The 56987-nt window shown below is 63.7% G+C and carries 53 protein-coding genes and 2 tRNA genes (1 of these 55 running past the window's edge); 22 read left to right on the top strand and 33 right to left on the bottom strand.

Going from position 1 to position 56987, the window contains the following annotated elements; all coding sequences use genetic code 11:
• The 3 genes from C404_RS44665 to merT all read right to left on the bottom strand — a co-directional run.
• Positions 1–406: part of a mercury(II) reductase coding region (locus C404_RS44665; RefSeq protein ID WP_021195299.1), annotated on the bottom strand (this coding region is incomplete at its 3' end). 810 nt of the annotated region lie to the left of the window's left edge; the window shows 406 of its 1216 annotated nt.
• 10 nt (positions 407–416) lie between these two features.
• Positions 417–704: a mercury resistance system periplasmic binding protein MerP gene (merP, locus tag C404_RS44660; protein WP_003116826.1), complete on the bottom strand. Its 288-nt coding sequence runs from the start codon at positions 702–704 to the stop codon at positions 417–419.
• Between the two features lie 12 nt (positions 705–716).
• Positions 717–1067 (bottom strand): mercuric ion transporter MerT, encoded by a 351-nt coding sequence (gene merT / locus C404_RS44655; protein WP_003116827.1) that lies wholly within the window; start codon positions 1065–1067, stop codon positions 717–719.
• A gap of 71 nt (positions 1068–1138) precedes the next feature.
• Between merT and merR the strand changes: the two genes are divergently transcribed.
• Complete coding sequence (gene merR, locus C404_RS44650) at positions 1139–1546, top strand: Hg(II)-responsive transcriptional regulator (RefSeq protein ID WP_003098939.1); 408 nt, start codon at positions 1139–1141, stop codon at positions 1544–1546.
• Between the two features lie 261 nt (positions 1547–1807).
• On the opposite strand, the gene C404_RS44645 is transcribed toward merR, so the two are convergent.
• The 9 genes from C404_RS44645 to C404_RS44605 form a co-directional block, all read right to left on the bottom strand.
• Positions 1808–2632, bottom strand: coding sequence for a hypothetical protein (locus C404_RS44645; protein ID WP_003098941.1), 825 nt, complete (start codon positions 2630–2632; stop codon positions 1808–1810).
• 288 nt (positions 2633–2920) lie between these two features.
• Positions 2921–3199, bottom strand: a complete 279-nt coding sequence (locus tag C404_RS44640; protein ID WP_003116828.1) for a hypothetical protein — start codon at positions 3197–3199, stop codon at positions 2921–2923.
• Positions 3200–3296: 97 nt separating this feature from the next.
• A complete protein-coding gene (locus C404_RS44635) occupies positions 3297–4034 on the bottom strand; it encodes a DUF5983 family protein (protein ID WP_003116829.1) in 738 nt (245 codons plus the stop codon).
• Between the two features lie 83 nt (positions 4035–4117).
• Positions 4118–4804 carry a hypothetical protein gene (locus tag C404_RS44630; RefSeq protein WP_003116830.1) on the bottom strand — a complete coding sequence of 229 codons (687 nt, stop codon included), beginning with the start codon at positions 4802–4804 and terminating at the stop codon, positions 4118–4120.
• A gap of 182 nt (positions 4805–4986) precedes the next feature.
• Complete coding sequence (locus C404_RS44625) at positions 4987–5379, bottom strand: hypothetical protein (RefSeq protein WP_003116832.1); 393 nt, start codon at positions 5377–5379, stop codon at positions 4987–4989.
• 21 nt (positions 5380–5400) lie between these two features.
• On the bottom strand, positions 5401–5613 hold the full coding sequence (locus tag C404_RS44620) for a hypothetical protein (RefSeq protein ID WP_003116833.1): 213 nt from the start codon (positions 5611–5613) through the stop codon (positions 5401–5403).
• A 645-nt stretch (positions 5614–6258) separates the two neighbouring features.
• Positions 6259–7347, bottom strand: coding sequence for an IS5 family transposase (locus C404_RS44615; RefSeq protein ID WP_021195298.1), 1089 nt, complete (start codon positions 7345–7347; stop codon positions 6259–6261).
• A 556-nt stretch (positions 7348–7903) separates the two neighbouring features.
• Positions 7904–8404 (bottom strand): signal peptidase II, encoded by a 501-nt coding sequence (gene lspA / locus C404_RS44610; protein WP_003098955.1) that lies wholly within the window; start codon positions 8402–8404, stop codon positions 7904–7906.
• Positions 8405–8407: 3 nt separating this feature from the next.
• The gene (locus C404_RS44605) at positions 8408–11320 is read right to left on the bottom strand and encodes a heavy metal translocating P-type ATPase (RefSeq protein ID WP_003098961.1); all 2913 of its coding nucleotides are present in this window, start codon (positions 11318–11320) and stop codon (positions 8408–8410) included.
• 91 nt (positions 11321–11411) lie between these two features.
• On the opposite strand from C404_RS44605, the gene cadR reads away from it, so the two are divergent.
• The gene (gene cadR, locus C404_RS44600; RefSeq protein ID WP_003098965.1) at positions 11412–11810 is read left to right on the top strand and encodes a Cd(II)/Pb(II)-responsive transcriptional regulator; all 399 of its coding nucleotides are present in this window, start codon (positions 11412–11414) and stop codon (positions 11808–11810) included.
• Positions 11811–11877: 67 nt separating this feature from the next.
• Here the strand turns inward: cadR and C404_RS60685 are convergent, their stop codons facing one another.
• Both C404_RS60685 and C404_RS60680 read right to left on the bottom strand, forming a co-directional pair.
• Positions 11878–12240 (bottom strand): DUF3703 domain-containing protein, encoded by a 363-nt coding sequence (locus C404_RS60685; protein ID WP_196495817.1) that lies wholly within the window; start codon positions 12238–12240, stop codon positions 11878–11880.
• A gap of 24 nt (positions 12241–12264) precedes the next feature.
• A complete protein-coding gene (locus tag C404_RS60680; protein WP_003098970.1) occupies positions 12265–12501 on the bottom strand; it encodes a hypothetical protein in 237 nt (78 codons plus the stop codon).
• Between the two features lie 384 nt (positions 12502–12885).
• Here C404_RS60680 and C404_RS44590 point away from each other — a divergent pair, with 384 nt between their 5' ends.
• Positions 12886–13521, top strand: a complete 636-nt coding sequence (locus tag C404_RS44590) for a cation transporter (protein WP_021195296.1) — start codon at positions 12886–12888, stop codon at positions 13519–13521.
• 723 nt (positions 13522–14244) lie between these two features.
• Here C404_RS44590 and C404_RS44585 read toward each other — a convergent pair.
• From C404_RS44585 to C404_RS44545, 11 genes are all read right to left on the bottom strand, one after another.
• Entirely contained in the window at positions 14245–16275 is a 2031-nt protein-coding gene (locus tag C404_RS44585; protein WP_003116834.1) for a DNA topoisomerase III, read from the bottom strand.
• A gap of 283 nt (positions 16276–16558) precedes the next feature.
• Positions 16559–16999, bottom strand: coding sequence for a single-stranded DNA-binding protein (locus C404_RS44580; protein WP_003098976.1), 441 nt, complete (start codon positions 16997–16999; stop codon positions 16559–16561).
• 73 nt (positions 17000–17072) lie between these two features.
• Entirely contained in the window at positions 17073–17600 is a 528-nt protein-coding gene (locus C404_RS0130025; protein ID WP_003098978.1) for a DUF3158 family protein, read from the bottom strand.
• A complete protein-coding gene (locus C404_RS44575) occupies positions 17597–18385 on the bottom strand; it encodes a PFL_4669 family integrating conjugative element protein (RefSeq protein WP_012112316.1) in 789 nt (262 codons plus the stop codon). The genes C404_RS0130025 and C404_RS44575 overlap by 4 nt, the downstream gene beginning before the upstream one ends.
• A 331-nt stretch (positions 18386–18716) precedes the next feature.
• On the bottom strand, positions 18717–19967 hold the full coding sequence (locus C404_RS0130020; protein WP_012112315.1) for an STY4528 family pathogenicity island replication protein: 1251 nt from the start codon (positions 19965–19967) through the stop codon (positions 18717–18719).
• A 3-nt stretch (positions 19968–19970) separates the two neighbouring features.
• The gene (locus C404_RS44570) at positions 19971–20531 is read right to left on the bottom strand and encodes a DUF2857 domain-containing protein (protein WP_012112314.1); all 561 of its coding nucleotides are present in this window, start codon (positions 20529–20531) and stop codon (positions 19971–19973) included.
• 15 nt (positions 20532–20546) lie between these two features.
• Complete coding sequence (locus C404_RS44565) at positions 20547–22211, bottom strand: ParB family protein (protein ID WP_012112313.1); 1665 nt, start codon at positions 22209–22211, stop codon at positions 20547–20549.
• Positions 22204–22464: a hypothetical protein gene (locus C404_RS44560; protein ID WP_012112312.1), complete on the bottom strand. Its 261-nt coding sequence runs from the start codon at positions 22462–22464 to the stop codon at positions 22204–22206. Before C404_RS44560 ends, C404_RS44565 begins: the two co-directional genes overlap by 8 nt.
• Entirely contained in the window at positions 22448–23323 is an 876-nt protein-coding gene (locus C404_RS44555; protein WP_012112311.1) for a ParA family protein, read from the bottom strand. The genes C404_RS44560 and C404_RS44555 overlap by 17 nt, the downstream gene beginning before the upstream one ends.
• Before the next feature lie 42 nt (positions 23324–23365).
• Complete coding sequence (locus C404_RS44550) at positions 23366–23578, bottom strand: AlpA family transcriptional regulator (protein WP_012112310.1); 213 nt, start codon at positions 23576–23578, stop codon at positions 23366–23368.
• Positions 23579–23696: 118 nt separating this feature from the next.
• Positions 23697–24443 carry a hypothetical protein gene (locus tag C404_RS44545; RefSeq protein WP_012112309.1) on the bottom strand — a complete coding sequence of 249 codons (747 nt, stop codon included), beginning with the start codon at positions 24441–24443 and terminating at the stop codon, positions 23697–23699.
• A gap of 938 nt (positions 24444–25381) precedes the next feature.
• Here C404_RS44545 and C404_RS44540 point away from each other — a divergent pair.
• Positions 25382–25455 (top strand) — tRNA-Cys (locus C404_RS44540).
• A 50-nt stretch (positions 25456–25505) separates the two neighbouring features.
• Here the strand turns inward: C404_RS44540 and C404_RS44535 are convergent.
• Positions 25506–25967 (bottom strand): winged helix-turn-helix transcriptional regulator, encoded by a 462-nt coding sequence (locus C404_RS44535; RefSeq protein WP_031329476.1) that lies wholly within the window; start codon positions 25965–25967, stop codon positions 25506–25508.
• Between the two features lie 102 nt (positions 25968–26069).
• Here C404_RS44535 and C404_RS44530 point away from each other — a divergent pair, with 102 nt between their 5' ends.
• The 6 genes from C404_RS44530 to C404_RS44505 all read left to right on the top strand — a co-directional run bounded on the left by C404_RS44530 (position 26070) and on the right by C404_RS44505 (position 33642).
• Positions 26070–27311, top strand: a complete 1242-nt coding sequence (locus C404_RS44530) for an MFS transporter (protein ID WP_232317469.1) — start codon at positions 26070–26072, stop codon at positions 27309–27311.
• A gap of 414 nt (positions 27312–27725) precedes the next feature.
• On the top strand, positions 27726–28439 hold the full coding sequence (locus C404_RS44525; RefSeq protein ID WP_021195289.1) for a response regulator transcription factor: 714 nt from the start codon (positions 27726–27728) through the stop codon (positions 28437–28439).
• Positions 28423–30129 (top strand): FecR domain-containing protein, encoded by a 1707-nt coding sequence (locus tag C404_RS44520; protein WP_021195288.1) that lies wholly within the window; start codon positions 28423–28425, stop codon positions 30127–30129. The genes C404_RS44525 and C404_RS44520 overlap by 17 nt, the downstream gene beginning before the upstream one ends.
• Complete coding sequence (locus tag C404_RS44515) at positions 30098–32449, top strand: CHASE2 domain-containing protein (protein WP_031329473.1); 2352 nt, start codon at positions 30098–30100, stop codon at positions 32447–32449. The genes C404_RS44520 and C404_RS44515 overlap by 32 nt, the downstream gene beginning before the upstream one ends.
• A 233-nt stretch (positions 32450–32682) precedes the next feature.
• The gene (locus C404_RS44510; RefSeq protein ID WP_021195286.1) at positions 32683–32883 is read left to right on the top strand and encodes a hypothetical protein; all 201 of its coding nucleotides are present in this window, start codon (positions 32683–32685) and stop codon (positions 32881–32883) included.
• A gap of 57 nt (positions 32884–32940) precedes the next feature.
• Positions 32941–33642: a response regulator transcription factor gene (locus tag C404_RS44505; protein ID WP_021195285.1), complete on the top strand. Its 702-nt coding sequence runs from the start codon at positions 32941–32943 to the stop codon at positions 33640–33642.
• Positions 33643–33989: 347 nt separating this feature from the next.
• Here C404_RS44505 and C404_RS44500 read toward each other — a convergent pair whose 3' ends face one another.
• Entirely contained in the window at positions 33990–34745 is a 756-nt protein-coding gene (locus C404_RS44500) for a FadR/GntR family transcriptional regulator (protein ID WP_021195284.1), read from the bottom strand.
• 105 nt (positions 34746–34850) lie between these two features.
• Between C404_RS44500 and gudD the strand changes: the two genes are divergently transcribed.
• The 8 genes from gudD (at position 34851) to C404_RS0130015 (ending at position 47923) form a co-directional block, all read left to right on the top strand.
• Positions 34851–36203, top strand: a complete 1353-nt coding sequence (gene gudD / locus C404_RS44495; RefSeq protein WP_031329472.1) for a glucarate dehydratase — start codon at positions 34851–34853, stop codon at positions 36201–36203.
• 65 nt (positions 36204–36268) lie between these two features.
• Positions 36269–37561, top strand: coding sequence for an MFS transporter (locus C404_RS44490; RefSeq protein ID WP_021195282.1), 1293 nt, complete (start codon positions 36269–36271; stop codon positions 37559–37561).
• A 10-nt stretch (positions 37562–37571) separates the two neighbouring features.
• Positions 37572–39983, top strand: a complete 2412-nt coding sequence (locus C404_RS44485; protein WP_021195281.1) for a glycoside hydrolase family 31 protein — start codon at positions 37572–37574, stop codon at positions 39981–39983.
• Between the two features lie 96 nt (positions 39984–40079).
• A complete protein-coding gene (locus tag C404_RS44480; RefSeq protein WP_031329471.1) occupies positions 40080–41264 on the top strand; it encodes a porin in 1185 nt (394 codons plus the stop codon).
• Positions 41264–42205: an aldose 1-epimerase gene (locus C404_RS44475; protein ID WP_021195279.1), complete on the top strand. Its 942-nt coding sequence runs from the start codon at positions 41264–41266 to the stop codon at positions 42203–42205. The genes C404_RS44480 and C404_RS44475 overlap by 1 nt, the downstream gene beginning before the upstream one ends.
• 150 nt (positions 42206–42355) lie before the next feature.
• Positions 42356–43885 (top strand): SLC13 family permease, encoded by a 1530-nt coding sequence (locus C404_RS44470; RefSeq protein WP_031329470.1) that lies wholly within the window; start codon positions 42356–42358, stop codon positions 43883–43885.
• 13 nt (positions 43886–43898) lie between these two features.
• Positions 43899–46310: a hypothetical protein gene (locus C404_RS44465; protein WP_021195277.1), complete on the top strand. Its 2412-nt coding sequence runs from the start codon at positions 43899–43901 to the stop codon at positions 46308–46310.
• A gap of 809 nt (positions 46311–47119) precedes the next feature.
• Positions 47120–47923, top strand: a complete 804-nt coding sequence (locus C404_RS0130015) for a hypothetical protein (RefSeq protein WP_031329467.1) — start codon at positions 47120–47122, stop codon at positions 47921–47923.
• Between the two features lie 784 nt (positions 47924–48707).
• Here the strand turns inward: C404_RS0130015 and C404_RS59995 are convergent.
• A complete protein-coding gene (locus C404_RS59995) occupies positions 48708–49076 on the bottom strand; it encodes a hypothetical protein (RefSeq protein WP_152524448.1) in 369 nt (122 codons plus the stop codon).
• Positions 49077–49147: 71 nt separating this feature from the next.
• Here C404_RS59995 and C404_RS44460 point away from each other — a divergent pair, with 71 nt between their 5' ends.
• Both C404_RS44460 and C404_RS44455 read left to right on the top strand, forming a co-directional pair.
• A complete protein-coding gene (locus C404_RS44460; protein ID WP_021195275.1) occupies positions 49148–50185 on the top strand; it encodes an AAA family ATPase in 1038 nt (345 codons plus the stop codon).
• A 208-nt stretch (positions 50186–50393) separates the two neighbouring features.
• Entirely contained in the window at positions 50394–51455 is a 1062-nt protein-coding gene (locus tag C404_RS44455) for a tyrosine-type recombinase/integrase (RefSeq protein ID WP_021195274.1), read from the top strand.
• Between the two features lie 23 nt (positions 51456–51478).
• On the opposite strand, the gene C404_RS44450 is transcribed toward C404_RS44455, so the two are convergent.
• Positions 51479–51554, bottom strand: a tRNA-Lys gene (locus C404_RS44450).
• Between the two features lie 61 nt (positions 51555–51615).
• Positions 51616–52527, bottom strand: coding sequence for a LysR family transcriptional regulator (locus tag C404_RS44445; RefSeq protein WP_031329465.1), 912 nt, complete (start codon positions 52525–52527; stop codon positions 51616–51618).
• 92 nt (positions 52528–52619) lie between these two features.
• Here C404_RS44445 and C404_RS44440 point away from each other — a divergent pair, with 92 nt between their 5' ends.
• Together C404_RS44440 and C404_RS44435 are read left to right on the top strand one after the other, a co-directional pair.
• Positions 52620–53726 (top strand): YeiH family protein, encoded by a 1107-nt coding sequence (locus tag C404_RS44440; protein WP_021195272.1) that lies wholly within the window; start codon positions 52620–52622, stop codon positions 53724–53726.
• Positions 53727–53882: 156 nt separating this feature from the next.
• Positions 53883–54617, top strand: a complete 735-nt coding sequence (locus tag C404_RS44435) for a DUF899 domain-containing protein (RefSeq protein ID WP_021195271.1) — start codon at positions 53883–53885, stop codon at positions 54615–54617.
• Positions 54618–54995: 378 nt separating this feature from the next.
• On the opposite strand, the gene C404_RS44425 is transcribed toward C404_RS44435, so the two are convergent.
• The 3 genes from C404_RS44425 to C404_RS44415 all read right to left on the bottom strand — a co-directional run.
• A complete protein-coding gene (locus C404_RS44425) occupies positions 54996–55487 on the bottom strand; it encodes a DUF1643 domain-containing protein (protein WP_021195269.1) in 492 nt (163 codons plus the stop codon).
• On the bottom strand, positions 55480–56004 hold the full coding sequence (locus C404_RS58855; protein WP_021195268.1) for a hypothetical protein: 525 nt from the start codon (positions 56002–56004) through the stop codon (positions 55480–55482). The genes C404_RS44425 and C404_RS58855 overlap by 8 nt, the downstream gene beginning before the upstream one ends.
• Positions 56001–56987 (bottom strand): RNA-directed DNA polymerase (locus C404_RS44415; RefSeq protein WP_021195267.1); only part of this gene is annotated, 987 nt, incomplete at its 5' end. The genes C404_RS44415 and C404_RS58855, both read right to left, overlap by 4 nt.

Genomic DNA, 56987 nt, shown 5'->3' with positions numbered 1-56987 from the left:
TGCCGCCGATGGTGCCGCGCTCGATCAGCGTGACGCGGGCGCCTTGCTCCACGGCCTTCAAGGCAGCCGCCATCGCCGCGCCGCCGCTGCCTATCACAGCCACGTGCAGCGCTTGTTCACCGCCAACATGCTTCGTTTCGCCACCGAGCCAGCCCAGCGCCTTGTCTAGCAGGCCGGCAGGCTTGTTCGGCGTGTCGGTAAGCCGTGCGCGATAGCCGAGCGTGGCCACTGCGGCAACCAGCGGGGCCACGCTCACGCCTGCATCCGCCTCGATTTCGGCCTGCCGCTGCGGATAGGACACCGAGGCCGCGCGCACGCCGGGCACGTTCGTCAAAGCCTGCTGGACGTGCTCGGCGCACGACGTGCAGGTCATGCCTTCGATGTGGAGGGTGATCGCCTCGGCCATGATTACGCCCTCACTGCTTGACGCTGGACGGGTAACCCGCGTTTGCGGTGGCCTTGGTCAAGGCGTCGGCATTGGTCTTGGCCTCGTCGAAGGTGACGACGGCCTCCCGCTTCTCGAAGCTGACTTCGGCCTTCTCGACGCCGGCGACCTTGGACAGAGCCGTCTTGACCGTGATCGGGCACGCGGCGCAGGTCATGCCGGGCACCGACAGGGTGACGGTCTTGGTGGCAGCCCAGGCGGGCGCGCTTAGAGCGGCGGCCAGGGCGATGAGGGTGGTGAGGGTGGTGAGTTTCTTCATGGTGATCTCCTTTCAGTAGAACAGCGGCAGGACGTAGGGAAACGCGAGGGCAACCAGAACCAGGGCGGCCACGATCCAGAAGATCACCTTGTAGGCAGTCCGCACTTGGGGCACGGCGCAAACGTCGCCGGGCTTGCAGGCATGGGCTGGTCGGAAGATGCTGCGCCAGGCGAAGAACAGCGCGATGAGCGCTGCGCCGATGAAGATCGGCCGATACGGCTCCAGCACGGTCAGGTTGCCGATCCACGCGCCAGAGAAGCCGAGCGCGACCAGGACAAGGGGGCCGAGGCAGCAGGCCGAGGCGAGGACGGCCGCGACGCCGCCGGTCGCCAGTGCGCCGCAGCCGTTCTTGGGTTCCGACATAAGGTTCTCCTTCCGGGACTTCGCTTGATGCTGTAACGTTACTTCCGTAGTCAACTACGGAGTCAAGCGCCATGGAGAACGCTCAAGAGAATCTGACCATCGGGGCCTTCGCCAAGGCAGCCCGGGTCAACGTGGAGACGATCCGCTTCTATCAGCTCAAGGGCTTGCTACCCCAGCCGGAGCGGCCCTACGGTCGCATCCGCCGCTACGGGCAGGCGGACGTGGCGCGGGTGAAGTTCGTGAAGTCAGCCCAGCGCCTGGGATTCAGCCTGGATGAAGTCGGCCAGCTCCTGAAACTGGAGGACGGCACCCATTGCAGCGAGGCGGCCGAACTGGCTGCTCACCGGCTGGCCGATGTGCGCGCACGCATGGCGGACCTCACGCGGATGGAAGAGGCCCTGTCGACGCTAGTGAGAGAGTGCAACGCGCACCATGGCAATGTTTCCTGCCCGTTGATCGCAGCTTTGCATTGCTGCTAAAGGGCCCACTTCGGCTCTTAGCGTACGATTTTTTTCCGTTTTCTGAGACGACCCCTGATTGGCGATGGCTTCGGTCAGCACGGGGCGCAGGTCAGCGCCTTTGAATCGCAGTGACATGGATGAAATCTCCTGTGTGGAAGAATGAGAAAGGCCTCCATCCGATGGGATGAAGGGCCTGTAGTGCACGCGGCCGGAACGGCTGGAACGCCGTGGCGGATGCCTCGGGTCAGCCGCAGGACCGCCCGGTTTCGCTGCGGGGCGTCATGCCGGGACGGCCTGGCGCTTGCGGGCCGCTTTCGCGTCGAGGATGCTCACGTCGATCTGGCGCCAGCGCCCGTCGTCGATGAGCCTCTCCAGCACTTCGCCGAGCATGTCGAAATACACCTCGTCGTGCCGATCGACCAGTTCGACCGATTCACCGTTCTGACGGTGCAGTTCCACCACGTAGGTGTCTCCGCCGCGGTCGTAGAGGATCGTCACCCGGCCCTCGAACTTCGCGGTCGAGACCGTGAAGCTGATCGCCGGCGGGGTCTCGATGATCTTGGAGGGCGTGGGATCGACCCAGGTGAAGTCGCGGGCACCGGCATCCACCAGCATGTGGGTGATGCGCCGGAAGCGATCGGGGGCCGGCATCTCCTCCAACTGCTCGATGAGCTGGCCCAACTCCATGCACTGCGGCGTGGGAATGGGCAGCTTGGCCGGCGCCGAGCCGAGGATGTGCCTCGTGATGGTGTACGGCGTGCCGTCCGAAGTCTCCTCGGTGATGACCTCCGGCGTGTCCGCGCGCAGTCCGTCGAAGCGACGACGGGCATAGGGTTGGACATGCACCTTGGCGCCTTCGGCAGGAACCGTGGTCACCAGGCTGGGATCGAGCACCGCGAACTCGGAAGGCTTGAGCTTGACGACGATGGCATCGTCGGTCGCGGCGACCACCTTGCCGTCGAAGGGTTGGGGGTCGATGGCGAAGCCCAGCGTTGAGGACAGCGGCTGATCATCGAACACGCGGTACTTGAACGACCGCACGTTGCGGGGCACATGGCCTGCGACCAGCGAAGGCATCATGGATTTGATGAGGGAACGATCCATGGGGAAACTCCTTGAGGAAAAACAAGGGATTCCCCGCCCGCAAGGGAGAGGTCCCTTGTGGGTGGCGTGGATGGACGCGGTAGGTCCGTAGGAAGAAACGACCAGCACGGTTTCCCGCGCTTGCAGCCTCGAAGGTCTCGACTGCCTGGGCATGTGCCGGCAACGCCGACGAACATGGGGCAAGCATGGCCCTGGGGCGGTCTGCCTGCCCGCAGGAAACGGCACCGCACCACAACCGTTTTCCTGTGCTGCGGGCAAGAAAAAGCCCCTCGAAAGGGGCTGGAGGAATCAGGCTTGGTACACGAAGTAGTGCTCGCGCTGACGCGGAAAGAACACGTGTTTCCACGTGTCGCCGCTTGTGTTGCCACCGTCGAAGACGACCATTTCGTAGTCGTCCACGTCGGTGTCCACCAGGTCGGCGCTGGCGATATGGCGCATGTGCAGCGTGCCGCTCATGCGCTCGAATACCAGGATCTGGCCGATGGCATCTTCCTGGCTCATGGCGTTGACGCAGGCTCCGAGTTGGTGCTCGAAGTCGGATGCGGGTGTGATGAGGTCGGGGAACATGGGATCGCTCCTGTGAAAGTGCGCCGGCCCGGCTCTCTGGCGGGAGACCGGGCCGGCATGCGGTGAGGACAAGGAAGGCCGGGGATGTGTGTGGCAGCTATTCGCCGGCCAGCGATAGGCCCGGCAACACGGGTGCGTCGGCATCGAGGATGAGGATGCGCACGTCGGCCTGGCCGGCCAGTTCAAGGATCTGTGCCAGCTCGTCCGGCATGCCCTTGCTGCGGTGCTCCTGCCGAAGCTGCTCGGCGGCGATCCCCTCGACGTCCTGCAGGTGCTGGTCCGTCCAGGGCGTGGAGATCAGCTTGACGCCGATCGCCGGGCTGTAGGGAATCCGGAACGCGATGAACAAAAAGGCCTCCGGCGTCGCGAGGTCAGCCAGGTTGGCCAGGTACTGGCCGGTTTCGCGGCTGATGTGCGCGCTGCTGATTTCCCAGCACCGGCTGTAGTAGCCGGTCTCGAAGCTCAACCGCTGCACGACTTCCCGTGCGGCCTCGGCCGAATAGGTGTCGCCAATGTGGACGGGGCGGCCGTCGAAGTCGTCGCCGTGGATCGCGTACACCACGGCACCCACCATGCCTTCGCCGCTGCCCCCTTCAGCCGCGTCGCATTCGGCGATCAGTGCGGCGCCGACAGGTTCGGTGCCAGTCCTGACCACCGCGAAGTCGCTGGTGATGATGCAAGGAGAAGAAACCAGCGCCGCGTCGCAGAGGTGCTGCTGGCTCGGGTGGATGTTTCGCCAAACATGCGGGCTTCCGTCCTCGTAGCTGATGGACAGCGTGCGGACGATTTTCAGATTCCAGTAGCCGCGTAGAAAGGGATTGGGATTCTGGGACATGGGATTTCTCCAACAGAATAATGATGGAGCAAATCCCCGCCACCGGGAATTGACCCCGGTGGGTGGAAAGAAAGGAAACAGCGTCAGGTGACGCTGATCGTTGGCGTTTGGGCCAATCGCTCGGCGACGCGCCGGCGCAAATTCATGCGGAATGGCTCGTCGCTGACGCCCGCCAGCAGATTGATGGTCTCCAGCGCGATCAGGGCCGAAGCCTCTTCGATGTCGGCGGCCACAATGGTCTTGCGCAATTGGTCGCCGAGCTGGAGGGCCTGGGAGGAGGAGCTGATGAAGCGGACCTCGCGGCTCAGGTAGCAGCCGTTGCCGCCGAACTCGAACAGCCGCGGCTTGCTGCAGTACCAGCAGCCCTCGAACTGGATGGCGGTCAGGTGGTGCCCGTCATCGAACCGGGTGGCGATCAGAAACAATGCGTCGAGATCGGCGGTGTCCTCGAACGAATGACGGTCGATCAAGTTCCCCAGCTCTTCGTCCTCATCGGCACGGAAGTGCACGGCGAGCAGTTCGAGCAGCGGCGGGATCGACAGCCCTTCGTCGTCCGGCATCGGAATACCGAGTTGCGTGGCCAGGTCTTCCAGGCCATCGAGCACGTCCGGCCATTGCGGATTGGTGGTCTCGGCGATCTGGGCGATGTAGGCCTGCCCGTTGCCGGGGTGGCTCTCGTCCAGCGCGAAGGCGCCGAACAGCGCCTGGATGACGGGCGTCACACGGTCGAGCACGAGAACGCCGGTGGCTTCGTAGTAGTTGTTGGCCATGAAGGCTCCTTTCGATGAATGAACGGAGCCAGCCCTTGCGGACGATGGCATCCGCAGGGGAAACCGCCTGATGCCGGATGGCGCTGGGCGGGGAGAAAACGCGAGGGACATGGCCTCGAACGAGGCGCATGTCCCTCATGGGGTCCCGTGAACGCAGTGATGAAGGTGTGCCAGGGACCGGCTCACCAACCGCTGTAGTTCAGCAGCAGGTCGGCGATCACCTGGCGACGTTGCAGATCGAGACCATCGAAGTCCGACAGTCCTTGGAAGTGGCAGCGCTTGAGCATGGCACCGCCCTCGCGCGCGTTGTAGAAGCTGAACATGGCGGACAGGAACATGCGTTCCCCGCTGCTCAGGACGCCGAGTGCGTCGTTGGCACGCAGCATGTCGGGACGCAGATCCCACTTGCTCTTTGCCTGGTTCAGGCCTTCGCGCGTGCCGTCGCCAAACCATTGCGGGCCTGCGATCTCGACGCCGCGCTTCCAGACCTCGAAGAAGGCTTGGGGCGCGGCGGCGAAATGCTGCTCTTCCCGCATGATCTGATCGACGACTTCCTGGGGCAAAAGCTGGTTCATGACGTGGTTCCTCCAGTTGGATCAGGGTGTGGCGAGCTGGGACCAGCCGCCTCTTTCGAGGGCACGTTGAGCCGCGGCATAGCTGCGGAAGTACTGGCAGGATTCCCGCGAAACGGGACCTTCTGTATCGCGCGTGCCGATGTAGTGGCCGGCGGCGCTATGCAGGATTTCGAGCGGCAGGAACTTGCCGCAATGGATCAAGGCCAACTGGCCGAAAGAGGCTTGCTGGGACATGGACGGGCTCCTTGGAAAAAGCGGGGCCTCGTCCCTCACGGGATGGCAGCTCCCGCACGCGGTTGAGAAAAAAGCATCGGCGTCACGGGTGACGCGCGTCCGCAGACTCGATGCGATGGCGGACTGGCGGGTAGCGCGGAAAGAATCCGCGGCAGCCTGGAAACTCTGGCTGCTGGCATGGTGCTGACGAATCAGCGACACATGCGGGCAGCTTCATGCGCGAGGCGAGCCGCGTCAGCCGGAAATCGGCATTTGCAACAGCCCCGATTGGCGAACGCGGAAAAAAGAAAGCCCCGCAATAAGTGCGGGGCTGTCAGGAGGATGAGGCGAAACTGGGTCAGCGAGGCCTGTCGCCCAGTACATGCTGCTTCCACAGGGCGAATGCCTCGTCCGGTCCCAGCTCTGCGAGGATGACGATGGGCTGGCCCCGACGGGCACGCAGCGATGCGAAATACGCTGGCCGGTCGGCGATGGCGTTGGGGCACTTCGCATAACCCCATTTCCGAAGGCTGAACCGGCATGAGGGCGCTCGCGTCGTTCAGTTCGGGGTTCTCGGTGCCGCTCAGGCCCCGTCATCGCAGCCTTGGCGGGCGCCCGAGGCCCTGCAAAACTGCGTTTGCAGGCTCTGCGGGCGCACCTCTCCCTTCATCGCGCACACCCGCACGGGTCATGGCGCACCAGCCAGACCAGCCGCTTGGCGTTGTACGCCGCGCACTTCAGCAGGATCGCCAGTTCGTTTCTCGCCAGCGTCATCGCCCGCACGCACTTGCCGCCCAACTGCTCGAGGCCGGCGAACACATGTTCGCCTCTGGCGCGGACGCGGTTGATCGCCTTGTTGCGCGCGTCCAGTCGCACGCGCCGCTCCTGCCCGGGCTTCGCACGCCGCGCGATGCCGTCCCGCAGCCCGTGGGCCTGCAGCAACTGGCGGTTGGTCTGCGCGTCGTAGCCTCGGTCGGCCAGCAGCCGCGCGCCGGTGTTGGCGCGGTCCAGCACCTCCTTGAGCGTCTGGCCGTCGTCGGCGTTGGCCGGCGTGACCTTCGCCTGGCGGATCAGCTTGTAGCGCGCGTCCGCGTTGGCGTGCACCTTGTAGCCGTAGAAGCTCTTGCCGTGCTTCTTGGTCCAGCGCGCGTCGCGGTCGGTGTGCTGCAGCCGCTTGGCATTCCAGCCCTCGGGCCTGCGGCCTTCGTTGAGCGCTTCGCGCTCGTCCTTGTTCGCCTGGGTCAGCGGTGCCTGCACGATGCTGGCATCCACGATCTGCCCGCCGCGCGGGATGTAGCCGTGCTGCTGCAACTGCAGGCTCACCGCCTCGAAGATGGCGCGGCCGCCCAGACCGCCTTGGGCCAAGCGCTGCTTGAAACTCCACAGCGTGCGCGCATCGGGGATGTGCAGCGCGCCATCCAGGCGGCAAAAGTGCTGGAAGCTCATGCGGTCCAGCACCTGGTACTCGCAGTCCTCGTCGCTGAGGTTGTACAGCGACTGGATGAACAGCAGCCGCACCATCACCTCGGTGGGGTACGGCGGGCGCCCGCCTTTGCTACGGTCAGCGCGAGGGCAGGCGGTGTCGACCCGGGCGGCAATGGCCGCGAAGTCGATCAGTTCGTCCATCGCCGCCAGGTTGGCAATGAAGCCGCCGAGCTTGGCTTGGCGCTGGTCCTGCACGAACAGGTCAGCGTCAGGCTGGTGACGCCAGAAAGACGAGGGCTTGATGCGCGGGGTGATCATGGGCGACATCATGCCGGCTCATTGGCGACAACGGTTAGGGAGGTTTCGAGAAGTGCCCGTTGAGCTTGATGCCCTTTAGGAACAGCAACTGGCGGGGGCGAACTTTGGTGGTAACGCAGGCATGATTGCGCTTGTTTGGGGCAAAAGGGCCAGCGAAGCGGGCGGACACGGCCAGAAAACCGCGACGAACTACTTGTACTTGCCAGGCGAGGCGAACGGGTGACATCAGCATATCGCTATGCGGTAAAGAAGACCGTCCTAAAGCTTGCAGGATCCCGGCATAGCTTCATCATCACCTCTCCGTGACGGCTCATTGGAACGAAAAAGGCCAGCATCGCCGTGATGGACTTTCATAATTGCCAGGTCAACTGGCTTGCGTGCTGTTTATTCACAGCAAGGCATTGCGACGTCGTTGCAGCAATCGCCGCCATCGCAACAGGGCGTTGCAGCAAAAGCGGCGGTGGGCGCTAGCATGAGGGCCAAGCCGCGGCCGCTCATGCTGGGGGCCGTTCTCTTCAGATTGGTGTCCTGCACCGTGTGCATTGCGAATTTCCGGATCGTCCCAATGTCACTGGGACTCCTTTGTGGCGGCCGGGTTCTCCACGCTCATGAACGACTGGGCCACCAGCGCGATCGCCCCGCCCACGATGGCCATGTCAGCGATGTTGAAGGCGGGCCAGTGCCAGCCGTGCAGGTGAAAGTCGATGTAGTCGATAACGTGCCCGCGCGTGGCGCGGTCGAACGCGTTGCCCAATGCGCCGCCCAGAATGAGGCTGTACGAAAGGCCTTCCGTTTTGCGCAGCGGCCGGGAGAGCAGCCATGCGAGCCATGCCGATATTGCGAACGCGATCGCCAGAAAAAACCACCGCTGCCAGCCGCCCGCGCCAGCAAGGAAGCTGAACGCCGCGCCGGGATTGAGAGCGTGAACTAGGTTGAAGAATGACGCCACCTCGTGCGACCAACCCAAGGGAGTTGTCGCGTCAATGTAGCTCTTAGCTGCCTGATCGCCGGCGAATATAACGATCGCGAGTGAGTACCACTGCGTCTTGCGAAGAGATGGTTCATCCATTGTTCATGCCGCCTTGAACTTCAGGAGGCGCAGCCCATTGACGACAACCAAAAGACTTGCCCCCATGTCAGCGAACACAGCCATCCACATGGTGGCATGCCCTGTGAACGTCAACGCAAGGAACACCGCCTTGATGCCAAGGGCCAGAACGATGTTCTGCGTGAGGATCGCCGCAGTGCTACGCGACAGCCGGATGAAGGCGGGGATCTTGCGCAGGTCGTCGTCCATCAGGGCGACGTCGGCTGTTTCGATCGCGGTGTCGGTGCCGGCCGCGCCCATGGCGAAGCCGATGTCGGCACGGGCGAGCGCGGGCGAATCGTTGATGCCGTCGCCCACCATGCCCACCTGGCCCTCGCCGCCGACCAGGCTTTCGATGGTCTTGAGCTTGTCTTCGGGCAGTTGGTCACCACGGGCTTCAGAGATTCCGACCTGGGCAGCGATGGCCGCGGCCGTGTGCTGGTTGTCCCCCGTCAGCATCAGCGTGCGCACACCCAGCGCCTGCAGGTCGGCCACCGCCTCACGGCTGGTTTCCTTCACGGTGTCGGCCACTGCAAAAATGCCGAGCACGGTCGCATCGTCCATCAGCAGGATCGCTGTCTTGCCTTGGCGCTCCAGGGTCTCCAGCCGAGCCTGGAGCGTCGCTTCGCTCAGGCCCAGCTCCTGGGCGAGCCTGTGGTTGCCCATGTGCAACATGCGCCCGGCGACGCGGCCGCGCACGCCGCGGCCAGGCAGCGCCGCGAAGTCGTCGACCTCGTGCAGCGCGATGCCGTCACGGTTCGCCTTGCGGGCGATGGCCTGAGACACAGGATGGTCCGAGCGTGCCGCGAGGCTTGCGGCCCAGGCGGCAACTTCCTGCGCCTCGCCGATCAGCGGCACGAAGTCGGTCTGCTCGGGCTTGCCATGTGTGAGTGTGCCGGTCTTGTCCAGGGCCAACGCCTTGAGCTTGCGCCCGCCCTCCAGGTAGACGCCACCCTTGATCAGGATGCCGCGTCGGGCGGCAGCGGCCAAGCCGCTGACGATGGTGACCGGCGTGGAGATGACCAGAGCGCAGGGGCAGGCGATCACCAGCAGTACCAGGGCCTTGTAGACCCAGTCAAACCATGCGCCGCCGAAGGCGAGCGGCGGCACGACGGCAACCAGCACGGACACCGCGAACACCGCCGGCGTGTAGACGCGGGCGAACTGGTCGACGAAGCGCTGCGTGGGCGCACGGCTGCCCTGCGCGGACTCCACGGCATGGATGATGCGCGCGAGCGTCGAGTCGCTGGCGCCTGCGGTCACCTTGTATTCGAAAGAGCCGGTCTCATTGATGGTTCCGGCGAAGACCTGGTCACCTTCGGCCTTCTCGACGGGCAGGCTCTCGCCGGTGATGGGCGCCTGGTTGATGGCCGATCGACCCGAGGTGATCAGGCCGTCCAGTGCGATGCGCTCGCCAGGACGCACGCGGACCACCGCGCCCTTTGCGACCTCCTTGGCCGGCAGCTCTGTCCATGAGCCATCGGCCTGCCGCACGGTCGCGGTCTCGGGCGCCAAGTCCATCAGCCCCCGAATGGCGTTGCGGGCGCGGTCCAGCGACTTCGCCTCGATCACTTCCGCCAACGCGAACAGGAACATGACCATGGCGGCCTCCGGCCAGTGGCCGATCGCCATGCCGCCGGTGACCGCGATGGCCATCAGGGCGTTCATGTTCAGGTTGAGGTTCTTCAGCGCGATCCAGCCCTTCTTGTAGGTGCTGAGGCCGCCGGTGAAGATCGAAACCAGTGCCAGCACGATCACGGCCCAATGATTGCCGTCGTTGACCCAGTACACGCCTTCGGCGGCCACCGCCGCAACGCCCGAAACCGCCATCGGCCACCAATTGGTCTTGTGCGCGGCCACCGGGGCATCGCGCGGCTCATCAGTCCTCTGGACCTCGGCTTCCATGCCCAGCGATTCGATGGCTTCGACTGCCGGCTTGATCGCGTCGGGTGTGTGCCGAACCGTGAGCGTGCGCTGCATCAGGTTGAAATCCATTCCCTGCACGCCCGGCATGCCTTGCAGCTTGCCGCGGATCAGACTTTCCTCGGTCGGACAGTCCATCTTCGCGATGCGAAGTACCGTGGTGGCTGTCTGCATGTCCTGCCGCGCAGCCTGCATTCCAATGGAAGCAAGCGCCTTCTCGATCGGCGCTGAGGTCGCCAGCGTGTGCTGGACTCCCAGCACACGCTGCATCAGATTGAAGTCGAGCGCGGTCACACCCGGCAGCTTGCCCAGCCGGTCGCGGATCAGCGCTTCTTCCGTCGGGCAATCCATGTTCTCGATCCGGTACGTCACCCGCTCGCCGATCGGCGGCGCGGAAACGGCAGCGGTTGGTTGCTGCTGCAGGGCCGAGGATGGGATCACAGCCGCGGCTTCGATCGGCCCCGTGTGGCCGAAGGTCTGCTCCTTGGCGCGCATGCCGATCGAGGCCAGGACCTGCTCCATCTGCGCGCGTGCCTGAGCGAGGTGTTTCACCGACAGGGTGCGCTCAGCGAGGTCGAAGTCGAGGTCCTGAATTCCCTCGACTGCCCCGAGGTGCGAGCGGATGAGTTTCTCCTCGCTCGGGCAGTCCATGTTCTCGATGCGGTAGGTGGTCGACACGGCGGCGTCTCGGACAGCCTGAGCCTTCATGCCCACCGAATTCAGCGCTTGCTCCAAGGCATCGGCCGAGACTTCGCGGTGCGAAATGGTCAACAAACGCTGCGGAAGATCGAACAGGAGCCGCTCGACACCGGGCATGCCCTCCAGCGTTCGCCGCACCAGTGCTTCCTCATTGCGGCAATCCATGTTGCTCACGTGGAAAACGGTGGTTTCAGTGCTGGCCTGCTCACTGGCGCACGCCGTCTGTTGGCCATTGCCGCCGGAGCAGGCGCATGGGCTGGAAGGTTCTTTGTTCATAGATCGCTCTTCATTGACAAGGTTTTCCCCGGATGCCATCATTAGAAAACCTCTAGTAGATATAGAGTCAAGTTTTTTATAGGAAGCAACCATGATGCGGATCGGTGAACTGGGCAAGAAGGCAGATTGCTTGGTGCAGACCGTGCGCTTTTACGAGTCAGAAGGCTTGCTGCCCGAGCCTGCACGTAGCGAGGGCAACTTCAGGCTCTATGACGAAGTCCATTTGCAGCGCTTGCTGTTCATCCGCCGCTGCCGGGCGAAGGACATGACGCTGGATGAGATCCGTCAACTGCTGAACTTACGGGATCGGCCAGAGTTGGGCTGCGGCGAGGTGAACGCGCTGGTCGACGCTCATATCGCGCAAGTGCGGACCAAGATGAAGGAATTGCGCGCCTTGGAGCGCGAGTTAATGGATCTGCGACGCTCCTGCGATAGCGCCCGAACCTCGCGCGAGTGCGGCATTCTCAACAGCTTGGCCGAGCCCGCCTGAAGCTCGAGCGTGTCATCGGTGCTGGAAGTGATCGGGTCCAGTTCTGAGAGCCACGTGCCGCGCTCCATCATGCGAAAGCGCGCGATTCTGACGTTTTGAGACGGCGTGCGACCGAGGGCGTGGCCCACAGGAGCCAGCGCGAGCCGGACGACCTGCGCGCCGCAATCTCCGCCACCTTACGGGTTCTCCAGGCCAGACCGAGCATCGCGGCGTGGCTGCGCAGGTGCAGGTGCAGGCCAAGGTAGCAGTGCGCCACGACGCGGCCCGACTCATGGGCACGCCACGCAACTCGCGATCGCTTCGCAAGAAGCCGCAAGGCCCGACTCGCGCAAGAATGCGACGTGGGCAAGATCGTATAGCCAGCAGCGCAAGCGTTTGCCGCTGCTGGCCGGCTCCGGAAGGGATAGACAAGCTGCGGGCCGTAGTCCATTGGAAAGTCCATCTTTCTTGAGTGTCACTCTTTGGCGCCCAGCGTGTGCTTTTGCGACCGGAAAGCGCTGAACAAGTGGCCCCCGGGCATCCAGAAATCGCCGTAGTTGACTTGGGCGTCTTCGTGCTCACGCTTGTGATGCCAGCGATGGGCTTCAGCCACCCCGATCAACAATCCCAACGGCCCGACCCGGTATCCCAGATTGGAGTGCTGGAAGGCCAGATGCACGACCAAGAAGCCGAGCCATGCGCCGACGGCCAACCACAGCTTGGAACGCCGCTACTGGCTCAACGGGGAGTGGAAAGGCCGCCCGCCCTCTAGCAAGGCGGCACAAGCGAGCGCGACGATCACTGTGAGTAGCTCCGTCGGAAAAGACGGCCGGCCGGTCGCGAGCTCGCCGAAGAGCACAACCGCAGTGGCGCCACGGATCAGTGGATAGCAGCCATACCGGATGACAGTCGCAATGAAGGGGGCGCATTGGTGCTCATCTGTTCTGTCCTAAAGCTCTGACTGGATTGGAAAACCTTCTAGCTACGGTAGAGTCAAGGGCGTCCGGGAAGACCCTGTGGCAAGTTCGTTGCATCTGCGCCTTGACTCTCCAGCCGCTACAGGCTTCAGCATCCATCGATTTGGAAGGAACAATGCATGGCTGAAAACCACAGAAATCACGAAAACGACGAGTTGGGCCGCCTAGATGCGAGCGATGCGAAGGACCGAAAGATTCTTCTGACTGTGTTGCTGATCAACCTGACGCAGTCCGCCGCCGGCATTGCCCTTGGCATCTGGGCTGGCTCTACGGCGCTGATGGGCGCCGGGTTGGACAACCTCGCCGATGCGTCGGTCTATGCGGTTAGCCTGTATGCCGTCGGTCGTGCGGGAACGGTCAAGGTGGGCGCGGCCCGCTTGTCGGGTTTCTTGCTAATCGGCCTGGCCGCGCTGCTGCTGTTGGAAGTCCTACGCCGCTTCGCTGGAGGGGAAGAGCCTGTCGGCCCAGCCATGATGGCCATGGCCGCGCTGAACGCGGCTTTGAACCTAGTGTGCCTCAGACTACTGCGCCGCCATCGCGGGGAAGATGTGAACTTCAAGGCGTCAGCGATCTTTACCAGCAACGACTCCATCGTCAATGGTGCGATTGTGCTGTCCGGGGTGCTGGTGATGGGGTTCGGGTCGAACATCCCGGATCTGGTGCTGGGCGTCATCGTGGCCGCAATCGCAGCGAATGGGGGGCGGGAAATCCTGCGCGAAGCATCGGAAACAGCTCGCCGTAAGGCGGGCACATAAGGCATGTTTTCGCCCAGTTCATCCCGAGGTTTACCTCTGCAAAAGAGGTAGTCCAGCCTTTGGGCTACGGCCTCGGCTGCAGCCGAGCGTACCATTGGCGATGGCCGCGCGATAGGCGGGCATGCCGTTCTCGACCTCCGTCTGCCGTACAGCAGCGGTGCGCAAGGTTGAGGGTGCATGTCGTCTCTCCTGTTCGTGTGGCCCAGGCCAATGGCCGGGCCGGGACGTTGATGGGCAGGAGAATGGCGCCGAAGGCCCAACGGCCTTCGGCTCGGGAGAAAAGAGGAACCACCCGTGGGCTGATTGGCAGGCCCGGTCGTCGCTAGAACCGTCTGCTCATCAAGCAATCACACCCGGCCCATGTCGTGGCTGGGGCCGGCATCGTCTGGCGCACATCCGCGCACAAAGGGAGCCCGTTTTTGCACCGGCGGGCACCGGCACCGATTACCGCTGACCACGAAGGGTCTCCCGGTGGCTCGTGCAGCCTGGCAAGCCACCGGGAGACCCTTCGCAGAGGGCGGAAGAAACGCAGATCAACAGAACGCGCGTGGTGCGGCTCGCAGAGAAGCTACCTTCAGGTCCCGCGGCCGGGGACGGCTGGGCGGGACGCGCACACGGATCAAGAAGGCGTTGCGCGCTGGGCGTCCCGCAGGGCATGCGGCGGAGTGCGGGACAGGGGCCACGCCGCCGAAGGCGGGCACGGCTCACGGGGAACGGGGGCGGTCAGGAGCCTTTGCGGCCGCTACGGCGCGGGCGCGAGGCGCCGCGCTTGGAGCTGCCGGATTCGACTGGCAGCGTGCCTTTGCAGTCCGGGTAGCGGCTGCACGACCAGAACGGGCCGCTCTTGCCGCTGCGCTGGCGCGTGGGTGCGCCGCACTGCGGGCATGCCGGCCCTTGGGGAACCTTGATGGACAGGGAGGCGCTGCCGTACTGCGCAATCAACTGCGAAATCCACGCGGCCTGCTTGCCGATGAACACGTCCAGGGTGAGCTGTCCGGCCTCGATCATGTCGAGCGCCTGTTCCCAGACGGCGGTGGTGCCAGGGTCGGCAATCGCCGCAGGCACGGCATCGATCAAAGTGAAAGCCGCATCCGAGGCGCGGATGGCGCGCCCCTTCTTCACGAGGTAGCCGCGAGCGATCAGGCCGCCGATGATGTTGGCCCGCGTCGCTTCGGTGCCGATGCCAACCGTATCCTTGAGCTTCTGCTTCAGGCGGGGATCGGACACCAGCTTGGCGACGCCTTTCATGGACTTGACCAACTCGCCTTGCGTGTACGGTTTGGGCGGCAGCGTCTTGAGTGCCTTGAGATCGACGTCGGCCACCTGGCATGCCAGGCCCTCATACAGTTTCGGCAGCGCGGGCAGCACCTGGGCGCGGACCGCAGTATCGCCCTCGCCATCACCGTCTTCGGCCTGCGGCTCGGCGAGCACCTGGCGCCAACCCGGGATGACAACCTGCTTGCCCGTGGCCGCCAGGTTCTGCCCCCCGCACGAAAACTTGGCCACAGTGCGGTCGAACTCGTGGTGAGGGAGGAACTGCGCCAGGTAATGCGACCGGATGAGCCTGTACACGGCCAGTTCCTTCTCGCTCATGGCGGAGAGCTTCGCCGGTTCGAGCGTCGGGATGATGCCGTGGTGCGCCGTGACCTTGCCATCGTTCCAGGCGCGCGAGCGCTGCGAGCGGTCGAGCTGGCCCATGATCGAGCGCAGCGAGGGATCGGTCTTGAGCAGGCTGTCGAGAACGGTGGGCACTTCGGCAAACATGCTCTCGGGCAGGTAGCCGGAGTCCGAGCGGGGGTACGTCGTGGCCTTGTGCGTCTCGTACAGGGCTTGGGCAATCTCCAAGGTTTCCTGCACGTCCAGCCCAAGCTGCTTGGAACACACTTCCTGCAAGGTGCCCAGGTCGAACGGCAGCGGCGGGCCTTCGCGGACACGCTCAGTCTCCACCGACACGACGTGGGCACTGCCCGCAGCGCGGATCTGCTGCATGGTCTGCTGTGCGACCGGCTGCCGCAGGCAGCGGCCTGCGTCGTCGGTGCACGCATCGGGTGGAACCCATTGCGCGGCGAAAGTCGAACCGCCTGCGAACAGGGACACGGCGATGGCCCAGTATGGTACGGACACGAAGCGCGCGATCTCGCGGTCGCGGTCCACAACGAGCTTGAGCGTCGGGGTCTGTACGCGGCCGACCGACAGCACGCCGTCGTAACCCGCCTGTCGCCCCAGCACCGTGAACAGCCGGCTCAGGTTCATGCCCACGAGCCAATCCGCACGGGAGCGCGCCAGCGCCGAGTGGTACATCGAAAGCGTCTCGGCCGAAGGCCGCAGCTTGCCCAGTGCCGCCCGAATGGACGCATCGTTGAGCGCCGACAGCCACAGGCGTTCGATGGGGCCGCGGTAGCCGCAAAGCTCCACGATCTCGCGGGCGATCAATTCGCCCTCGCGGTCGGCATCGGTGGCGATAACCAGGTGAGTCGCCTTCGCCAAGAGCGCCTTGACGACCTTGAATTGCGTGGCGGTCTTCGGTTTGACCTCGACCCGCCAGTGCTGGGGAATGATGGGCAACTGCTCAACGGACCATCGTTTGAGCTGCTCGTCGTAGGCCTCGGGCGGCGCCGCCTCCACGAGATGGCCGATGCACCAGGTGACCGTGACGCCGGAACCGTTGAGGCAGCCTTCACCGCGCTGCGTGGCGCCGAGAATCCGGCCAATGTCTTTGCCCTGGGAGGGCTTCTCGCACAAGAACAGCCGCATATCCGTCCATCCCGATTCCTGTTGTTCATGGAGTTGCTGGGATCGAGGATGCCGAGCGCAGCCCCTGGCAGCAGCAAACAAGCCGCATGCGGCAGCGACCGCTTTCACGCCGATGAAATGGCGAGTGCGGGGAAGGTGCGTGGCCGGAAGTGTGCGGGCCGAGAGCCGCGATTTCCGGGAGCGCGCGTGGAACTCGGTGGACGTTGGTGGAGCTATCCCCTGGGGATAATTCGCAGCGCATGGAGGGCGGCGAAGCACTGCGGCAGCCGCCCTCCATGCCCGATCACTTCCTGCGCTTGGTCTCTTTCGGCGCCGTCGATTCCTGGGTGGCCTGGGGCTTCGGCTCTGCCTCCTGTGGCTTCGGGCTGAGGGCCACAGACTCGATGCGGTACGGCAGGATGCCGACACTGCGCGCGTTGACCTGCCAAGTCTCACGCGGCTGATCTTCGTTGTCCGTCCAGGGGTCGCGCTCCATGCGGCCGACGACCAGCACCCGCATGCCCTTCTGGTAGAGCTGCTGCCAGCGGTCGGCGTCGTGGTGCCAGAGTTCCACCGGCGCCCAGAAGCCGCCGCGGTCCTCGAACTCGCCGCCCTTGGTGGGGACGGGGTTGTCGAAGTACACGTTCAGCCGGAGCAACCGGCGAGGATCGTCGTTGCCATTGGGGAATTCGCGGTACTCGGGAGGCGATCCGATGTTGCCCTCGCCGATGAATTGTGTGCTCATGTTGGAATCTCCGTGGTGGTTGAAATACCCGTGCCTCGTTGGGCTCGGGCGCGTGCTCGGATGGCAGGCGCAATCACCGATCGCGCACTGCGGCAGGAACGGACGCGAGCCGGCGCAGGTAGGTGTTGTCCGCCTGCGCGGCCTTGCTGGCGCATTCCTGTGCTTGCCTGCCCAGGGTGTGCAGCAGGCTGATCTGCATGTTCAGCATGACGCGCTGCAGTTCGATCTCGTGCAGGTCGTGCAGCAGGTTGACCGGCGTGCTGGGGCTCGCCATCAGCTCCTGCCACAACGCCACGCCCATGGCCGATCGATCGTGCTTGCGCCAGCGAAGAAAGGTCGTGCCTGCGCCAGTGGTCTGCTGGGCCAGCTCGACGGGAAGCAGGTGGAAGGGATGCCCGCACGCCTGTGGCAGCACCTGTCGCTGCGCCAGGGCAATCAACTCGTCGCGCATGGCGAAGCACTGGCTGGCCCAGGCCTCGAAGTCCCCTTTACCTTTAAAAGGCTTTAAAAGGCCTTTTAGAGAGGCCGCGTGTTCCAGCCGCATGAAGGCTGGCTGTTCCAGACGACGGAAGTAGCGCGGTTCGCGGTTCGGGTCGCTCATGCCGGTTCGTCCTCGCCGGCGGCTGTGGACTTGGCCTCGGCCGAATCGGCGGCAGCGCCTTCGTCGGTGGGAGATGCGGCTGCGGCAGCGCTATCACCACGCTGTTGCAGACCACGGCGCACGACGGGCGGCGCAAACTTCGAGCGGCGCATGCCTTCGAGCACGTCCTGCGGCAGTTCGCCGAACTTCTCCAATGCTGCCCGAGCTGCGGCGTTCTTGGCCGCGAAGTCGTCGCGGGTGCAGCCCGAGTAGCGGTATTGCTGGGCCAGGCTGAACAGGCTGCGCAGCGCGTGGGCACCTTCGTTGAGCCAGCGCTCCAACGTCGAGCGATCGATCAGCGCGGTGTGGTGGGCGAGGATCAGCTTGCGGGCGATGTCGTCGTAGTCGGCCAGCAGATAGACGGCGGCAAAGCCGAGCTGCGCGTTCACGAACAAGGGGAGCTTCACCGGCTGCACGTTGAGGTTCTCACCCAGGCTCAACGCCGCAGGCACGCCGGCCAGTGCCTGGTCAACCTGCTCGCGCAGCGATTGCAACGTGGTCCTGGTCTGGTCGAGCTTTTCCTCGATGCGCAACATCCACCAGTCGCTGTACGGGTCGTCCTGCTCCGAGCCGCGCTTCATCTTGTTCATCACGGCGATGTAGCCGTTCAGGCCGACGATGCCGGGTCGCCCCTCGGCGGCGGCGCGGCCATGCCAGATGCGCGAGGCGTGGTGGGTGTGAAGCGTCAGCGACATCGCGCTGCGCAAAGAGCCGAGATTGAGTTGCAGAGGTTCGTTGGTTGCCATGGCGTCCGCTCGCTTGGGAAAAGGAGCGGTCAGGATCGGCACGCAACGGAAGGCAGTCAGTCAACAAACCGAAATGAACCGGGACCCGGTTGTCGTGGCAGCGGTGGCCTGTGACACGAGCTATCCCCAGGGGATAGCTCCATCGAAAGCCATGGAGCGCTGCTCGCGCAAATGGTGCGTGCGCTCATGCAACCGACGCCATTACGGCCCCCCTGGACCGAAGTGCCATGCCGTGCCTGTCGGCGTTACAGCTTGTAGTACATCTATCCCCTGGGGATAGCTCTACTGACGGCCATCGACGTCTGCTTCACGCCCTTGTCGCTCGTCGCGCTCAGCTACTGCGCAGAAGGTCGCGCAGCCGGTCAATGTGCTGCCGGGCCACCTCGGGTGGAACCACATTGCGCGGTGGTTCAGGCGGTGCATCTCGTGCAGGGGCAGGTGGCGGTGCTGACCCGGCTTGCTTGGCCCAGGCGTTGAACTCGCCACGGATGGCGCGCTGGATGATGCCGAACAGGTAGCCTGCCGGGTTGCGGATGGTGCTGCCGCGACAGCGATCCGCCCATTCGTCCAGCACGGCCTGGCGTAGCGGAGCATCGACCTGCTGCAATGCCACGATGGCGGCGGCCTGCTGCTCTTCCTTCAAGCCGAGAAAGCGATCAGGCAGGCGAACTCCTGGCATCGCACGCGCCTGCCCACGCTCACGCGCGGTAGTACGTACTTCATTCATACGACTACTACGTACAGTACGGTCCTGCTTCGGATTCCGAAGAGCGCCGTCTGACGCGGGTTTCGGCCCTGCTTCGGAATCCGAAGAGGGGTCATCAGAATTCCGAAGAAGGCTCGGCGCCCCTTCTTCGGAATCGTGAACCCTATCCTTCTGTGGATAACTCTCCTGCGACCCAATGCCCTGGCTCGCGAGGCGTTCGGCAAGGACCTGCAGCCGCGAGGGCAACGTGCGGCCAGACAACAACGGGTCTTCGGCGATTTCCTTGAGGGTGTGCAAGCCCACGACCTGGACGGCCTTGGCCGAATGGCCCAGGGCTTGGCTGACGAGCTCCAAGTAGTCCGGGTCGAGCTGCATCGCCTCGAAAGGCGTCAGGGGCTCATCGTGCAGGACGTAGAGGTTGCCGAGGATGCGCCCGGTCTTGGGGTCACGCCTGCGGCGCACGAGACTCAACCAGCGAGTCAGGCGCAACAGCGTCAGCGCCCGTGCCACGGTCTCGTGAGAGGCCTGTCCGGCGCAGGGCATTGACGCGAGCCACGGGCGAAGTTGCTCATACGTCGGAAACGCCGTGACCCCATCCTCGTTGAGCATCATCCGAAAGACTTGCCAGGCATTGCGTTCCAGCGGCGTCAGGCGTCGGTCCAGGAACAGCCGTCGCGGCACGCTCTCGTGCCGATTGCCGCTGAACAGAAAACCGTCGCCGGTTGCGGAGACAGGAGATGTTGCGGATGCGGGAGCTGGCGCGGACGCGGGCGGGCGAGGTTTCGGTGCAAGGTCTTTCAGCGCGCTGTCGAACAGATCAGCGAGGGCGACCGGGCCTTGGCGTGGTGCTCGTGGTGCAGCGTCGTCCACGGCCATGACTCAACCCAATCCCTGATCGATCCAGTTCTTGATCGCAGCCCAGACCACCGACAGCGGCAGTTCCATGCCTTCGGCGAGGTCCATTGCCGCATCAAGAACCGAGGTCTCATCCTCCAGCTCGACATTCCTGCTGCTGGTCACGGCCTTCCAGCGTCGCCACAGCTCGGTGTCCTGCTCCTCGTCCAGAACCGGATGGCGCCCCTTGCGTTTGGGCAGGCCGAGAACTTCACGCCGTAGCGCGACTTCCTGGTGCGTCAGCCCATAAAAACGGCTCGCCATTTCCGTACTGGCCCCCAGGCGCAACATGCGATCGACGGTGGCGATCTCCTTCTCCACGTCCTGCGCCTGTTTGAGCAATCGCCGGAGCACTTCCCGGTTCACCGAGACAGAGCACCACGAGACGCTGGCATTGGCCAGTACGCTGATCAGCGCCGGATGCTTGAGCGCATCCAATTCTTCCTCACCGAATCCCATCGCCTTGCAGCGGCGCAGTTGCCCGTTGCGCAGATCGTAGAGCGCCTGCGCGATGACGGCCTGGTTGAGTGGGTTAGGTGCGGACATGCGGGCCTCCCTCGCTCAGGTCCCAGGACCGAGAGCGCCGGCTTCCAGATCCAGCAGGCGCCGGGCCAGCCGCAGCAGACGAAACAGCTTGACCAGCGCGGTGTCGCTCAATCGCCGGGCCCCGTCGGCATGACGTTGGCCTTGGCCGTGCAACAGCGCTGGCAGGTCGGTGACGAAGTGCCCGCCGTCCAAGCCCACGTCGGCCGACTGCTGACCGGCCAGGGAAACCAGCAGCGCGAGCACGGCACGTGCGAGCGGCGACGAAACCTGGGTCGGGGCACGACACGCGAACCCGATGCCATCTGAACGATCCTCGACACACGCGTCCAGGTCGACCTCGCCCGCGATCTCGCGCGCGAACTGCGCGATGTGGACGCGCAGGCGGCCGGGTGCGTCGAGACCTGGGTCGATATGCCAGATGTCCGAGATGGGATAGAGGCCACCGGCCTGCACGGGAATCGACTGCAGCACGTTGGCCGAGAAGTCGGGCGGAAGCGCATCGCCCAACTGGTCGGCGACCATGCGCTGGATGGACTGGAGCCGCTGCGTCGTGGGTGCCGGAGAGACGATGTGCTCGTCAAGTAGATCGCCAGCCGCTGCCGCAGGGGTGGCTGCGGATGCCTCACGCGGGGCCGCATCGTCCTGGGGCCTTGTCGGCGCGGCGGCAGAGTGGCCTGCAGAATGTGCTGCTGTGGCGGGGGACGGTGCCGGTTCAATCGGCGGCCGTGCGATGGCCCCAGGCTCAGGCAATGCCGGCGGCGCCGATGGCGGGGTTGGGTCGCTGACCAGGGCGCGGTGGCGGCTCTCGGATTCGGTCAGGTCCAGGGCAAGCACGTCGTAGTCGATGCCCAGCAGCTCGGACATCTGACCGATCAACTCGTCCTGCACACGCTGCGGCGAGAACTCGTCGGCCTGGGTATCGAACTGCGACAGCACTTCTTGGAAGAAACTGTCGAAGTCGAGCGGCAGGGAGCGGCCCTTGGCATAGTGCTCCCACGTGCGCTCACTGGCCTTGCGCATGACCGACAGCCGCTCGACCTGGTGGCGACCGAGGCCACCATACAGCACGGTCGGGATCGCAGGCAGCAGGTAGCGCACCGCATCGGCCATGCGGCTGATGTGTGACTGCTGCACGGGGAAGCCGTCGGCGCCCAAGCGACGGGCCAGCTCGGACTGGCTCAAGGTCGTGCTGCTTTCCGCTTCATAGAACTCGCGCGCCTTCTCGACGCCGAGGGCGCGCTCGATGAACGTCAAGCCGCCACGCAGTTCGTTCTCGGCGAGGTGCCCGGTCAGCGCGACGATCTCCCCGCGCGCAGGCCACGGCCGGAACAGGCACGATATGCGGAAGAAGCGCTCGTCCTTCGTTTCTGTCCAGAGTTCGCGCAGGATCGCCAGCCTGGTGTTGCCGCCGTTGCGGATGATGTAGTGCGCCTCGCCAGGACGGCGTGTGATGGCTGGCGCCGCATCCAGGCCGCGCTCGCGGATGGAGGCCTTGATTTCATCGTAGGCCGAGTTGCGCTTTTTGCGGGGATCGTGGTCGTAGGGCCGCAACTGGTCCAGCGTCACGACCATCGGCGTGTCGGCGATGGGGTCACTCAAAGCCGTGGCCGATGGCCCACTGCGCTCGAACCCGGCGGCAAGCAGCTTGCCGGCCATGTCCTGGGAGGTCATCTCAGCCATGGCCGCATCCCTCGGCGTTGGCGGGCCGGGCCATGCGGGCCTCGCGCTCGGCTCGGCGGATCTGCGCACGGGCATTGAGGTCTGCCCGGTAATCGCTCGCTGTCGAGCTGGTGTAGATGGCGGCGCAGCCGGTCTTGGTGAATTTGAGGTGTCCACCCCGAGTACGTTTGACGTGCCAGCCTTCGCTCACCGCAAACTCGATCAGGGCGCGCAGTCGCTTGTGGCCACGGGACAGTTCATGTGCGCTCGCCACGGGACCTCCCGGTTTCAATAGAACGTGGAGGACGGCCGGACACGCGGGCGAATCTGTCTTGCCACTGCGGGAACAGTTCGCCGGCGAGCGTGCGCATGGTGTCGAGCGCAGCGGGCGCAACTCTGCCTGGTGGCTGTCGATACTCGACGCGATGCACCGGCATGCCGCGGGTTGCAGCGCGCGGATAGGCTTCGATGGCCGGCACGTCGGTGCCCAGCACGCGGATGCCCGTGTGATCCTGAAATAGGTCGTGCAGCGCCTGCTGGATCATGCGTGCGTTGGCGGACACGGGGTGGACACGATTGATGAGTAGGTGCAGCGGTGGCGGTTCGATGCCAAGGTGCCGATACGGCGCGATGTCCTCCAGCAACTGCATGGTGCCGCGCCGCAGTTCGCGGGCCGCAAGGATTTCCGGGGTCACGGGTGACAGCGCCAGGCCGGAGGCGAGCACCGCCATCTCCAACAGCACCGAGCGCGCGCCTTGGGTGTCGATTAGCACCAGGTCATAGAGCGGCGCCAGCGCCGGCAGCAGGTGGCGCAACCGCAGGCGCCCGTCTGGCGCGTGCAGCAGCAAGGTGTTCAGTTCACCCCGGTGGTCGTTCGAGAGCACCAGGTCCAGGCCCGCGATGATGGTGCGGGACACGAGCTGGTCGAGACCGCGCTCGTTGAACGCCAGCAGCTCATAGATGCCGCCGGGCGCGCGGTGAGCCAGATCGTAGTAGGAGGACAAGGTGGGCTGCACGTCGAGATCGAGCAGCAGCACGCGCAGCCCCGCGTCCGCGGCGAGCCCGCCGAGGTTGGCGGCCGTGGTCGTCTTGCCGACGCCACCTTTCGTTGAAATGATGGATACGACCTGCATGGCGCTCTCCGTTTGGCGATGGGAAGTCCGAGGGGGAGCGAGTCAGGTGCGGTTGTTAAGGCGTTCGGCGATCCACTGATCGATCTCGACCGAATCCCAGCCCACCGCGCGCACGCCAAGGCGCAACGCCTGTGGAAACTGGCGCTTCTTCATCAGGTTGTAGATGTGGGCGCGTTTGAAGCCGGACTTCGCTTCAACTTCATCGAGCCGCAGGATGCGGCGCTCGTGCGGTGGCAGTACAGGTACTTGCGACATGGCGGTCACTCCTGAACGCTCAGTGGCGTTTGTTGGCGTGACCTCTATTCAATAGACATGGCTGCAAAAAGACATTGCAAATGCAATCTCCGAGACTGCACATACAAGATGGAAGAATTCACGCGGCTGCGCTACGCACATTCTTCCTGGCGTTGGCGAACTTGCCGTTCAAGGTTCGCTCCGTGATGCCCATGGTGCCGCCATAGTGGGCGAGCAATGCGGTGACGATTGCCTCCTGCGTCTTGAAGCTGGAGTACGGCACACCCGATGGGGATTGACCCAGCATCAGCGTCAGCATGCCACCGATGATGTTCAGGTACGTGGTCTCCGCTCGATCACTGATCGCGCACTGCTTGGATGCCAACAGCACCGCGGACTGCTTGAGCAAGGCTTCGTGTTGCGCTTGAAGTTTGCGCATCTCACGCCGGCTATGGTCCAGCGCGGCCTGCAGAGCCTGCCGTTCCAGCAGGATTGCCTGTCCTGTTTCCAGGGTGATGGAGGGATGCGCCATGCGCTCGCTGCGGCTGAACAGGAATCCGGGTCGATGCTCAGGATAGTGAGTGCGCATCCAGCGTTTCAGATCGACGTGGCGGATGGTCAGATCGGGTGAACTCACCAACTCTGGGTCATTGAGCGTGATCCCGTTCTTGCCAAAGGGCAGTTCCGAGTTGAGGATGCCGTCGTAGATGCGTTCCGAGTACAGCCGACACTCGTTCCATCGCGGGCAGTCCAATGTCTGCGGCAGGCACCGCGGTGATGCGATCGAGGCGAGGATCGACGCCTTGTACCGCAACAACCCAGCCCACCGTATGGCAGCTTCGATGGGACGATAGAACACCTTTGATAATGGTGGCTCCTTGTGCATGTTTTCGTCTCCTTTCGGAAGCGCTACATCACCGGCTCCTTTCTCGCCCTGCCAAGGGCTGTTGTGTCGTTATGCCTGTGGCGGATGCCAGGGACGAATGCCCCGGAACGTGGGCGGACGAGATCATGGCATCCGCCACAGGTGGCCCTCTCTTGCTCAATGTGCAAGAATCGACCAGTTGCCGGCCCGTCGAGTAACAAGGAAGAAGCACGCTCGACAATGGCGCTCACGGTGCCAGCGTCATGGGGTGCGTCAGGCGTATCAAGACCGATTCGCTATGGTCTGATATCCCTACGGTTTCACAAGTCGCGCTGGGGCGCAGTCGTTGCTCAACGTCCAGAGGGACGCAGAGAAAACCGCGCGTGTGATGCTTGTTCTGGCATCCTGATATATCGACATAGCATCCAGCGATCCTGGGCTGTGGCCAGTTTGAGGCTGTTGCGCGCCGCTCCCACACGGTCGCCAGCTGACCAGGTGATGTGAACATGCGCCCCATCTTTCCTTGCTCGCCGCTTGGCCTTCATCACGAACAGCCTTGGGCTGTGGTGCGCACGGCATCAAACCAAGCGCGGTCTCAACGTTCGATGCTGATGCCATTCCTGACGCAAGGAGACCTGAGTGTCGAGCGGCGTTGCAGGGGCGGGCCTCTGGTAGCCGTGTATTCTGCGTCGGTTGTCAGGGGATGAAATGGCAGTCCTTGGACGCTGATGGAAGTTGTTGGATGAGTTTTGTTGCCGAGGGCGAAGAACAAGGCTATAATTCAGGCCTTCGCTGCTCACGGCGGCGAAGAATGTGATTGGGAAACAAGGATTTAGCGCCCTAGTGCCTGTCTCGTTTCCCGCTCCAATCCCGAAGGGAAGCCTTGCTTCCCTTTTTCTTTATCGGCACGGCAAGCACGCGGTTCTTCACGAATTGCTACAATGCGGTGTTGAGCCCTTGGCGGGGTAGCAAAGTGGTTATGCAGCGGCCTGCAAAGCCGTGTACGCCGGTTCGATTCCGGCCTCCGCCTCCAGAATGCAAAAAAGCCCCGACTGGTTCGGGGCTTTTTCTTTGGCATCGCGCCTAGCTGCGCGCTTTGATCGCCACCTTTCTCACCTCAGTTTCTGCGGCCCGTATCGCACGGCCGTCACGGGCCACGGGCTGCATCGGCGCGAGCGGTTGTTCTGTTTGCTTGTCGATCAGTACGGAGTGCTTCTCGCCCCGCGCAAACAGATGCGCTTCCCCCCATTGCCGCAGACCCACGACCAAAGGGAAGAGCGCCTCGCCCCTGGGGGTCAGCACGTACTCCTGATACGCCGTGCCATCGGAAGCCGGGGCTACCGCAAAGATGTCGTGCTCAACCAGTAGCCGCAGGCGGTCGGCCAGGATGTTGCGGGCCGCGCCGGTGCTCTTCTGGAATTCACTGAAGCGGCGCAGGCCGTCGAAGGCGTCGCGCACGATCAGCAGCATCCAGCGGTCACCGATCACATCGAGCGCGCGCGCGACGGGGCAGGTGGAGTCATCGAAGCGTTTGCGTTGAACCATGGTCCATTGGCCGCGAATGGCCGTGTCGATCAAGTGGTTGCATGATAAAACAAGTCTGCCTAGACTCATCTGGTTTTAAATTGAAACAAGATGGGGTCGTGTATGTCTGTCGATTCTCTTGATACTGATTTGCCTGGGGAGGGCGCTGTGCCTGCAGGCGCTTTGTCGCGGGCCTGGGTTGCCATGCTGGCGACGTGTGCGGCGGTCAGCGTGGCCAACGTCTATTTTGCGCAGCCGCTGCTCGATGCGCTGGCCCGCGACTTTGCGCTCAGCGATGCCTGGGCCGGCGGCATCATCGGCGCAACGCAGGCGGGATGCGCGCTGGCGTTGGCGCTGGTTGTACCGCTGGGCGACCGTTGGCCACGCAAGCCGCTGCTATTGGCTCAACTTGTATTGCTGGCCTCGGCGCTGCTGGGTGTAAGCCTCGCGCAAACACGTTGGCCGCTGTTGCTGGGCATGCTAAGCGTTGGCCTGCTGGGAACGGCGATGACGCAAGGTTTGATCGCCTGCGCCGCAGCGTTGGCGCCGGCGGCCGAGCGCGGCCGTGTGCTCGGCGTGGTGCAGGGTGGTGTGGTGATCGGCCTGCTCCTTGCGCGGGCGGCGGCGGGCGTCATTGCAGACGCCTGGGGCTGGCGCGCGGTGTATGCCGTGTCGGCGGGAATCTCGGTGACGATGCTGGCTGCGCTGTGGCGCTGGTTGCCAGCACCGGCGATGGCAGCCGCCCCCATGCGCTACGGCGCGCTGCTCCGCTCAATGTGGCAACTGCTCCTGACCGAACGCGTGCTGCAGGTGCGTGGGCTGATCGGTTTGTTGATGTTTGCCGCATTCAGCGTGTTCTGGAGCACGCTGGCATTGGCGTTGAGCGCGCCGCCGTATGCGTTTTCGACGGCGGGTATTGGCATGTTCGGGCTGGTGGGGGCGGTTGGTGCGATGGCGGCGGCACGTGCGGGGCGTTTGGCAGACCGGGGTTGGGCGCAACCGGCCACCGCCGTCGCGCTGGGGCTGCTGCTGATTGCGTGGGTGCCGTTGGGATTGGGTTTGCAGCATCTGGCCTGGCTTATCGTTGGTGTCATCCTGCTTGATCTGGGTGGACAGGCAGTTCACGTGCTCAACCAGAGCCTGATCTTTCGTTTGCACCCGGAGGCGCACAGCCGGCTGGTCGGCGCCTACATGCTGTTCTACGCGGCCGGCAGCGGGTTGGGGGCGATCGCCTCGACGGCGATGTATGCGTGGGCGGGGTGGCCAGGCGTGTGCTTTTTGGGCGCGGGCATCAGTGTGGCGGCGCTGGGGTTCTGGGCAGCAACCGCGGCGTGGATGCGCCGGTTGGAGGTGAGGGCGCGCTAGTGATTCCCCTCTTTCGTGGGGCATGCTGGGCCGATGTATTCCCAGCAGCCCTGTCATTCGATAAGCCGAGTCCTATACTTTTCGAAGGGATCTGCCTTGTTCTAACGTGGTAAAAAATGATAGAACACGACAGAACCTTGGCTCTGCGCCTAGGTTTTCACAATTGTTTGCAATATGACAGGGTTGGCCTTTTAGGATGACCTGGGCTCAAGTCGACATGTCAGGCATGTTGGTGGCCTGGGTAAGGTCTTGCGCGGGAGTCGGTGCCGCGCCGGAGGTGGCCAGCAGATCCAACCATGATGCGCTGGTCCGGGACCCCGATCACAACGACAAAGGGAGCGAGCCGGCGTCCCATGTAGCGGCGGCGGGAGCCGGTTAAGCAGCCGGACCCGGAGCGGGGAAAGGGCAGTCCAGATGGCGATACGAATTGCCTCGGTAGAAGACAACCAGGCGCAATCGGAGTTGATTCGAGAGATCCTGGTTTCGTCCGGATACGAATGCGAGTCTTTCAGTAGCGGGGACGCCTTCGTCAAGGCGCTGCGGGATCGAACCTTCGATCTGCTGTTGCTTGACTGGCAGTTGCCGGACATCAGCGGCATCCAACTCGTGAGCTGGGTGCGGCAGACGGTCGGCCCGGCGCTGCCGGTGCTGTTCCTGACCAACCGCTCACTCGAAGATGACGTGGTGCGCGGGCTGGCTGCCGGCGCGGATGACTACGTCATCAAGCCAGTGCGCCGCGCCGAGCTGGTGGCACGCGTGGGCGCTTTGCTGCGCCGCGCCGCGCCGCGCACCAGCGAATCGCTTGAGCGTATTCGCGTGGGTCCGTATGCAGTGGACCCGATCGGACGTGTGCTGACGCTGAACGGCTCGCAGGTCGAGTTGTCGCCGCGGGAGTTCGACCTGGGGCTGTACTTGTTCCGCAATGTCGGCAAGTTGGTGCCGCGCGAGCTGATCGAGCAAGCCGTCTGGGGGCGCAGCATCGGCCCGGATTCGCGTACGCTCGCCACACATATCTCCAAGCTGCGGCTCAAGCTGGATCTCAATCAGAAGAATGGCGTGCGGCTGGTCTCGGTGTACTCGCATGGCTATCGACTCGAAACCACACAAGAAGATGGCGAAGCAGGTTGAAGCGTTTCGACGCGAAGGATTCAGGCGCGCCGCGGTTGTCGGCGCGTTTGTTGTTTTTGGGGGCGCTTGGCAGGCAGCGGTTGCTCAACCTTCCGGTGCAGACGGCAGCGATTTTCTCTATCGCGTGCAGCCGGGCGACACGCTGATCACCTTGGCAGACCGCTACATGGATAGCGTCGAGGGTTGGCGCCTGCTGCAGCAGCGCAACCACGTTGCCGATCCATATCGCTTGCAGCCGGGCTCGGTGCTGCGGATTCCCTTCGATCGCATTCCGGTGGTGCCGGCCACGGCGCAGGTCGTGTTTGCGCGCGACGCCACGACCGCCGACCGCAAGCCGTTGCAGGCCGGCATGAAGCTCGCAGAGGACGCGCAGATCGAAACCGGCGACAAGGGCGCCGTCACGCTCGCATTTGATGACGGCACACGCGTGACCGTGCCGCCGGGCAGCCGCGTGGCGCTGTCGCGTGTGCGCGCGTTTGCACGTGCTGGGCTGATCGACGTGCGTGTGCACGTGAAGCAGGGCGAGGCCGAATCGAACGTTTCGCCCAAGAAAACGGGCGTCGGCCGCTATGAGATTTCCACGCCTTCGCTTGTGACGGGCGTGCGCGGCACGCGCTTCCGCGTGCAGGCGAGCGAGTCCGTGTCGACCAGTTCCGTGCTCGAAGGGGAGGTGGCCACCAAGGCTGGCCGCCGAACGCAGGGGGTCAAGGCCGGGTTTGGTGTGCAGGTTTCGGGCGGACACCTCAAGCGCGCGGCGCTACCGGCGGCGCCAAAACTCGACGCCATTCCGGATCTGGTGCAGCGGCCGTGCTTCCGGGCGACGTGGCAGCCGGTGAAAGGGGCGGTTGCCTACCGTGCAGCCGTTGCGCGTGACGCCGCCCTGACCGAACTGAGCGCCTATCAGCACAGCAAGACGCCGGGTGCCACCCTGTGCGGTGACGAAGACGGCGACTACACGCTGGTCGTGCAGAGCATTGACGCGCTCGGCCTGACCAGCCCGTCGGCCACGCGGCCTTTTACGGTGCGCCTGCACCCGGAGGCGCCGTACACGATTCAGCCGGCGAGTGGCAAAACCTACCGCAGCGGTGAACTGGCGTTCTCGTGGGCGGCGGTGTCGGACGCGCGCAGTTATGACATGGAAGTGGCCGACGCAGAGACCTTTGCATCGCCCGCAATCCAGGAGCACGGGCAGGACGTGCGTGTGAGCAAGACGTTGAGCGCGGGCACCTGGTGGTGGCGTGTGCGCTCGGTGGCCGAGGGCGGCAAGACCGGCCCTTGGAGCGACGCATTGCGCTTCCAGACGCTTGATATTCCACCGGGCGCTGTGCCGCCTGCCTCCGTCGATGCGGGTGACGACGGCATGCTGCACGCCCACTGGCCTGCGCTGACGCCTGAACTGGCGGCAGCGGGCGCACGCACGCGTGTGCAACTCGCCAGCGAGCCCACCTTCGCCAAGCCGGTTGCCGACATCGTGAGCGACGGCAGCGAAGCCGCCATTCCGCAGCCGCCGGCCGGTACGTATTACATCCGTACGGGCGTTGACCTGGGCGATCCGGCATCGGTCGTGTACGCCAAGCCGCAGCGCATCGACGTCGGCGCGTTCGTTGGTGATTCATCGCGCAGCCCGGTGCAGAGCGGCGGCGGCAACCTCCTGCTCAATGACTGGTCCGGTCGCACCAACCCTCGCTGACCCGATGCGTGCGGCTCCGCGCGGCAGGCTGCGCTCTCTGGTGGAGTGGGGCGTGCTGGTGCTGCTGGCTGCCCTGCTGACGATCGGTGCCGTGCACTGGAGTGTGGTCGAGCGGTTGGATTCGGCGCTGTACGACACCGTGATCACGCTGCACGGGCATCCGGCGCGCGACGATATCGTCATCGTCGCCATCGACGATCAGAGCCTGGATGCAATGGGCCGCTGGCCTTGGCCGCGCCGCCGCCTGGCCGATCTGCTGGCGCGTGTGGGGGCGGCGCACCCGCGGGGAATCGGCGTCGATATTCTGTTTATCGAGCCAGACCTCGCACACCCCGAAGACGATCACGCCCTGGCTGCAGCCGTCGCTCAGGCTGGGCACGTTATTCTGCCCGCGCTGCCGGAGCGCACGGAGCAGGGGCGCGTGTATCACTACCCGTTCCTCGGCATCGAGGCCACCGTCGCACACATCAATGCTGCCGCCGACGCGGACAGCGTGGTGCGCGGCGTGTATCTGGCTGAAGGCCCACGTGGGCATGTGCTTGACCACCTGGCGGTTCAACTTGCGCGGCTGGCGGCACAGGCACCCGCGTCGACGCCAGCCACGCTCGATCTGGAAACCGACGCCGGCGGGTGGACCCGGCAGGCGCATATCCGCTTGAGCTTTGCCGGGCCGGCTGGCACGTTCCGGCATGTGCCCGCGCTGGATGTGCTCAATGGCCGCGTGCCGCCGGAAGTGTTCGCGGGCAAGCTGGTGCTGATTGGCGCCACGGCTTCGGGCGTGTCGGATATTTTCGCCACGCCCACTTCGCGCACGATGAGCGGCGTGGAGGTGCTGGCCAACGCCACGCAAACGGTGCTCGACGGCAGCGCCATCCTGCCGGTGCCGACCGGTGTGTTCTGGGTGACGACGTTGCTGCCGCTGTTGATGACCGCGTGCGCGGTGCGCTGGCTCACGCCACGCATGGCGCTGGCGGTGGCGCTGGCGAGTGCGGCAGCGCTGCTGCTGGGCGTAGTCGGCGCGCTGGTGCTGGGTAACCGCTGGCTGCCGCCGTTTGCCGCGCTGGTCGGGCCGCTGGTGCTGTATCCGCTGTGGAGCTGGCGCCAGCAGGAGGCTGCCTTGCGTTTCCTGCGTGACGAGCTCTATCGCCTCGCGCGCGAGCCCGGTGTCCTCACCGATACGGCGCCGCTGGCCCGCACGGGCCGGACGCTCGGCGCACACATGGATGCGGTGGCCTCGCTCATCGACAAGCTGCGCGGGCTGCGCCGCTTCCTGGCTGATGCGCTGGAAAGCTTGCCCGATGCCACGGTCATCTGCGCCCCCGACGGCACGATCCGCCTGGCCAACGGCCGCAGCGCAGAGCTTGCCGGCCAGCCGAGCACGCCGGGCCAGAACCGCGCCGCTGCGCTGCGTGACCTGTCGAGCCTGCTGGCGCGCGCATTTTCCGACCCGAACGCGGGTGAGCGTTACTGGGCGGACTGGTTGGCTGGACCCGACGCCAAGCTGGAGCCGGTCGAGCTGCATACACACGACGGCCGCTCGATGCTCATGCACGCCGCCGCCTTGCGTGACGATGCTGGCCGCCCCATCGACATCATCGTCAGCTTTGCCGACATCACCCCCGTGCGCCGGGCCGAGCGCCATCGTGAAGAAGCGCTGCGCTTCATCTCGCACGACATGCGTTCGCCGCAGAGCGCGATTCTTGCACTCATCGAGCTGCAGCGCGATGCTTCGCGGGCGCTGGATCGCGAAGTGCTGCTCTCGCGCATCGAGCAGCTTTCGTCGCGCACGCTGGAGCTGGCCGACGCCTTCATCGACCTGGCGCGCGCCGAATCCCAGGCGCTCAAGCTGGTGGACGTGGATCTGGTGGGCCTGGTGCTCGATGCCGCCGACGAGGTCTGGGCCTTGGCGAATCGTCATCAGGTGGAGGTGCGTGTGAACGCCGACATCGAAGCGCCCGTGCGCGGCGAGCCGCGTCTACTGGTGCGTGCTCTGGTCAACCTGCTCAACAACGCCATCAAGTTCAGCACGCCGGGCTCGGTGGTGACGGTATCCGTAGGGACCGACGACGGGATGTTCACGGTGGCCGTGGCCGATCAGGGCGTGGGCATTGCGCTGGCGGATCAGCCAAGGCTGTTCCAGCCATTCCATCGCTTGCACGAGACGGAGGCCAACGCACCATCGGGCAGCGGCCTTGGCCTCGTCTTCGTGAAGACCGCCATTGAGCGCCATGGCGGCCGTATCGCCGTGCAGAGTGCACCGGGGCTGGGCTCCACCTTCACGGTCTGGCTGCCGCGCGGGCCGATTCACCAAGACGCCTGATCGCACAGGCGTCTGCGACATATGGGCAACCGCACACACGGTGCGGCTTCTGCCACTTTCCTTTTTCAATCATTTGCAATCCGCTTGTCTGGCGGCCCTACAGTTCAATGGCCGACGGGCACAACGTACCCGGGTGATGCACCCGGTCGAGAGACGGCGGCACCTGGGCGAGAACCGGAAGCGCAGGCAGAAGCGAACCACGCAAGAAGGACCGGCGAACCGAGGTGCACCGTATGTTGAGCAAGACAGCAACCGATGTGCTGAGCGAATGCGAATACGAACACCTTCGCATGCAACTGCACCAAGCCCTGCGCGGCAACGGGAATCTGCCGCAGGATGCGCGTGTCTGGCTGGCCGGTCGGCGTTTATCCGCTCTGCGCGGCGAAGGCATCGTTCGGGTTGATGCGCGCCGGCGCGATGTTGTTTGCAGTTGATTTACGCGAAGCAGGCGGTTGATGCACCTCGCGGCCTTTCCAGAAAGAGACCGAGCCATGAAGATCGGCCTGATCGATACACATGTCGCCCGCCAACAGGCAATTCACTCCGCGCTGCAGCCGTCACGCTTTGAATGCGTGCCGCTGTTTCTCTCCCGCCAGGTATTCGAAGCCATCGACGTGCATGGCATCAACCTGCTGATGGTCGGTGCAAATGCGCATGACATGCCGGGCCTGTCGCTGGTGCGCACCGTGCGTGAGCGTGTGGGCCCTGGCATGGCCATCGTTTACCTCGCCGACGGTCAGGCCGATGTCGAGACCGCCGACGCACTGAACCACGGCGCAGATCTGTGCTTCCAGGGTGATATTCGCCCGCCTGAGCTGCTGGCGCGTCTCGATGCACTGATCCGCCGCTTTGCCGTCAGCCGTGCCGTGCGCGCCTCTGAAATTCGTCTGGGGCCCTACACGATCGACAGGCAGAACCGCTCGATCCGCCTGCGGGACACGCCGGTAGCAGTGCACGCCCGGGAGTTTGAGCTGGCGTTGCTGCTGTTTGCAAACGCCGGGCGCGTGCTGTCTCGTGCAGATATTGAGCTGGCGTTGTGGGGCCGCGAGTTGAGTCCGTATTCGCGCACGCTCGACACGCATGTCTCGCGCCTGCGCAAGAAGTTGCTGCTGGGCACCGAGAATGGCCTGCGCCTGCGCGCAATCTACGGGCAGGGTTTCTGCCTGGACCGCGTGATGGAAAGCGTCGTTTGATGGCGCTGCAACGCTGAAAGCGTCCCTACGCAGAACAAAGCCCCGCCAGTCGGGGCTTTTTTGCTGGCCGAAGAAGGGGCGGTTGGGGAGCGTGCCCAAAGAAAAACGCCCTGACACTCGGGACAGCAGCATCAGGGCCAAGTAGATCGCGGCTCTCTCTTCCGCGACCGGAGCGCACCCACGAGGGGTCGGTGCCTATTCAGGTTACGTGGCTGGCGTCGACACAATGCAAATCTTTATCAAGACCAGCCGGGGTGCGGTATGCGCCCAATCTGCGTTGGTTTGTCATAAGACATCGTACAACTTGGGTGCCAATGCACCGCTTCCGCCTTCAGCTGCCGGCTGGTTCAGGTAAAGGCTTCCGATATCGAGGTGTCGGCCAGATCGTGCGCACGGCGCAGTCGTTCGCGGCTGTTCGACAGGTGCATGCGCATGGCTGCACGGGCGGCTTCCGGCTCCCTGCGGGAGATGGCCTCGAAGATGCTGCGGTGCTCGCGGTTGACGGTGGCGCGAGACTCTTGCGAGTTCAGATAGCCGACCTGCGATGCGTCAATGCGGCTGCGCGGGATCAGTGTCTTGCCCAGTTGGTCTAGCACCGTCACGAAGTGCTGGTTGCCGGTGGCACGCGCAATGCTCAGGTGAAAGCGCAGATCGGACGCCGCACTGTCACGGCCGGCGGCCTGGTCTTCTTCGATGGCGTCGAGCGCTTGCTGCAGCGTGGCGAGATTCTCCGGCGTGGCGCGCTGGGCGGCCAGACCGGCACATTCGGTTTCCAGCGCCACGCGCAACTCCAGCATGGCCAGGATCTCGTGCAGCGTAGAGGCGGTGCCCAACTGGATGGTGTTGTCCTGGCGCGGGGGCAGGACAAAGCTGCCGATACCGTGACGCGTCTCAATAAGCGCCTTGGCCTGCAGGCGTGAAATGGCCTCGCGCACGACAGTGCGGCTGACGCCCAATGCTTCCATCAACTCCGATTCAGTGGGCAGCTTGTCGCCGATGCGCAACGCGCCCGTGGCGATGCGCTGCTTAACGTAGTCGACCACCACTTCCGCCAGGCTTTGGGTGCGGCGCGCGAGCGTTGCGGGGGAGCCTGGGGTGGGCATGCTGTCTCCGGACGGGTTTCGGGTTTACCAGGGGTGGCTCTGCGTTGATACGTCCATTATATTCCGCTCCATGTTGTATGACGACTGATAACGTATGTGACGGCCATGAATCACAACTCTGCTGAATCCACCCTGCGCACGCCGCGTATCACCCGCCTCCAGGTCATTCCCGTGGCCGGACGCGACAGCATGCTGCTGAACCTGAGCGGCGCGCATGCCCCGTTCTTCACCCGCAACATCGTCATCCTGGAAGACTCCGACGGCCATACCGGCGTGGGCGAGGTGCCGGGCGGCGAGGCGATCCGTAAAACCATTGAAGACGCGACACCGCTGGTGGTGGGGCAGCCGATCGGCGCATACAACAACGTGCTCAACACCGTGCGCCGGCAATTTGCCGACCGCGATGCGACCGGGCGCGGGCTGCAGACGTTTGACCTGCGCACCACCGTGCACGCCGTCACGGCGTTGGAAAGCGCCTTGCTGGATTTGCTGGGCCAGCACCTGGGCGTGCCCGTGGCTGCCCTACTGGGGCAGGGGCAGCAGCGCGCCAAGGTGCCGGTGCTGGGCTACCTGTTTTTCGTGGGCGACCGCAAGCGCACCAATCTCGACTATGCCGATGGCAGCGACGCCACCGACGACTGGACCCGTGTGCGCCACGAAGAAGCGCTCACCCCCGAAGCTGTCGTGCGCCTGGCCAAGGCCGCGCACGCCCGCTACGGCTTCAAGGATTTCAAGCTCAAGGGCGGCGTGTTGAGCGGCGATGATGAAATGGTCGTCACCACCGCGCTGGCCGAGGCCTTTCCCGACGCGCGCGTCACGCTGGACCCGAACGGGGCCTGGTCGCTGGAAGAGGCCATCCGCCTGTGCCGCGACAAGCACGACGTGCTGGCCTATGCGGAAGACCCGTGCGGTGCCGAAGGCGGCTACTCCGGCCGTGAGGTCATGGCCGAGTTCCGCCGCGCGACCGGCCTGCCGACCGCCACCAACATGATCGCCACCGACTGGCGCCAGATGGGCCACGCCATCCAGTTGCACTCGGTCGATATTCCGCTGGCCGATCCGCACTTCTGGACCATGCAGGGCTCCGTGCGTGTCGCACAAATGTGCGATGACTGGGGCTTGACCTGGGGCTCGCACTCCAACAACCACTTCGATATTTCACTGGCGATGTTCACGCACGTGGCCGCTGCTGCGCCGGGCAACATCACTGCCATCGACACCCATTGGATCTGGCAGGACGGCCAGCGTCTGACGCGTGAGCCGTTCCAGATCGTGGGCGGCGAGATCGACGTGCCTGCTGTGCCGGGGTTGGGCGTGGTGCTCGACATGGCCCAGGTAGAGAAGGCGCACGCGCTGTACAAGCAGCACGGGCTGGGCGCGCGCGACGATGCTGCCGCCATGCAGTGCCTGGTGCCCAACTGGACGTTCAACAACAAGCGTCCGTGTCTGGTGCGTTGAGGTAGGCAGACCCCGGGCGGTCTCAGACCGCCCAAAAAAATACAAAAAATATCTGGAGACGAATCTTGAAAACCATCAAGGGTTTGCGCTGGTGGATCATCGTGCTGGTGTGTCTGGGCACGATCATGAACTACTTGGCGCGCAATTCATTGGGTGTGCTGGCCCCAACGCTCAAGGAAGATCTGTCAATGACCACGCAGCAGTATGGTTACGTGGTCATGGCGTTTCAGTTTGGCTACACGCTCATGCAGCCAGTGTGCGGCTTCATCGTCGACTTGATCGGCCTGCGCATCGGCTTTGCGTTGTTTGCCGTGTTGTGGTCGTTTTCCGGTGTGCTGCATGCAGGCGCAACGGGGTGGCTGTCACTGGCAGGTTTTCGCGCCTTCATGGGCTTGACCGAGGCGGCCGCTATTCCATCGGGCATGAAGGCTGTGGCGGAGTGGTTCCCGGACAAGGAAAAATCGGTGGCGACGGGCTGGTTCAACGTCGGCACGTCGTTCGGCGCCATGCTGGCGCCGCCGCTGGTGTTGTTCCTCTCCATGCGGCACGGCTGGCAAGCTGCGTTCGTGGTGACCGGTGCGCTGGGCTTTTTCTGGGCGGCATTGTGGTACGCCTTCTACCGCTCGCCAAACGAGCATCCGCGGTTGTCCAAGCAAGAGCTGCAAACCATCACTGACGGGCAACTGCGTTCGGCGGGCGGGAAGCGCGAAAAGCGTCCGATCTCCGAGATCGTGTTGTCGCGACGTTTCTGGGCGATTGCACTGGCGCGCTTCTTTACCGAGCCTGCCTGGCAGACGCTCAGCTTCTGGATCCCGCTGTACTTCTTCAAGGAGCGCGGCATGGATCTGAAGCAGATCGCCATGTTTGCGTGGTTGCCGTTCCTCGCCGCGGACCTGGGTGGCATGGCCGGCGGTTATCTGTCGCCGCTGCTGATGAAGTATGGTCGCCTGCCGCTGGTGTGGTCGCGTGTGGGCGGCGTGGTACTGGGTGCACTGATGATGATCGGCCCGGCATGCGTGGGGCTGGTGGCATCGCCGTATGTGGCCATCGCGCTGTTCTGCGTGGGTGGTTTCGCGCACCAGATGATTTCCGTGTCTGTCAATACGCTCAGTGCAGACGTGTTCGATCCGCAAGAAGTGGGTACGGCCAGCGGTTTTGCCGGCATGTCCGGCTGGATCGGCGGTTTGGCATTCACTGCTGTGGTGGGCGCTTTGGCCGATACGGTTGGCTATGGCCCGCTGTTCAGCCTGCTGGGCGCGTTTGACGTGATTGCCGCCGTGCTGTTGATCATCCTGATCCGCGGTCAATCTCAGGAAGAGCGTGCTGCACGCCAGATGAAACTCTCCGCTTCAAATTGAGCTGAAACCGATGTCCATGCTGCATCCCCCCCGATTCGAACTCCAGGCGCAAGACGGCAACCGACTTCGCCTGGCCAGCAGCACTGGCGCTGCGATTGAAGTCTTCGTGCTCGAAGAAGACATCATCCGTGTGCTGGTGCTGCCGCACGGTGACTTGCGTGGCCCGGCCACGTGGTCGATTGCGCCGGGCGCCGAAGATACGCCGCTCGAAGGGCGTGACCGACGTGATCTCAGCGGGTTCTCGCTGCCGGAATTTGCACTGCAGTCCGACGCCAACACATTGCACGTGCAGACCAGCAAGATCCGCCTGAGCATTGCACTCGCGGGTGGCTTCTGCACGTGGGAGATCAGCCGAGCTGGCCAATGGCAGCCGGTGCTGCACGATCGCTCCACCCAGGCCTACAACTTTGGCTACTGGGATGAACAGGTCTATCACTACGTGCGCCGCGAACCGGGCGAAATGTACTTCGGCCTGGGTGAACGCGCTGGTGAGCTCAACCGTGCGCACCAGCGCTACGAGATGCGCAACATCGACGCGATGGGCTACAGCGCACGTACGACCGATCCGCTGTACAAGCACATTCCGTTCTATGTGACGTGGCACCCGGAGAACGGCACCGGTTTCGGCCTGTTCTACGACACGTTGTCCGACTGCAGCTTCGACATGGGCCGCGAGCTGGACAACTACCACGGCCACTATCGCTACTTTGCGGCGCCGTTCGGCGATCTCGACTACTACTTCATCGCCTCGCCCGATACGCCGCTCGACGCCACGCGCCGCTTTACCTGGATGACCGGCCGGCCGGCGTGGATGCCGAAGTGGGGCCTGGGCTATTCCGGCTCGACCATGACGTATACCGACGCGCCCAACGCGCAGGAGCAGATGGGCGAGTTCATCAAGGGGTGCCGCGAGCACGACATCCTGTGTGATTCGTTCCACCTGTCGTCGGGTTACACATCGATCGGCCCGAAGCGCTACGTTTTCAACTGGAACACCGACAAGTTCCCCGATGCACGCGGCTTCGTGCAGGGCTATCTGGATGCCGGCATTCGCCTGTGCCCCAACATCAAGCCCTGCCTGCTGCAAGATCACCCCAAGTTTGCAGAGGCCAAGGAAGCCGGCCTGCTGGTGTGCGACGCCAATGGCGAGCCCGCCTGGGTGCAGTTCTGGGATGAGGTGGGTGCGTATCTCGACTTCACCAACCCGAAGACACTGGATTGGTGGAAAGCCAACGTCAAGAGCGCGTTGCTCGACTACGGCATGGCGTCCACCTGGAACGACAACAACGAGTTTGAAGTGTGGTCCCCCGATGCCTTCGCGCAGGGGTTTGGCAAGAAGCACCCGATTCGCGAAGCCAAGGTCCTGCACACCATGCTGATGATGCGCGCCTCGCGCGAGGCACAGCTTGAGTACGCGCCGCAGCGCCGGCCGTTCCTGGTGTCACGCTCGGGCGGCGTCGGCATGCAGCGCTACGTGCAGACCTGGTCGGGCGACAACTACACCTCGTGGGAGACGCTGCGCTTCAACAACAAGATGGGCCTGGGTCTGGCGCTGTCGGGAGTGTCGAACATCGGCCATGACATTGGCGGTTTCGCGGGTCCGGCGCCGTCGCCGGAACTGCTGGTGCGCTGGGTGGCATTCGGCGCCTTCCTGCCGCGCTTCTCCATCCACTCGTGGAACGACGACAAGACCGTCAACGAGCCGTGGATGTACCCAGAGGTGACCTCGCAGATCGCCTCGCTCATCAAGCTGCGCTATCGCTTGATTCCGTATCTGTACGAGCTGCTGTGGCAATCCACGCAGGCCTACGAGCCGGTGCTCAAGCCGACGTTTGCCGAGTTCCCATCGGACCGCCGCTGCTACGAAGAGAACGACGACATGCTGATCGGCGCGTCGCTGCTGGTGGCGCCGGTGGTGGAGCAAGGGCAGCGCGAGCGCTCGGTCTATCTGCCCGCCGGTGCGCGCTGGGTGTCGTACTGGAGCGGTGAGGTGTTCGAGGGTGGTCAAACCGTCACGCTGCCTGCACCGTGGGACCAGCCGGTCATGTTGATCCGCGAAGGTGGTGTGATTGCGCTGAACGTGGCTGAGCAGCATTTCGACAAGCGTGCCGATCGGCGTGCCTTCCTCGTGGTACCCACGAGCGGCGCCGGCGAGGCTGTTGGCGGCTGCATCGAGGACGACGGCGAGACCGAGGCCTGGCGGCACGGCGAGCAGGGCCGCTGGAACGTGCGCGCGGTGTCAGACGCGCTCACGGTCACGCTGCATGTCTCACGCGAAGGCCGCATGCCGGTGCAGACAGACACCATCGAGATCCAGCTGCCCGCCGCCGAGGCGCGGCAGGTGCAGGCCTCAGAGGCCCGTATTGTTGACGACAACGTTGCAGGCGGCTGGCGCCGTCTGACGCTGCAGTTGCTGGCCTAGTGCCGCATCCCCCGTGCATCGCAACCGGGCGCGGAGAGCCCGGAGATGCACGGTTTCCCCAAGGTGCTGGAGATAACCAAAACCGAGACAACAACGATGAAAACCACACGAGCCAAATTTTCTGTCAAACCTGTCTATGCATGCGCCGCACTGCTATGCGCGGGGCTGTCGGTGCACGCATCGGCGCAATCGTCGGTCACGCTGTACGGCGTGGTCGATAACGCCATTGCCTATTCGAGCAATCAGGGCGGGCATTCCAACACGTATATGAACTCTGGCGCCCTGGCCGCCAGCAAGTTCGGCCTGATGGGCTCGGAAGACCTGGGCGGCGGCAACACGGCAGTGTTCCGCCTGGAGAACGGTTTTGCAGCCGATACGGGCGCGCTAAGCAAGGCGAACACCATTTTTAATCGCCAGGCCTATGTCGGCCTCGCTAACAAAGACTACGGCCAGGTCACGATGGGTCGTCAGTACACGCCGTACTTCCAGTACGTTGCCGCGCTGGGCCCGACCAATGTGTTGACGGGCGCTGTCGGTGCGCACCCGGGCGACGTCGATGCGATGGACACCACGCTGCGTGTGCCGAATTCGATCACCTATACGTCGCCCACGTTCGGCGGTTTCCAGGCGGGTTTGCAGTACGGCATGGGCGAGCAGGCGGGCAGCATGTCCAACGGCAGTGCCTTCAGTGCGGCAATGCGTTACGACTACCAGGCGTTCGCCTGGTCGGCTGGCTACATTCGCTTGAAGAACGTCCCGACCTTCCAGAACAACACTGGTGACTTCGCCAACAACGCGCCCATCAACAAGGGCTATGCAACAGCCGATACCGCACAGATCATCGGTACCGCTGCGCGTTACACCGTGGGCAAGCTGATGATGGGGTTGAACTACTCCAACGTGCAGTACAAGCCGGGCGCCACCTCGCCGGTAGGGTTTGCACAGACGGCGTCGTTCAACACGTTTGGTGCCATTGCCACGTACGCGCTCACGCCTGCACTGACTTTGGCCGCCGGCTACAGCTACACCGCCGAGAACAAGCGCAACGGCGTGGACAAGGCGGCGCGCTATCACCAGATCTCGATGGAGCAGCTGTATTCGTTCTCCAAGCGCACGGCGTTCTACATGGTTGAGGCCTATCAGAAAGCGAGCGGCCAGACGCTGAGCTCGACGGGCAGCATCGTCAACGCTGTGGCATCGGTGGGTGACTCGCAGAACGGCACGCCGTCCAGCGGCCCGAGCCAGTTCGTCGGCATGGTTGGCATTCGTCATTTCTTCTGATGACGTTGACGACGTGGCTGGCACCTGGCCCGGTGCATACGCTGCGGGCCGGCGCATTGACAATGGTCGTCGCGCCGGCGGCGGGTGGCCGCATTGCCTCGCTGGCTTCGGCCGGCGAGGGCAGCCAGCGCATTGATTGGCTGGCGCCGATGTCCGAGGTTTGCCTGCGTGACGGCTTCAATGGGTTGGCATGGCCCAAGGCGGGCTGCTACCCGTTGTTGCCGTTCTCCAACCGCATCCGCGAAGGACGCTTCCAATGGGGTGGCCGCGAGATTCGTCTCGCGCCGCATCCGGGCCAGCCGCATGCCATGCACGGTCTGGCGCACGCACGTGCATGGGCGGTCGAGCAACTGACCGCATCGTCGATCGTGCTCGGCCTGCGCCACGTGCCCGACGTCGACAGCTGGCCCTGGGCATTTACCGCCACGCAAACGCTGGTGTTGACCGCGGAAGGGCTGGACGCCGTCATGACGCTGCGCAATGACGGTGACAGTGATATGCCTGCAGGCGGCGGCTTTCATCCGTACTTCCTGCGCGCTGCCGGCATGCACATCCAGTTTGATGCGGCGACGATGTGGCCGACCGATGCCGGCGAGGTGGCCATCCGCAGCGAGCCGATCACGGCGCGCGAAGACTTCAGCAACGCACGTGCGTTGCCGGACGACGCCCTCAGCGTCTACTACAGCAATTGGCGGCAGCAGGCCGCCATATCCCGCGTCGACAGTGCAACGCTCACGATACGCGCTGCCGATCCCCTCGATCATTTCATCCTGCATGCGCCGAAAGAGCAGCCTTACTTCTGCCTAGAGCCCGTCTCGCATGTGGCCGACGCGGTCAATCTGGCCGCGCAGGGTTGGGAAGGAACGGGGCTGCGTGTTCTCGCGCCGGGCGAGGCGATGCGTTTGCGCATGCAACTGCGTATCGAACCCGCTGTCAGCTGATCTCCAAAAGGGCGCTTGTACAGCCGGGGCATGACGATATGCAAACGGATTCGTTGGCGGCCCGGGATTAGCCCGTAGCATGGCTCCAGAAGGGAGCAGATTGACCGGCATGGTGTCTTTGTGCATCCAGCAAACCGTCATGGGGTCATCGTGAGCAGTCCAGTCGATCCGTCATCGCTGTCTTCGCAGTCCGGCTGGCAATCTGGTCAGGCGATCGCCGGCGTTCGCTCGCGGCTCAGCCCGTTGCTCAAGGCGCGCCTCGGTTTTTTGGCGGCGTGGGCGGCGTTCTTGCTTGTCTTGTTTGTGTTGCCGCAGCCAGAGGGGCTGTCGCCCGCGGGGCGTGCCACCCTGGCGGTGGTGGCATGGGCTGCCGTGATCTGGATGAGCGAAGCGGTGCCGGTGGGGGTAAGCGGCATCCTCATTCCGGCGCTGCTGGTACTCGCGCATGCTGTCACACCATTCTCCAAGGCCGCCAGCGGCTTCGCCACACCGGTGGTGTTCCTGTGCCTGACCGCGTTCCTGTTCTCGTCGATCATGCAGGGGGTAGGGCTGGACCGCCGCATTGCGTTGTGGCTGCTCGACAAGCTCAAGACCAGCACCGCCAATGGCGTGATCTGGTCGATGTTTGCCATCAACTTCGTGCTGAGTTTTCTGGTGCCGGCGGCCAATGCGCGTGCGGCGGCGCTGCTACCGGTGGTCAATGGCATCGCCGATCTGTTTGGCGACACGCCGCGCGAGCGTAGTGCCAAGAAGGCCATCGTCATCCAGTCGCTGGTCTATGGCTCGATGATCAGCGGCATGTGCATCTTGACCGCGCATTTGCCCAACCTGGTGATCGTGGGCTTGCTGCAGAAACAGCTCGGCCTGCATCTGTCCTATCTCGACTGGTTCAAGCTGCAGTGGCCCTACCTGGGCATGTTCGTGCTGACGCAACTGTGGGTGCAGTTCTACTTCAAGTCGCGCGCTGTGCGCCTGCCTGGCGGTACGGCTGCCATTGCAGCTGAGCGTGCCGCGCTGCCGCCGGCGGGTGGGCATGCCAAGTCCATCTTGTTGGTGTTCGCGGCGGTGGCTGTGCTCTGGGCGACCGAGTCGTGGCACGGCTTGCCTTCCGAGATCGTGGCGTTGCTTGGTCTGGCTGCGTTGTTCGTGCCGGGGCTGACGGGGCTGGGCTGGAAGGATATCCAGAACCGTACGATCTGGGGCACGCTCTTTCTGCTGGCGGGTGCGTTGAGCCTGTCTGCCGCCATCAGCGAAACAGGCCTCGCGCCGTGGGTGGCTGACTGGTTGTATCGCTTCGCCCAAGGTCACCCGTGGTGGCTGGCGTTGTTCATTGTGATGATCGGCACGCATGTGGCGCGGCTCGCCATGCTCTCCAACGTGGCTGCCGTCACCATGATTGCGCCCATCATGCTGGCGCTCGCGCCCAAGCTGGGGCTGCATCCGGTGGCCTTCACGCTGCTGGTGTGCGACAGCGACAGCTTCGCCTACATCCTCCCCACGCAGATCACCGCTGCCGTGGTGGCCTACAGCAGCGGCACCTTCACCACCGCGGATTACGCAAAGGTGGGCGTGGTGTCTGTGCTGATCGGCATCGTCTATGGCGTGTTCGTGATGGCGCCGTGGTACGCGCATCTCGGCATCCCCGTCTGGGACGCGGGTGCGCCGTGGCCTTTCCATTGATCGGAGTCACTCCATGAACGACCGAGCATCCCCGGCGTTAGGCTATGCCGCCTTGCGGGAGCGGCTGGGCGAGCATCACGCGCCCGCAGGCCTGTATGAAAAGAACAAGGCGTTGCCGTTTGCCGGCCGCGCCACCTGCTCGGTGAGCCGGCTGGAGGCGGGTGAGTGGGCGGAGATCCTGATCGACTATGAAGTCGGTGCTTCGGGCATTGCTGACGGCGCCTGGCTGAAAACCACCTTCAAGTTCTATTCCGACTGGGCACTGTTTCAGACCACCGACCCGTCCGGCGCCAACTACCTCAGCGCCGAATACCAGGCTGGCCCATTGGTGCCTGGACAGAGCCCTGCGACCGTACAGGCGCTGAACGTACGCTTCGAGCAGAAGGGCCACGAGCGGCCCTTCCAGAAGGCGATCATCGTTGACGTGGTCGACGGTTACCTGAACGCGGGTGACCACATCCTGATCCGTCTGGGCGACCGGCGGCGCGGCGGGCCCGGCACGCGCGTGCAGACCTTCATCGAAGACAGCTTCCGCTTCCGGTTGTATGTCGACCCGCTGGGCACCTCACGCTTCGTGGCGGTGCCGGGCGACGTGGTGATCGACATCCATGCAGGTCAGCCCGCGCAGGTGTTGCTCCATGCGCCGCGCTTTGCCCGGCCGGGCACGCCGCTGGTCGTGCGCACGTCATTGCTCGACCGGTGGGGCAACATCAGTTCAGATGTGGGCGGCACGATCCGCTTGACGGCCTGGGATGGCGATACGCCGGTGCACCAGCGCGACTACCCTGTACCAGAGGGCGGTTGGGCCTCGCTCGGCATCGATGATCTGCCCACGGATGTCGGCACGCTTCGGCTGGAGGCCGTTCTGCTGGACGCGCCACATGTGAGCAAGGCCACGGCCTGGTTGTCGATCTTCGACGCGCCCAACGCGCCGCGTGCGTTCTATGCAGACCTGCACGTACACGCCCACGACACCGTCGGCACCAACAGCCCCGCGTACAACGCTGCCTACGCGCGCGATATCGGCGGCATCGACGTGTTTGGCTACACCGTCAACGATTTCCAGATCACCGATGCCAACTGGAAGCTCGGGCTGGATGCCGTCAACGCATTTAACGAGCCGGGCCGCTTTGTTGCGTATCCGGTGCAGGAGTGGTGCGGCTGCTCCACCGCTGGTGGTGATCACAACGTCGTCTTCCTCGGTGATGAAGCGCCGGGCTTCCCCTACAACGCGCGCGGCGAGCACAACCGCACGCTGGTGTGGAACGAAGACATGAAGGGCAGCGCCGTTGAACTCGGCCGCTGGCCGATCGAGGAGTTGTGGGACGCGTACATCGACGCGCCGGAAGAGCACCTGATCATGCCGCACGTGGGCGGGCGGCGTTATATCCCCGACTGGCATCACCCGCAGCTCGAACGGCTGGTGGAGATCGCCTCCAGCTGGGGGCATTTCGACTGGCTGTACCGCGATGTCATTGCGCGTGGCTACCAGCTCGGCGTGGCTGCCAGTGGCGATGAGCACCGTGGGCGGCCTGCCGGTGGCGCGCCTGGCGTGCAGGTGTTCGGTGTGCGTGGTGGCCTGACGGGCGTGCTGGCTGAACGGCTTGATCGTCAATCGATTGGCCGTGCCCTGCGCGCGCGCCACACCTGGGCCAGCACCGGCGAGCACACGGCGCTGCTGGTACGCAGCGGTAACCATATCCAGGGCGATGCCTTCACGCATCAAGGCCCCGCGCGCTTTGACTACCGGTTCCTCGGCCAGGCCGGTTGGGAATACCTCGCCGCGTATGACCACACCGGCCTGATCTGGGAGCGCAACCTGCACCAGGAGGCCGGCTTCTCCGATCGGCTGATTCGCGTACGCTGGGGTGGCGCCCGCATCCGGGATCGCTACCGCTGGGCCGCCTGGCAGGGGCGCATCCGCATTCTCAACGGCACCATCCACCGCTTTGGCGGCCACGGCTTCGAGCACCTGGAGGAATCCTGCTGGCGCGAAGGCACCACCGACATCGGCTTTCGCAGCGACACCTATGGCGATGCCGATAGCGTGGAGATCGACATCGGCAACCTCGCCGCCGCACGGATCGTGATCGAGGGGCACATCGACAGCTACATCAAGGTCGGTGATCCGCTACAGCGCAATCCGTTCGCGCATGCGCCGGATTTCCACTGGGAGATCAGCGGGGCCGAGTTGCTTGCCAAGAATGGATTGCGGCTCGAGCTTGGTGGTACCGAGCTCTTTATAGCGGTGGAGCGGTTGACGGAGCAGGCTTTGCCGATCGATGTGAGCGGTGCGCTGGAGGTCGAACCGGTGAATGGGCCATTTGGCTTCCGGCCGGTGTACTTCCACGGGCGGGAGCGGGGCGACCAGAAGGTGTGGTCGTCTGCGCAGTTCGTATCGTTCGTGGGGGATGGCGGCGTGTGATGACAGCCACTGCGCTGCGTTGACAGGATCTGCATGGGTCCATGACGTCTTCGACGAGCGCGCGGAGATGGATGAGGAAGACCGTCAAGACGATGAAGACCGCTATGGCGCGCTAAACCAGGACGGGCGCCGAAGGCCCTTGTATGGCGGACCGCCATGCGTACAGTCGTCATCGGTTGGGCGAAGCAGGCAGGAAAACGGCAGCCATGCGACACCCACGACGAAGCCGCTGTCGCGGACGTGGGCCGCGACCTATGCACGACGCATGTCGTGCGTGACCTGCAAGCCGGAGGTGCGCAGTCGGAGCGTAAGCGCGCAGACGTAGGGGAGCCGGACCGCATCGCGGGCCGGGACAAGTGCGAGGCCGCACGCAGTCCACGCGGGCGCATTGGCCCCCAGGCCAATCGAATGCGTGCGGGGGGAGCCATCCGGCGCTGGAGGCCCCAGTCTCCAGAGGGTGGCCCAGCACCCGGCAGCCGGATGGGGGCGGAGCCCGCGCCCCGAGCAGCGCGCGGGCAAGGGGGCTGAGTCAAGCACAGCGCCGACCAAAGCCGGTGTCGCGTTCAGCGGCGACGGGCAGGCCCCTTGCCCGCGCGCAGCGTGGGGCGCCCCGCCGTCAAGACATGAGCTACGTCCAGTGGCGAAAATGCCCGGCAAAACGTCCAGTTTTGCGCAGAGGGCATGGTGGCTCGCCGCGACAGCGGCTACGTCTCCCGTGTTCGACCTCCGCCGTATGGGAGGTCGAACAGGGGGGCACATCGTCTGTTTCGCGCTATACGAAATATCGACACCCACTTTGGAGATACTTCGTGGCAGCGCGAGACGGGCGCATCATCGCCAGAGAGCGGGAGCAAAAACTTTTGCACTCGCTCTCGCGCTTCGGGTTCCTTAGAACGCGCGATTGCGCCGCTTTGAGGGCGGTCTGGGCCAGCGGCGCGACCGGTGCACCGTCGCTGGAAGCGCCAGTCGCCACGGCCTCCGACATTCGGATGGCGCAACGCACGCTCAGGCGGCTCGCTGATGCGCGACAGGTGCTACGCGGCCAGGCACCCGATGGCAGCGTGATTTTCGCGCTCTCGGAAGCGGGTGCGCGCCGGTTGCAACACGCGGGGATTGCTGCGACAACGGGCAAAGACCTAGTGCGCGCGTTCAGCTCGGCGCATTTCCGACACCGCACGATTGCCAATGAGATTGCAATTCGTGGGCTTCTCGACGGCTATCGGGTCTCGACGGAGCGTGAGGTTTCGCAAGGCAAGTGCAGGTGCCTTGGCGGCGTCGAGAGCATCGCGGGCAAGAAACCTGACGTTCTGCTGCGCGGCTATGACGGTCGCGTGTGGTGGTGCGAAGTCGAGAGAAGCCGGAAGAACGCAAAGGAATATGCCAGGTTGCTGAAATGGCTCGATGCCGTTGCCGCCGACGTGGCGAGTACCTCGGGCTCAAAGCTGCTGGGCAATGGCCTGCAATGGGGCAAAGTCATCTTCGTCTGCACGCGTGCATTCCGTGCGAAGCTCACGCGCGACCTGCTTGCGAAAGGCTGGAAAAAGACTGCGCTCGATGCGCTCGTCATGTTCTCCACGGAGCTATACAAATTCGAGGACATAGTGTTTGCCTGACGGTCTGGGCGTTCGTATCCAGGCCCTCAGCAGGACAGGCAATCGACGGGGGGACTCATCCCCGGACTGCGGCATTGACCCGCCGCTTTTACTCGTGAACTCCTTCGCGGACACCTTCTAATTCGAAGGAATCCGCCGCGCCGAATGCATCCCGGTCACTGCGCGAAAAAACTGGATTGGGCCGCGTCCCCCTCAGAGGCATCTGGCGGGGAAGTTGCTTTTTGCGCGCACAGATTCTGCGTGAACCCGGTCACGCTGGTCAGTGCGGTCATGAGCGCTTCGAGTCGTCGCTCGATAATGCATAGGCTTACCCGGCTTCTGGTTTGTGCTGTCATCGCGCGTCCGCACATCAGCGTGCAGGCCACCCGCCACCGATGGGGCGTGTGACCTGCACGCTGATGTGCTGGCGCGGTAAGACGAATGGGTAAGCCTCACGGGCTACGCCCGTGATTGCGTTGCTCAGGATGCGTCTGTCAGCGCGACTGCTTGCCGCCGGTCACTGCTCTTCCTGGTTGCCACCGCCCGCGCAAAGCGGGCGAAGGGCATCGCTTTCGTGAGTGACGGCTTATGCGTTGCGCCAGGATGGAAAGGCGGGCAGCCAGGGGCGACGCTCACGGCGCGGTGCCATCTTGTCTCGCGTCTATCCTGGTCAGCCGGTTTTTCACGACGCCTGCCGCATCGCTCGTTGTGCATACAACGGTAGGTACGTAGGTGCACACATATATATGTGTGCACCTACGTACCTACGATATGTGTTCAGCAACCCAGACAACGTGGGCGCATTTCAATCTGCATTTTCTATGTCGGCGCTCACTGATTTGGAATTGTTATTTTTTCGACGGCGTGACAATCGCGCTTCCAGACGCTTGCTCGTAAGTGGCTTGCGTTCCCCATTCAAATCTACCCACCACAGGATTTCTGTCTTTTTTCCACCGTGAAATTCATTTCCAAATCCTTGAAAAGGTGGTACTTCTTCCTTCGCGAATTCCCGTAGCGCGGTATAAACAACAGCCGTCTTGTCACTCCCTGTTTCGTTGATAGCCCTCTCAATCACCGGTGTCAGTGCATTTACCTTTCCGGTTTTCAGTACGTGCACCGTGACTCTGCCATTTTCCGGGCCGTCACCTCCAACGAGCGGCTGGCTGCGCTTCATCTGCTTGTTGCCCGCCTGGAAGCCCAGGCCGCCGAGTCTCCCGCGAACAATAATCCGCAGGAGGGCAAGTAATGAGCGCCAAAGTTACTTCCACGGCTGATGTGCAGGCACGCAGCTTCCCGATTGACATCAAGTACGCCGACACGCTCAAGGCCACGCGCACCCGCATCTCAGAATTGCTGGAGGACACGCTCACCAGCGATGGCGTGAGTGCAATTTGCGGCGCATCAAATGTCGGCAAAACGGCTCTAGTTGTCAGCCTGGCGGCCTCCATCGCTCTCGGGGCGAAGTGGATGAATCGCCAAACCCAAGTGGGCTTGGTCCTGTATATCGCCGCAGAGTCGCCCAGCTCTGTCGAGAACCGGGTTCTGGCCTACCAGGAACACTATGGCCTGTCGATTCCGAATCTCGTCATCTCGGGCAGCCGCATCAATCTTTTCAAGGACACGCAGGGCGCTGACGACATCATCAAGACCGTCAAGCTGCTGGAGAAGAAGCACGACGAGAAGGTCGTACTCGTCATCTTTGACACGCTCTCGCTTGTCATCGAAGGGGCCAACGAAAATCTCGGCTCGGACATGGGGCGCGTCATCGAAAACCTGGACCGCATTCGGCGTGCGTGCGGGGCGCATGTCTCGGTTGTCCATCACATTGGCAAGCAGGTTGACGCCGGTATGCGTGGATGGTCTGGTCTGTTTGCCGCAATGGATACGGTCATCATGGTTGCCGCGACGAAGCAGGGCAGCTACGCCGAAATCGTTAAGTCACGAGACCTGGGCTCCAAGGGGGTTCGTTTCGGCTTCGGCATGGAAGCGATAGGCATCGGAGAAACAACCTTCGGCAAGGTAGCCACGGCTTGCGTCGCTGTTCCTGCTGACGCTCCGGCCAAGGGTAAAGGCTATGGCAGGGTCGAGGCCGCCATCCTCAAGTTCCTCAAGGAGCATGGCGACGGCGAAATCAGCAAGGTCGCTATCGTGCAGCACTTCAATGGAAAACCGGCGAAGGGCTCGGTGTATCGCGCTATCAACAAGCTCGCCGACGATTCGGAGGTCGTCATTACCGGTGACAAAGTCGTACTGGCTAGCGCCGCGCAGGGCAATGGGTCCTGATGGACGGGCTCGAATGCCTGAGTGTGCAGCAGGTCGCTGACCTGCTGCACCTCTCTTACGCCACGGTCTACGAGAAGCGCAAAACGATGGGCTTCTTCCGACTGCCGGGGTCTCGCGTCTGGCGCATTACGCGCCAACGCCTTGCCCAGCTCACAGAAACGAACGAAAATCGACCTCGGCTATCGCTGCGGGTCGGTGGAGATTCAGAGTGTCAATCCGCAAAGATAAAAAATCCGGTGTCTACTTCGTTGACTTCCGCGCGCCGAGCGGCGAAAGAGTTAGAGGGTCTGCTCGCACGTCCGACCGCAAAGAAGCCCAGGAGTATCACGACCGGCTAAAGGCCCAGCACTGGCGCCAATCTATGCTCGGAGAGCAGCCCGAGCATACGTTTGAAGAAGGGGCCGTGAAATTCCTTCGGACGCACGAAGGCGAGAAGGACTACGCAACGAAAGTCCGACACATCCAGTACTGGAACGACAAGTTCGCTGGTCGTGCGCTTCGCTCTTTAACCGCTGACGAAATCGAAGACGCTCTACCAACAGAGTCGGCCCATCTGCACAAGCGGGGTACGGTCTCTGGTGCCACGAAGAATCGCTATCTCGCCACCATCAAGACCATGCTGAACGAATGCATGGATTTGAAGTGGATAGACCACGTACCCAAGCTGACGAAGTACCACGAGCCGAAGCGCCGCGTACGGTGGGAGCCGTCCGAAATCATCGTGCGCTTCCTTCAGGAGCTTCGGCTGGCATGGATGCGAGATGCTGCAATCGTTGCTGTTGCGACGGGGATGCGGGAGGCTGAGCTGTTTGGCCTTACCGTTGCTCAGGTAAGCCTGGCGCAGCATAGCGCGCACGTTCTCGACACTAAGTCAGGCCGTCCTCGTGCCGTACCCCTGAACGACGATGCGCTCGAGGTTCTGCGGTGGCGCATCAAAGGCAAGTCGGCCAATGAACTGGTGTTCACTCGTGGAGATGGCCTGACAGCCCGTATCCACCAGAACGACAAACGCGACTTCAATCGTGCTTGCCGCCTGCTGGGTATCAAGGACTTCCGCTGGCACGACTTGCGGCACACGTGGGCGAGCTGGCATGTCCAGCGCGGCACGCCATTACTGGTGCTGAAAGAGCTGGGAGGATGGGAGACCATCGAGATGGTGCAGAAGTACGCCCACCTCGCGCCGAGCCACGTGGCGGCCCACGCGAACACGGTCAAGTTTTGGTCAAGTTCGGAGCGGAAAGAAAAAACGCCGCTTGAAGAAGCGGCGTAGTTCCTTGATTCGCAAGAGAATTCTGGTGGGGCGTGAGTGACTCGAACACTCGACCTACGGATTAAGAGTCCGCTGCTCTACCAACTGAGCTAACGCCCCGCGAAGAAATGAGACTATATCAACCTTTCTCGGATCGCGCTAGTCCTTTGTGCGATTTTTTTTACGAGTCGTCCGAATGCAGGCTCGCGTGGCTGTGTAGCGCGTCGATGAATTGCGTCAGGCCGTGCGTCGGATGCTTGTCGCGATGGCGCACGATGAGCAGTGGACGAGCGATACGAGGTAGGCCGCTTTGCACCTCGACCAGCCGGCCGTCGCGCAGCGCATCGGCTACCACGTGGCGCGATAGGCAACTGATGCCATAGCCTGCGGCCACGGTGCGCTGAATCGCCTCCGAGTGCCCGAGTTCGAGTGCCACATGCAGGGGCCCAACGACCGAGGCAATGCGGCTGTCGACCAACTCCCGTGTGCCCGAACCCGGTTCGCGCATCAGCCAGCCGGCTTCGCGTAGCGCGGCATGTGAGGCCGGTCCTTGCGCGAGCGGATGCCCTGGCGCTGCAACGATCACCATCTCGTCGTCGATCCACGTTTCAATTTCCAGGGCTTCTCCGCGGCACGTGCCTTCGATCAGGCCGATGTCCACCTCGAAGCGCTGCACTGCGTCGACCACATCCTGTGTATTGCCGATCAGCACGTCGAGCTGGCTGTCGGGGGCGATCTGCTGCCGGAAGCTCGCGAGCAGGGCGGGCAGCACGTAGTTGCCGATCGTGCTGCTGGCCGCCAGCTTCAGGCGCACGTTGGGCTGCACGGTGGCGCGCTCTAGCGCGTCAGCATGGTCGAGCAGGGCCTGGGCTTGCGGCAGCAGTTGGCGACCGAGCGCGTTCAGGTGGAGGCGCCGTGCATGCCGGTCGAACAATGGGTGCCCGAGCGTCGATTCCAGCTCCGCCAGCGCCGCGCTCACCGCCGACTGCGACAGGCCGAGTTGCTCGCCGGCGGCGGTGGTGGTTTCGCACTGCGCGATGGCGGCAAACACAGCCCATTGGCGCAACGTGACACGAGGGGCTTTGTTATCCATAAAACTGGTCATTCTTAGAAAAATTACCCGTTTTACATGTTATCACATGCCGTATATCGTTATGCGTATAGCGAATAAGCAAGGCGGATGTGATGACAATTGCACAGAAACAATTGGCCCCCCAGGGCGTAGTGCCCGGATTTGATGGCCGGACGCTGTTGAGCGTGGGTGTGTTGTTTGGGTGCGCCGGGGTGGCGGTGGTGCTTGGCGGAATGGGCTGGGCGAGCCACCTGGGTTTGAGTGCACTGACGCTGGCCATCCTGCTCGGCATGGTGGTGGGGCATGTGCCGGGGCACCAGCGGTGGCTGACGCCCGGCGCGATTCAGTTTGCACGCCACACGCTGCTGCGTGCTGGAGTGATTCTCTATGGTGCCCGGCTGACGCTGGCGCAGATTCATGACCTGGGCGCATCTGGCGTGGCGATTCCGCTGCTGGTGCTGGCGCTGACCATGGTGGCCGGCACCTGGATCGGCACGCGCTGGTTTGGTCTTACCCGCACGCAGGCCGTGCTGGTGGCAGCGGGCAGCGCGGTGTGTGGTGCGGCGGCGGTGCTGGCTGTGGCACCGGCAGTCAAGGCGCAGCCGCGTGAGACGGCCGTGGCGATTGCGAGTGTGGTGCTGTTCGGCACCGTCGGCATCTTCCTGTATCCGTGGCTTTACACGCTGCTGGCGCATGCTGGCATGGCAGTCGCGCCGGAGCATTTCGGTGTCTACATCGGCTCGACGATGCACGAGGTTGCGCAGGTGATTGCCGCCGCGAAGCCTCTGGGCGATGACGCTACCAACGCGGCCGTCGTCAGCAAGATGGTGCGCGTGCTGGCCCTGGCGCCGCTGCTGGTGGTGCTGGCTTGCACGACGCCCGCTGCTGATGACGGTGCCGCCTCCACGCAATCCCGTGAGGGTGCGCTGCGCAAGGCATCCGGTCACGCATGGAAGGCGATGCCGTGGTTTGCAGTCGGCCTGCTCGGCGTGACGCTGCTGAACTCGGCGGGTGCGATTCCGGCGGCATGGCACGCCCCGATCGACGCGATCGACACGGCAATGCTGGCCTGCGCGATGTTCGCCATCGGCACGCAGACGCATGTGCCGATGCTGCTGAAGTCGGGTATGCGCCCGCTGCTGTGTGCGGCCGTGCTGTGGGTCGGGTTGGTGGTGGGTGGTGCGCTGATCAACGTTGCTGTGCGCTGGCTGATGGGCTGATCTCGACACCCAGCGTCGGGTATGTAGAGACGGCGGATTCGCTTCCATGGCGCGCAGGTCGCATCCGAATCGCGACTTGCGCGCCGCGCCTTTTCATTCGCGAGAGGCCGCCTAGTATGAAGTCCTGTCTGACTGTCGTAGACGAGGGGACTCATCATGCAACCGCATCCCGTGGTTTCGAGAGACGAATGGCTCATCAAGCGGCGCGAATTGCTGACGCGTGAGAAAGAGGCGATCCACCTGCGCGATGCCATCAACGCCGAGCGCCAGGCGTTGCCGTGGGTGAAGGTCGACACGCAGTACGTGTTCGATACGCCTGATGGCAAGAAGGCGCTGGCTGAACTGTTTGATGGGCGCAGCCAGTTGATGGTCTATCACTTCATGCTCGGGCCAGGCTGGGAAGCTGGATGTCCCGGATGCTCGTTTCTCTCGGATCATCTGGGTGGCATGCTGCCGCATCTGAATCATCACGACGTGACGCTGGTCGCCGTGTCGCGCGCATCGATGGCAGAGATCGCGGCCTACAAGAAACGCATGGGCTGGCACTTTCCGTGGGTGTCGTCGTTCGGCACCACGTTCAATCACGACTACCGCGTGAGCTTCTCGCCCGAAGCGTTGGAGAGCGGGGCAGTCGACTACAACTACACCGCTACCCCAAGCGCCGAGGCCCACGACGAGTTGCCCGGCATGAGCGCGTTCTACAAGGACGACGCCGGCAACGTGTTCCATACATACTCGACGTATGCGCGTGGCTTGGAGGATATGGTTGGCACATTGCTGCTGCTCGACCGCGCACCGCTGGGCCGCAACGAAACCGGCCCCATGTCATGGGTACGCCGTCACGACGAATATGACGATGCACCGAAGGCGCATGCGTGTCACGCTTCGTGAGGCAGCAGGAGCAAGAAAAAGAAGGGAAGAGGATTGGTGCCCGAGGCCGGGATCGAGAATGGCTTAGTTAAGCCATTTCTTTGTGTCTATGCGTAAATTTTGGGGAGTCTGCCGCGGATAGGCTGTCTCCGGGTTTGCCGCACATCAGCGTGGGTTACGCAGTATCGGCACACAGAATTCGGTCAATTTGCTCGATCGGTATCAGGCCGCAGCCATTGAGGCGCAGGCTCCCGGCCTGGACGAGCTTCCGCACAGTTGGCCGGCTTAGTTCAAGCATTTCCGCAGCTTGGGTCATTGTGACGTGCCGAGGGCGTGGATGGCGCTCTGCGTAGATCTGGACCGCGCGCAAAGCGGTTTTCAGTTCGTTGGCTTCCATCATCAGTTACCGTAGTAGCGTTGTAGGCTGCAGCTATAGGGCAGCATCAGTGGGTGGGCCGGTGTTCCGTCAAGGAGAAGGCGCAGAGTGTAGCCGGGGATGTCCCGATACGCTAGATCGCCGATCATGGCCTGCGCCTCATCGCGGCCTCGGGCATTGGCGCCCCAGGCGAACACGATTCGACCCTCGTCCTCGTGAACCTCTTTTGTCGCGCGAGCAATATACTCGGCGTTGTCCGGGCCGACAGGCCATCCGGCATAGGCCAGGGCCTTGGGATCGGTCGCGCGGAAGGCGAACAGGTTCACCACCTCGATCGCGTCCGCACCGTTGCGCTCGGCAAAGCCGATGCACTTCCGGATGGTCGGATCGTCTACGCTGGCATCGGCCGTCGACGGGTTGAGCATGATGAATAGCATTGCGGGACCGGAAGCCCAACGGCGCCCGAGGCGATAGCGGAACTTGCCGCATGGAGAGATGACGGCGGATTTATGCATCGCTTTTCTCCAGGGTTGCCGCCGAGACTATGTTGTCTTCCACCCATTTGCGCATGCGTTTCCACCGCCGTTTCCCGAGCACCTCTGGAGGAATAGCGACCGACACGCGAACGCTGTGGGAGCCGTATTCCGGATACCAGGGGCGCACAGGTCCGCAAATTTCCACGTAACTATGCTCATGGGTAAGCAGCCCTTCGTCGTTCTCGTAGACGATCTCGCGGACCATGGCAGGTGCCAGATTGAACGCTTCAGCGACGGCATCCCAGTCTTCCGGATCTATGGGCTTCATGTCGAGGCCGCGGGCATTACCCAGTACGCCCAGGGTGCAGAACTCGCCCCCATCGGTGACCAGCGATTCCGCCGCCAAGGTCTTTACCGGCATCGCATCCATGGCCGCCGCTAAATCCTTCAGCGCTTGTTGACCCCGCTTCCCCTGAATGGCTCGGGTGACGGAGCCGCGCCAGAGGCCAAACGTGCCGTCTTCGTCGCCATCATCTGTATATCCGCTTCGGCTCATTTGGCGTTCTCCTTCTGGGTTTGGGAGGCCCGGTAGGCCTTTGTGAGATTCCGATTCACTGCATGACCGCGCTTGCGAACCACGTTTGCCACCTGTGCTCGATCAGCATGACTAGCTGTGGCCTGACGAAGCAGCCCGAGATAGCTGTTGGCTGCCGCGAAAACGTCGTGGGCCGGCATCTCGTGCAATCGCTGGGCGCCCACGTTAAGCGTGCGTTTGCGAGTGTGGCGAACCCAAGGCCGAATCACCTGGCCTACGAAGTCGATACCGCGTGCCACCGGCTGCAGGATGGTCTTGGACGGATTGAGGCGTGCGCTGAGGCGTCCCGGCAGGAATGCCTCGATTTCGGCATGCGCAGCGTTCAACCACTGCGGCGACTCGTGCAGCAGCACAAAGTCGTCGACGTAGCGGATGTAATGCCGGGCTCGCAAGCGGTGCTTGACGTGCTGGTCAAGCTCATTGAGGTAGACGTTCGCAAAGAACTGGCTCGACAGATTTCCGATCGGCAGTCCCAGGTGCGCAGGCTGCTCCATCAGCCGCTTGTGCTGTGGCACTAGCTCCATCAAGGCTAGATCGCCGCGGAATGCGAAATTGGCCCGTGGATCGTGCATCAGTACCACCTCAGCGAGACGGCGCCAGAATGGTTCTGGAATCTTCGCGAGCAGCAGGTCGAGCAGGATTCGCTTGTCGATGCTGACGAAGAAGTTTGCGAGATCGCATTTCAGGTAGTGCGCCGGCCTCGACCAGTTCTGCGTGATAGAACGAACCTTCGCATCGAGTCGGCGCGCTGCGTACAGGGTTCCCCGTCCCTTGATGCATGCACACGAGTCGGCGATAAGCGAGTGTTCGAAGCGCGGCCCGATCCGGTTGTAAAGCAGGTGGTGAACAATCCGATCACGGAACTCAGCCGCCCACACCTCCCGCGGCTTGGGTCGCGTGATGACGAAGCACTTTGACCGGCCGGGCGTATAGTTGTCGCTGGC

Origin of the sequence: Ralstonia sp. AU12-08 (assembly GCF_000442475.1) — a bacterium.
GTDB classification, from domain to species: Bacteria; Pseudomonadota; Gammaproteobacteria; order Burkholderiales; family Burkholderiaceae; genus Ralstonia; species Ralstonia insidiosa.
The sequence above is the reverse complement of the archived record's forward strand: the minus strand, read 5'-3'. Positions and strand labels throughout refer to the sequence as shown.

Excerpts from the sequence above, each read along its gene's own strand:
- C404_RS0130020 (WP_012112315.1), bottom strand. The coding sequence starts at position 19,967 with ATGGCCGTGGACGACGCTGCACCACGAGCACCACGCCAAGGCCCGGTC.
- C404_RS59995 (WP_152524448.1), bottom strand. The coding sequence starts at position 49,076 with ATGAAGCGCAGCCAGCCGCTCGTTGGAGGTGACGGCCCGGAAAATGGC.
- C404_RS44570 (WP_012112314.1), bottom strand. The coding sequence starts at position 20,531 with ATGTCCGCACCTAACCCACTCAACCAGGCCGTCATCGCGCAGGCGCTC.
- C404_RS44635 (WP_003116829.1), bottom strand. The coding sequence starts at position 4,034 with ATGTCCCAGAATCCCAATCCCTTTCTACGCGGCTACTGGAATCTGAAA.
- C404_RS58855 (WP_021195268.1), bottom strand. The coding sequence starts at position 56,004 with ATGAGCCGAAGCGGATATACAGATGATGGCGACGAAGACGGCACGTTT.
- C404_RS44510 (WP_021195286.1), top strand. The coding sequence starts at position 32,683 with ATGTTGAGCAAGACAGCAACCGATGTGCTGAGCGAATGCGAATACGAA.
- merR (WP_003098939.1), top strand. The coding sequence starts at position 1,139 with ATGGAGAACGCTCAAGAGAATCTGACCATCGGGGCCTTCGCCAAGGCA.
- merP (WP_003116826.1), bottom strand. The coding sequence starts at position 704 with ATGAAGAAACTCACCACCCTCACCACCCTCATCGCCCTGGCCGCCGCT.
- C404_RS44480 (WP_031329471.1), top strand. The coding sequence starts at position 40,080 with ATGAAAACCACACGAGCCAAATTTTCTGTCAAACCTGTCTATGCATGC.
- C404_RS44585 (WP_003116834.1), bottom strand. The coding sequence starts at position 16,275 with ATGCGGCTGTTCTTGTGCGAGAAGCCCTCCCAGGGCAAAGACATTGGC.
- C404_RS44625 (WP_003116832.1), bottom strand. The coding sequence starts at position 5,379 with ATGAACCAGCTTTTGCCCCAGGAAGTCGTCGATCAGATCATGCGGGAA.
- C404_RS44520 (WP_021195288.1), top strand. The coding sequence starts at position 28,423 with ATGGCGAAGCAGGTTGAAGCGTTTCGACGCGAAGGATTCAGGCGCGCC.
- C404_RS44515 (WP_031329473.1), top strand. The coding sequence starts at position 30,098 with ATGACTGGTCCGGTCGCACCAACCCTCGCTGACCCGATGCGTGCGGCT.
- C404_RS44645 (WP_003098941.1), bottom strand. The coding sequence starts at position 2,632 with ATGGATCGTTCCCTCATCAAATCCATGATGCCTTCGCTGGTCGCAGGC.
- C404_RS44465 (WP_021195277.1), top strand. The coding sequence starts at position 43,899 with ATGAACGACCGAGCATCCCCGGCGTTAGGCTATGCCGCCTTGCGGGAG.
- C404_RS0130025 (WP_003098978.1), bottom strand. The coding sequence starts at position 17,600 with ATGAGCGACCCGAACCGCGAACCGCGCTACTTCCGTCGTCTGGAACAG.
- merT (WP_003116827.1), bottom strand. The coding sequence starts at position 1,067 with ATGTCGGAACCCAAGAACGGCTGCGGCGCACTGGCGACCGGCGGCGTC.
- C404_RS44630 (WP_003116830.1), bottom strand. The coding sequence starts at position 4,804 with ATGGCCAACAACTACTACGAAGCCACCGGCGTTCTCGTGCTCGACCGT.
- C404_RS44550 (WP_012112310.1), bottom strand. The coding sequence starts at position 23,578 with ATGTCGCAAGTACCTGTACTGCCACCGCACGAGCGCCGCATCCTGCGG.
- C404_RS44435 (WP_021195271.1), top strand. The coding sequence starts at position 53,883 with ATGCAACCGCATCCCGTGGTTTCGAGAGACGAATGGCTCATCAAGCGG.
- C404_RS44460 (WP_021195275.1), top strand. The coding sequence starts at position 49,148 with ATGAGCGCCAAAGTTACTTCCACGGCTGATGTGCAGGCACGCAGCTTC.
- C404_RS44555 (WP_012112311.1), bottom strand. The coding sequence starts at position 23,323 with ATGCAGGTCGTATCCATCATTTCAACGAAAGGTGGCGTCGGCAAGACG.
- C404_RS44575 (WP_012112316.1), bottom strand. The coding sequence starts at position 18,385 with ATGGCAACCAACGAACCTCTGCAACTCAATCTCGGCTCTTTGCGCAGC.
- C404_RS44615 (WP_021195298.1), bottom strand. The coding sequence starts at position 7,347 with ATGATGTCGCCCATGATCACCCCGCGCATCAAGCCCTCGTCTTTCTGG.
- C404_RS44445 (WP_031329465.1), bottom strand. The coding sequence starts at position 52,527 with ATGGATAACAAAGCCCCTCGTGTCACGTTGCGCCAATGGGCTGTGTTT.
- C404_RS44545 (WP_012112309.1), bottom strand. The coding sequence starts at position 24,443 with ATGCACAAGGAGCCACCATTATCAAAGGTGTTCTATCGTCCCATCGAA.
- cadR (WP_003098965.1), top strand. The coding sequence starts at position 11,412 with ATGATGCGGATCGGTGAACTGGGCAAGAAGGCAGATTGCTTGGTGCAG.
- C404_RS44440 (WP_021195272.1), top strand. The coding sequence starts at position 52,620 with ATGACAATTGCACAGAAACAATTGGCCCCCCAGGGCGTAGTGCCCGGA.
- lspA (WP_003098955.1), bottom strand. The coding sequence starts at position 8,404 with ATGGATGAACCATCTCTTCGCAAGACGCAGTGGTACTCACTCGCGATC.
- C404_RS44620 (WP_003116833.1), bottom strand. The coding sequence starts at position 5,613 with ATGTCCCAGCAAGCCTCTTTCGGCCAGTTGGCCTTGATCCATTGCGGC.
- C404_RS44530 (WP_232317469.1), top strand. The coding sequence starts at position 26,070 with ATGTCTGTCGATTCTCTTGATACTGATTTGCCTGGGGAGGGCGCTGTG.
- C404_RS44475 (WP_021195279.1), top strand. The coding sequence starts at position 41,264 with ATGACGTTGACGACGTGGCTGGCACCTGGCCCGGTGCATACGCTGCGG.
- C404_RS44500 (WP_021195284.1), bottom strand. The coding sequence starts at position 34,745 with ATGCCCACCCCAGGCTCCCCCGCAACGCTCGCGCGCCGCACCCAAAGC.
- C404_RS44605 (WP_003098961.1), bottom strand. The coding sequence starts at position 11,320 with ATGAACAAAGAACCTTCCAGCCCATGCGCCTGCTCCGGCGGCAATGGC.
- C404_RS44590 (WP_021195296.1), top strand. The coding sequence starts at position 12,886 with ATGGCTGAAAACCACAGAAATCACGAAAACGACGAGTTGGGCCGCCTA.
- C404_RS44565 (WP_012112313.1), bottom strand. The coding sequence starts at position 22,211 with ATGGCTGAGATGACCTCCCAGGACATGGCCGGCAAGCTGCTTGCCGCC.
- C404_RS44505 (WP_021195285.1), top strand. The coding sequence starts at position 32,941 with ATGAAGATCGGCCTGATCGATACACATGTCGCCCGCCAACAGGCAATT.
- gudD (WP_031329472.1), top strand. The coding sequence starts at position 34,851 with ATGAATCACAACTCTGCTGAATCCACCCTGCGCACGCCGCGTATCACC.
- C404_RS44535 (WP_031329476.1), bottom strand. The coding sequence starts at position 25,967 with ATGGTTCAACGCAAACGCTTCGATGACTCCACCTGCCCCGTCGCGCGC.
- C404_RS44485 (WP_021195281.1), top strand. The coding sequence starts at position 37,572 with ATGTCCATGCTGCATCCCCCCCGATTCGAACTCCAGGCGCAAGACGGC.
- C404_RS44525 (WP_021195289.1), top strand. The coding sequence starts at position 27,726 with ATGGCGATACGAATTGCCTCGGTAGAAGACAACCAGGCGCAATCGGAG.
- C404_RS44580 (WP_003098976.1), bottom strand. The coding sequence starts at position 16,999 with ATGAGCACACAATTCATCGGCGAGGGCAACATCGGATCGCCTCCCGAG.
- C404_RS44425 (WP_021195269.1), bottom strand. The coding sequence starts at position 55,487 with ATGCATAAATCCGCCGTCATCTCTCCATGCGGCAAGTTCCGCTATCGC.
- C404_RS44640 (WP_003116828.1), bottom strand. The coding sequence starts at position 3,199 with ATGTTCCCCGACCTCATCACACCCGCATCCGACTTCGAGCACCAACTC.
- C404_RS60685 (WP_196495817.1), bottom strand. The coding sequence starts at position 12,240 with ATGGACTACGGCCCGCAGCTTGTCTATCCCTTCCGGAGCCGGCCAGCA.